The sequence below is a fragment of the Jiangella gansuensis DSM 44835 genome, assembly GCF_000515395.1.
In the GTDB taxonomy this organism is placed as follows: domain Bacteria; phylum Actinomycetota; class Actinomycetes; order Jiangellales; family Jiangellaceae; genus Jiangella; species Jiangella gansuensis.
The window spans coordinates 5,529,096-5,585,780 of the sequence record NZ_KI911782.1; the positions used below are offsets into that span (position 1 = coordinate 5,529,096).

Annotated in this window: 54 protein-coding genes (1 of these 54 cut by a window edge); 29 read left to right on the forward strand and 25 right to left on the reverse strand. The window is 70.6% G+C overall.

Features of this window, described 5'->3' with window-relative positions:
* Positions 1-40 carry the 3' portion of a hypothetical protein gene (locus tag JIAGA_RS33510; protein WP_157553532.1) on the forward strand. It extends 752 nt beyond the left edge of the window, so only the last 40 of its 792 coding nucleotides appear in the window; the start codon falls outside the window, past its left edge; the stop codon is at positions 38-40.
* 66 nt (positions 41-106) lie between these two features.
* On the opposite strand, the gene JIAGA_RS0126200 is transcribed toward JIAGA_RS33510, so the two are convergent.
* Together JIAGA_RS0126200 and JIAGA_RS0126205 are read right to left on the reverse strand one after the other, a co-directional pair.
* Complete coding sequence (locus tag JIAGA_RS0126200) at positions 107-475, reverse strand: DUF3054 domain-containing protein (protein ID WP_026877952.1); 369 nt, start codon at positions 473-475, stop codon at positions 107-109.
* Entirely contained in the window at positions 472-1,935 is a 1,464-nt protein-coding gene (locus JIAGA_RS0126205; protein ID WP_026877953.1) for a CCA tRNA nucleotidyltransferase, read from the reverse strand. The genes JIAGA_RS0126200 and JIAGA_RS0126205 overlap by 4 nt, the downstream gene beginning before the upstream one ends.
* A 199-nt stretch (positions 1,936-2,134) precedes the next feature.
* Here JIAGA_RS0126205 and JIAGA_RS32530 point away from each other — a divergent pair, with 199 nt between their 5' ends.
* From JIAGA_RS32530 to JIAGA_RS0126270, 13 genes are all read left to right on the forward strand, one after another.
* On the forward strand, positions 2,135-2,602 hold the full coding sequence (locus JIAGA_RS32530; RefSeq protein WP_281172747.1) for an NUDIX hydrolase: 468 nt from the start codon (positions 2,135-2,137) through the stop codon (positions 2,600-2,602).
* Positions 2,599-4,743 (forward strand): DUF6049 family protein, encoded by a 2,145-nt coding sequence (locus tag JIAGA_RS0126215; protein ID WP_026877954.1) that lies wholly within the window; start codon positions 2,599-2,601, stop codon positions 4,741-4,743. Before JIAGA_RS32530 ends, JIAGA_RS0126215 begins: the two co-directional genes overlap by 4 nt.
* Positions 4,740-8,258, forward strand: a complete 3,519-nt coding sequence (murJ, locus tag JIAGA_RS33515) for a murein biosynthesis integral membrane protein MurJ (RefSeq protein ID WP_051426534.1) — start codon at positions 4,740-4,742, stop codon at positions 8,256-8,258. Before JIAGA_RS0126215 ends, murJ begins: the two co-directional genes overlap by 4 nt.
* The gene (sigM, locus tag JIAGA_RS32540) at positions 8,255-8,938 is read left to right on the forward strand and encodes an RNA polymerase sigma factor SigM (RefSeq protein WP_084470145.1); all 684 of its coding nucleotides are present in this window, start codon (positions 8,255-8,257) and stop codon (positions 8,936-8,938) included. The genes murJ and sigM overlap by 4 nt, the downstream gene beginning before the upstream one ends.
* Complete coding sequence (locus JIAGA_RS0126230) at positions 8,935-9,768, forward strand: hypothetical protein (RefSeq protein ID WP_026877955.1); 834 nt, start codon at positions 8,935-8,937, stop codon at positions 9,766-9,768. Before sigM ends, JIAGA_RS0126230 begins: the two co-directional genes overlap by 4 nt.
* 97 nt (positions 9,769-9,865) lie before the next feature.
* Positions 9,866-10,834 carry a thioredoxin-disulfide reductase gene (trxB, locus tag JIAGA_RS0126235; protein WP_026877956.1) on the forward strand — a complete coding sequence of 323 codons (969 nt, stop codon included), beginning with the start codon at positions 9,866-9,868 and terminating at the stop codon, positions 10,832-10,834.
* 56 nt (positions 10,835-10,890) lie between these two features.
* On the forward strand, positions 10,891-11,214 hold the full coding sequence (trxA, locus tag JIAGA_RS0126240) for a thioredoxin (protein WP_026877957.1): 324 nt from the start codon (positions 10,891-10,893) through the stop codon (positions 11,212-11,214).
* Between the two features lie 406 nt (positions 11,215-11,620).
* Positions 11,621-12,115, forward strand: a complete 495-nt coding sequence (locus tag JIAGA_RS0126245; protein ID WP_157553534.1) for a hypothetical protein — start codon at positions 11,621-11,623, stop codon at positions 12,113-12,115.
* Positions 12,116-12,309: 194 nt separating this feature from the next.
* Positions 12,310-15,102, forward strand: coding sequence for an FtsK/SpoIIIE domain-containing protein (locus JIAGA_RS0126250; protein WP_026877959.1), 2,793 nt, complete (start codon positions 12,310-12,312; stop codon positions 15,100-15,102).
* A complete protein-coding gene (locus JIAGA_RS0126255; RefSeq protein WP_026877960.1) occupies positions 15,099-15,848 on the forward strand; it encodes a hypothetical protein in 750 nt (249 codons plus the stop codon). Before JIAGA_RS0126250 ends, JIAGA_RS0126255 begins: the two co-directional genes overlap by 4 nt.
* Before the next feature lie 102 nt (positions 15,849-15,950).
* On the forward strand, positions 15,951-16,556 hold the full coding sequence (locus JIAGA_RS0126260) for a hypothetical protein (protein WP_026877961.1): 606 nt from the start codon (positions 15,951-15,953) through the stop codon (positions 16,554-16,556).
* Between the two features lie 4 nt (positions 16,557-16,560).
* Entirely contained in the window at positions 16,561-16,989 is a 429-nt protein-coding gene (locus tag JIAGA_RS35115; RefSeq protein WP_026877962.1) for a hypothetical protein, read from the forward strand.
* A 92-nt stretch (positions 16,990-17,081) separates the two neighbouring features.
* On the forward strand, positions 17,082-18,311 hold the full coding sequence (locus JIAGA_RS0126270; protein ID WP_051426536.1) for a GNAT family N-acetyltransferase: 1,230 nt from the start codon (positions 17,082-17,084) through the stop codon (positions 18,309-18,311).
* Positions 18,312-18,403: 92 nt separating this feature from the next.
* Here JIAGA_RS0126270 and JIAGA_RS0126275 read toward each other — a convergent pair whose 3' ends face one another.
* From JIAGA_RS0126275 to JIAGA_RS35120, 13 genes are all read right to left on the reverse strand, one after another.
* Positions 18,404-18,706 carry a hypothetical protein gene (locus JIAGA_RS0126275; protein ID WP_026877964.1) on the reverse strand — a complete coding sequence of 101 codons (303 nt, stop codon included), beginning with the start codon at positions 18,704-18,706 and terminating at the stop codon, positions 18,404-18,406.
* A 10-nt stretch (positions 18,707-18,716) separates the two neighbouring features.
* Positions 18,717-20,564, reverse strand: coding sequence for an FtsK/SpoIIIE domain-containing protein (locus JIAGA_RS0126280; RefSeq protein ID WP_026877965.1), 1,848 nt, complete (start codon positions 20,562-20,564; stop codon positions 18,717-18,719).
* Positions 20,565-20,640: 76 nt separating this feature from the next.
* Positions 20,641-21,489, reverse strand: a complete 849-nt coding sequence (locus JIAGA_RS0126285; protein ID WP_026877966.1) for a hypothetical protein — start codon at positions 21,487-21,489, stop codon at positions 20,641-20,643.
* On the reverse strand, positions 21,486-22,838 hold the full coding sequence (locus JIAGA_RS33520) for a CHAP domain-containing protein (protein WP_051426537.1): 1,353 nt from the start codon (positions 22,836-22,838) through the stop codon (positions 21,486-21,488). Before JIAGA_RS33520 ends, JIAGA_RS0126285 begins: the two co-directional genes overlap by 4 nt.
* A 105-nt stretch (positions 22,839-22,943) precedes the next feature.
* Complete coding sequence (locus JIAGA_RS0126295; protein ID WP_026877967.1) at positions 22,944-24,179, reverse strand: J domain-containing protein; 1,236 nt, start codon at positions 24,177-24,179, stop codon at positions 22,944-22,946.
* A 5-nt stretch (positions 24,180-24,184) separates the two neighbouring features.
* On the reverse strand, positions 24,185-24,919 hold the full coding sequence (locus JIAGA_RS0126300; RefSeq protein WP_157553538.1) for a hypothetical protein: 735 nt from the start codon (positions 24,917-24,919) through the stop codon (positions 24,185-24,187).
* 187 nt (positions 24,920-25,106) lie between these two features.
* A complete protein-coding gene (locus JIAGA_RS0126305; RefSeq protein ID WP_157553540.1) occupies positions 25,107-25,679 on the reverse strand; it encodes a type III secretion system chaperone family protein in 573 nt (190 codons plus the stop codon).
* A 45-nt stretch (positions 25,680-25,724) separates the two neighbouring features.
* Positions 25,725-27,914 carry a hypothetical protein gene (locus tag JIAGA_RS0126310; RefSeq protein ID WP_026877970.1) on the reverse strand — a complete coding sequence of 730 codons (2,190 nt, stop codon included), beginning with the start codon at positions 27,912-27,914 and terminating at the stop codon, positions 25,725-25,727.
* Complete coding sequence (locus JIAGA_RS32550; RefSeq protein WP_211239861.1) at positions 27,911-30,592, reverse strand: ATP-binding protein; 2,682 nt, start codon at positions 30,590-30,592, stop codon at positions 27,911-27,913. The genes JIAGA_RS0126310 and JIAGA_RS32550 overlap by 4 nt, the downstream gene beginning before the upstream one ends.
* Complete coding sequence (locus tag JIAGA_RS33525; RefSeq protein WP_051426539.1) at positions 30,585-31,292, reverse strand: hypothetical protein; 708 nt, start codon at positions 31,290-31,292, stop codon at positions 30,585-30,587. Before JIAGA_RS33525 ends, JIAGA_RS32550 begins: the two co-directional genes overlap by 8 nt.
* A gap of 52 nt (positions 31,293-31,344) precedes the next feature.
* Entirely contained in the window at positions 31,345-31,665 is a 321-nt protein-coding gene (locus tag JIAGA_RS0126330) for a hypothetical protein (RefSeq protein WP_026877971.1), read from the reverse strand.
* A gap of 40 nt (positions 31,666-31,705) precedes the next feature.
* A complete protein-coding gene (locus tag JIAGA_RS0126335) occupies positions 31,706-32,968 on the reverse strand; it encodes a conjugal transfer protein (protein ID WP_026877972.1) in 1,263 nt (420 codons plus the stop codon).
* Positions 32,965-33,237, reverse strand: coding sequence for a hypothetical protein (locus JIAGA_RS35120; protein ID WP_026877973.1), 273 nt, complete (start codon positions 33,235-33,237; stop codon positions 32,965-32,967). The genes JIAGA_RS0126335 and JIAGA_RS35120 overlap by 4 nt, the downstream gene beginning before the upstream one ends.
* A gap of 275 nt (positions 33,238-33,512) precedes the next feature.
* Between JIAGA_RS35120 and JIAGA_RS33530 the strand changes: the two genes are divergently transcribed.
* From JIAGA_RS33530 to JIAGA_RS0126400, 12 genes are all read left to right on the forward strand, one after another.
* Positions 33,513-34,337, forward strand: coding sequence for a hypothetical protein (locus tag JIAGA_RS33530; protein ID WP_051426540.1), 825 nt, complete (start codon positions 33,513-33,515; stop codon positions 34,335-34,337).
* 275 nt (positions 34,338-34,612) lie between these two features.
* The gene (locus JIAGA_RS33535) at positions 34,613-35,155 is read left to right on the forward strand and encodes a hypothetical protein (RefSeq protein ID WP_051426541.1); all 543 of its coding nucleotides are present in this window, start codon (positions 34,613-34,615) and stop codon (positions 35,153-35,155) included.
* A 41-nt stretch (positions 35,156-35,196) separates the two neighbouring features.
* Positions 35,197-35,898: an SAF domain-containing protein gene (locus JIAGA_RS32570; protein ID WP_051426542.1), complete on the forward strand. Its 702-nt coding sequence runs from the start codon at positions 35,197-35,199 to the stop codon at positions 35,896-35,898.
* Entirely contained in the window at positions 35,898-36,707 is an 810-nt protein-coding gene (locus tag JIAGA_RS0126360) for a CpaE/TadZ family protein (RefSeq protein ID WP_026877974.1), read from the forward strand. Before JIAGA_RS32570 ends, JIAGA_RS0126360 begins: the two co-directional genes overlap by 1 nt.
* The gene (locus tag JIAGA_RS32575; protein WP_051426543.1) at positions 36,700-38,310 is read left to right on the forward strand and encodes a TadA family conjugal transfer-associated ATPase; all 1,611 of its coding nucleotides are present in this window, start codon (positions 36,700-36,702) and stop codon (positions 38,308-38,310) included. Before JIAGA_RS0126360 ends, JIAGA_RS32575 begins: the two co-directional genes overlap by 8 nt.
* Positions 38,307-39,215, forward strand: coding sequence for a type II secretion system F family protein (locus JIAGA_RS32580; RefSeq protein ID WP_051426544.1), 909 nt, complete (start codon positions 38,307-38,309; stop codon positions 39,213-39,215). The genes JIAGA_RS32575 and JIAGA_RS32580 overlap by 4 nt, the downstream gene beginning before the upstream one ends.
* Entirely contained in the window at positions 39,212-40,117 is a 906-nt protein-coding gene (locus JIAGA_RS0126375) for a type II secretion system F family protein (RefSeq protein WP_026877975.1), read from the forward strand. Before JIAGA_RS32580 ends, JIAGA_RS0126375 begins: the two co-directional genes overlap by 4 nt.
* Before the next feature lie 122 nt (positions 40,118-40,239).
* A complete protein-coding gene (locus tag JIAGA_RS0126380; protein WP_026877976.1) occupies positions 40,240-40,440 on the forward strand; it encodes a hypothetical protein in 201 nt (66 codons plus the stop codon).
* Positions 40,441-40,444: 4 nt separating this feature from the next.
* Complete coding sequence (locus tag JIAGA_RS32585; protein ID WP_051426545.1) at positions 40,445-40,876, forward strand: TadE/TadG family type IV pilus assembly protein; 432 nt, start codon at positions 40,445-40,447, stop codon at positions 40,874-40,876.
* A gap of 16 nt (positions 40,877-40,892) precedes the next feature.
* Entirely contained in the window at positions 40,893-41,315 is a 423-nt protein-coding gene (locus JIAGA_RS0126390) for a TadE family protein (protein WP_035815429.1), read from the forward strand.
* Positions 41,312-41,752, forward strand: coding sequence for a hypothetical protein (locus JIAGA_RS0126395; protein ID WP_026877978.1), 441 nt, complete (start codon positions 41,312-41,314; stop codon positions 41,750-41,752). Before JIAGA_RS0126390 ends, JIAGA_RS0126395 begins: the two co-directional genes overlap by 4 nt.
* Before the next feature lie 12 nt (positions 41,753-41,764).
* On the forward strand, positions 41,765-45,076 hold the full coding sequence (locus JIAGA_RS0126400) for an AfsR/SARP family transcriptional regulator (RefSeq protein WP_157553542.1): 3,312 nt from the start codon (positions 41,765-41,767) through the stop codon (positions 45,074-45,076).
* Positions 45,077-45,498: 422 nt separating this feature from the next.
* Here the strand turns inward: JIAGA_RS0126400 and JIAGA_RS0126405 are convergent, their stop codons facing one another.
* Entirely contained in the window at positions 45,499-46,395 is an 897-nt protein-coding gene (locus JIAGA_RS0126405) for a hypothetical protein (protein ID WP_026877980.1), read from the reverse strand.
* Positions 46,389-46,976 carry a single stranded DNA-binding domain-containing protein gene (locus tag JIAGA_RS32590; protein WP_211239862.1) on the reverse strand — a complete coding sequence of 196 codons (588 nt, stop codon included), beginning with the start codon at positions 46,974-46,976 and terminating at the stop codon, positions 46,389-46,391. Before JIAGA_RS32590 ends, JIAGA_RS0126405 begins: the two co-directional genes overlap by 7 nt.
* A 283-nt stretch (positions 46,977-47,259) precedes the next feature.
* Between JIAGA_RS32590 and JIAGA_RS0126415 the strand changes: the two genes are divergently transcribed.
* From JIAGA_RS0126415 to JIAGA_RS32595, 3 genes are all read left to right on the forward strand, one after another.
* Positions 47,260-48,396 (forward strand): N-acetylmuramoyl-L-alanine amidase, encoded by a 1,137-nt coding sequence (locus JIAGA_RS0126415; protein ID WP_026877981.1) that lies wholly within the window; start codon positions 47,260-47,262, stop codon positions 48,394-48,396.
* Positions 48,397-48,671: 275 nt separating this feature from the next.
* A complete protein-coding gene (locus tag JIAGA_RS0126420; protein WP_051426546.1) occupies positions 48,672-50,009 on the forward strand; it encodes an aminotransferase-like domain-containing protein in 1,338 nt (445 codons plus the stop codon).
* Positions 50,010-50,023: 14 nt separating this feature from the next.
* Positions 50,024-50,998 (forward strand): D-alanine--D-alanine ligase family protein, encoded by a 975-nt coding sequence (locus tag JIAGA_RS32595; protein ID WP_035813001.1) that lies wholly within the window; start codon positions 50,024-50,026, stop codon positions 50,996-50,998.
* Positions 50,999-51,096: 98 nt separating this feature from the next.
* On the opposite strand, the gene JIAGA_RS32600 is transcribed toward JIAGA_RS32595, so the two are convergent.
* The 8 genes from JIAGA_RS32600 to rpmH form a co-directional block, all read right to left on the reverse strand.
* Positions 51,097-52,128 (reverse strand): ParB/RepB/Spo0J family partition protein, encoded by a 1,032-nt coding sequence (locus JIAGA_RS32600; RefSeq protein ID WP_051426547.1) that lies wholly within the window; start codon positions 52,126-52,128, stop codon positions 51,097-51,099.
* A complete protein-coding gene (locus JIAGA_RS0126435; protein WP_035815434.1) occupies positions 52,121-53,017 on the reverse strand; it encodes an AAA family ATPase in 897 nt (298 codons plus the stop codon). The genes JIAGA_RS32600 and JIAGA_RS0126435 overlap by 8 nt, the downstream gene beginning before the upstream one ends.
* A 260-nt stretch (positions 53,018-53,277) precedes the next feature.
* A complete protein-coding gene (gene rsmG / locus JIAGA_RS0126440) occupies positions 53,278-53,958 on the reverse strand; it encodes a 16S rRNA (guanine(527)-N(7))-methyltransferase RsmG (RefSeq protein ID WP_026877984.1) in 681 nt (226 codons plus the stop codon).
* 110 nt (positions 53,959-54,068) lie between these two features.
* Positions 54,069-54,533, reverse strand: a complete 465-nt coding sequence (locus JIAGA_RS0126445; RefSeq protein ID WP_211239973.1) for a Jag family protein — start codon at positions 54,531-54,533, stop codon at positions 54,069-54,071.
* A gap of 133 nt (positions 54,534-54,666) precedes the next feature.
* Positions 54,667-55,593: a membrane protein insertase YidC gene (gene yidC / locus JIAGA_RS0126450; protein WP_026877986.1), complete on the reverse strand. Its 927-nt coding sequence runs from the start codon at positions 55,591-55,593 to the stop codon at positions 54,667-54,669.
* A 7-nt stretch (positions 55,594-55,600) separates the two neighbouring features.
* Positions 55,601-55,945: a membrane protein insertion efficiency factor YidD gene (gene yidD / locus JIAGA_RS34145; protein ID WP_084470148.1), complete on the reverse strand. Its 345-nt coding sequence runs from the start codon at positions 55,943-55,945 to the stop codon at positions 55,601-55,603.
* The gene (rnpA, locus tag JIAGA_RS0126455) at positions 55,942-56,307 is read right to left on the reverse strand and encodes a ribonuclease P protein component (protein ID WP_026877987.1); all 366 of its coding nucleotides are present in this window, start codon (positions 56,305-56,307) and stop codon (positions 55,942-55,944) included. The genes yidD and rnpA overlap by 4 nt, the downstream gene beginning before the upstream one ends.
* Before the next feature lie 37 nt (positions 56,308-56,344).
* Positions 56,345-56,482 (reverse strand): 50S ribosomal protein L34, encoded by a 138-nt coding sequence (rpmH, locus tag JIAGA_RS34150; protein ID WP_084470150.1) that lies wholly within the window; start codon positions 56,480-56,482, stop codon positions 56,345-56,347.
* Positions 56,483-56,685 lie beyond the last annotated feature (203 nt).

A 56,685-nucleotide genomic window follows, 5' to 3' on the forward strand; every position in this document is an offset into this window, starting at 1 on the left:
CGTGGTCCGGGTCTGGGCGGCGCTGCGTCCGGTGGAGTGACGGGTTGTCGCGAACGGGACGCCCTGGCACGCGGTATCGCCGCCGAGGTCGGACATTTCGGTCGACTCAGCGAGGATCCCGCGAGCCAGGAGTATGACGACGCGTACCAAGCACCCGCCACCCGACCAGGAACGCACCGAGCACGAGGGTGGCGACCACGACGAAGGACACCGCGGTGCCTTGGCCAGACACGGCCCGCAGCAGCATCCCGGCCACGACCGTCGCCAGCCACACCGTGATCCCGGTGGTCACCGCGGCCGGCGGCCACCGTCGCGCCAGGCTCACCAGCCAGCCCATCGCGAGTCCGGCCGCGAACGGCCAGAACGTCGCGGCGATGCCGCCGAGGTCGAGCGGGTTCTCGTGAGTGCGCCGCCCGATCAGGACGAAGACCAGGACCAGGACGGCGTCGAGAGCAACCGCGGGCCCGGTCCTCACGGCGAGCTCTCCGGCTGCTGGGCCCACCAGCGCAGCAGCTCGGCGCGGGCGGCTTCCTCGTCCAGGACGCCCTCGTCGAGACGGACCTCCAGCATGTGCTTGTAGGCGCGGCCGACCACCGGTCCCGGCGCGATGGCGAGGATCTTCATAATCTGGTTGCCGTCGAGGTCCGGGCGGATGGCCGCCAGTTCCTCCTCCTCGGCCAGCCGGTCGATGCGCTCCTCCAGGCTGTCGTACGAGCGCTGCAACGCCTGCGCCTTGCGGCGGTTGCGAGTGGTGCAGTCGGCGCGGGTCAGCACGTGCAGCCTGGCCAGCTCGTCGCCGGCGTCGCGCACGTACCGGCGCACGGCGGAGTCGGTCCACTCTCCCCCGCCGTAGCCGTGGAAGCGCAGATGCAACTGGGTGAGCAGAACCACGCTGTCGACGACGGCGGTCGGGTAGCGCAGCGCGGTCAGCCGCTTTCGCGCCATCTTGGCCCCCACCACGTCGTGGTGATGGAAGCTCACGCCGCCGCCGCTCTCGAACCGGCGAGTCCGCGGCTTGCCGATGTCGTGCAGCAGTGCCGCGAGCCGTGCCACCAGGTCCGGCCCACCGCCGGGCAGCCGGTCTTCCAACTCGATCGCCTGTTCCAGCACGGTGAGCGAGTGCTCGTAGACGTCCTTGTGCCGGTGGTGCTCGTCGATCTCCAGCCGTAGCGCGGGCAGCTCCGGCAGGACCCGGTCGGCCAGGCCGGTGTCGACCAACAGGGTCAGCCCCGTGCGCGGCCGCGGCGAGAGCAGCAGCTTGGTGAGCTCGTCGCGGATCCGCTCGGCGGAAACGATCTCGATGCGTTCGGCCATGTCGCTCATCGCGGCCACCACCTCGGGCGCGACGGCGAAGCCCAGCTGCGAGGCGAACCGGGCGGCGCGCATCATCCGCAGCGGATCGTCGGAGAACGACTGCTGTGGAGTCCCCGGAGTCCGGATGACCTTGCGGCTCAGGTCGCCCAGACCGCCGTGCGGGTCGACGAACTCGCGGCCTGGCAGCATCACCGCCATCGCGTTGACGGTGAAGTCGCGGCGCACGAGGTCCTCGGTGATGGACTCGCCGTACTGGACCTCCGGCTTGCGGCTGGCGCCGTCGTAGCTGTCGGCCCGGTACGTGGTGACCTCGATCTGGAAGCCACCCTTGTGGGCGCCGATGGTGCCGAACTTCTGCCCGACGTCCCAGATGGTGTCGGCCCAGCCGGACAGCAGCCGCTTCGTCTGCTCCGGCCGAGCGGACGTCGTGAAATCGAGGTCCTGGCCGAGGCGGTCGAGAAGAGCGTCCCGGACGGAACCACCCACCAGTGCCAGTTCGTGGCCGGCGGCCTGGAAACGGGCGCCCAGCTCGTCGACCACCGGGGCGATGCGCAGCAACTGCCGCACCGCCTGCCGCTGAGCCTTCGAGAGCACGTCGGTCGTTTCCTTCGGTTCGGTCACGACGCACCAGGGTACGGCTCCCGGCCCGCGGCGAACCAACCACGCCCCGGCCCACCCGGCGGAGCGTCGCAGCTCGGGGGAGCAACCCGGTTACTCTGGACGTATGCCCGGCTCGCCGCCCACGCCAGCCGACGGCTCGAACCGGCGACGTCGGGGCCCGAGGCGTCGGCGGAAGTCGGGACGGCCCAGGCTGCGCACCGTGCGGGAGACCTCAGCGGGCGGGCTCGTGGTCGACGATTACGAGGATGCCTCGGCGGTGGCCCTGATCGGCCGGATCGACCGGCGCGGCCGATTGGAGTGGGTGCTGCCGAAGGGACACGTGGAGGCCGGCGAAACGCCGGAGCAGGCTGCGGTCAGAGAGGTGTGGGAGGAAACTGGGCTGCAGTCCAAGGTCGTCACCGCGGTGGGCGACATCGACTACTGGTTCGTTGCGGGTAATCGGAGGATCCACAAGACGGTGCACCACTTTCTCCTGGAAGCAACTGGCGGGAGCCTGAGCACCGACGACGTGGAGGTGAGTGACGTGGCATGGGTGCCGCTGGACGAGTTGGCCGAGCGGATGCGCTACGCGTCCGAGCGGCGGCTGGCCCGACGGCTGCGCGAACTCCTTCCTGCCGCGCCGAGCCTGGAGACGGCGGCCGACCAGCGTCACGAGGACACGCCGTGAGCCGGCGCCTGCTCCTGGTGTCCGCCGCGGTCCTGACGACGGTGCTGGGGCCCGCCGCCAGCGGCGCCCAGGCGGCCGACCCACCCGCCGAGACCGGCCCCACCGCGGTCAGCACCCTGCAGGGGGTGACGCCCAGTGTCCTCACGCCGGAACAACAGTCGCTCACCCTCACCGGCTCGGTCCACAACACCGGTGACACCGAGCTGCAGAACGTCCAGGCGCTGCCCCGCTTCAGCCGGGTGCCGCTGGACAGCCGCACCGACGTGCGCCGGGTGTCCGCCGACGAAGAGATCAACCCCGGCCAGCGTTACGGCGACGTCCACGACGTCGTCGGCGACTCACTCCAGCCGGGTGAGGTGGGCACGTTCTCGCTCGAGATCCCCACCACCCTGCTCGAGTTCGACCAGGCCGGTGTCTACACCGTCGGCGTCGACATCCGGGCCACCACGCCGGAGGACGGTGCGCGCATCACCGTCTCGTCCGCGCGCACGGTCGTGCCGTGGGTGGACAGTCCAGGCGAGCTGCCCACGGTGCCGGTCGGGCTGATGTGGCCGCTGGCGGCCCGGCCCACCAGCATGCCCGGCGGCACCTTGCTCGACGACTCCGTAGCCGCCCAGCTCGGCACCGAGGGTTCGCTGACCGGGCTGGTCGAGGCCGGCGCCGGTGCGCCGGTCACCTGGGCACTCGACCCCGACCTGCTCGACACCGTCAACGTCATGGCCGAGGGGTACCAGGTCATGTCGCCGTCCGGTCCGGTCGAGGGTTCGCAGGCCGACTCCGATGCCGCACGCGAGTGGCAGCGTGCGTTCTCCGATGCCACCAGCGAGCGCGAGGTGTGGGTGCTGCCGTACGCACTGCCGGATGTCGCGTCGCTGGTCGCGGGAGAGCCCGACCTCGCCGGCGAACTGTCCGTCCAGGCGCAGGTGGCGGCGGAGGGCACCGCCGAGTCCATCGAGGGCACCGCCGGAGTCGCCTGGCTCGACGCCGCGTCGGTCACCGACCAGGTGCTCGGGACGCTCGCCGAGGCCGGCACCCGGACCGTCGTGGTTCCCGGCAACGCCGTCGAGGAGTCGACGGCCCTCGGCGAGGTCACGGCCGGTGAACACACCATGCGGGTGGTGGCCGCCGACCTCGGCCTCAGCGACGCCCTGGGCGATGCCGCCGCCGTCGACGATCCACAGGCTGCCGCCGTCGACCTGAGGCAACGTTGGATCGCCGAGACCGCCATGGTCGCCCTGGCCGCGGCCGCCGACGACACCGAGCCCGGGCTGCTGGTCGCCGCGCCGCCCGTGCGCTGGCAGCCGGACCCGTCGGTCGCGCAGTCGATCATCGACACCTGGTCGTCCATCCCGTGGGTCGCCGCCACCGATGTCGCCGGCGCGGAGCCGCCCGAGCCGCGCGAACGGTTCACCCTGAACCCCGTGGAGGGCACGAACCTCCTGCCGGCGGCGAACGTCGAGGCCACGGCCACGCTCGAACACGACGCGACGCAGTACGCCAGCCTGCTCGCCGACGACGACGGCGTCACCGACCGCCTCATGCTCGCGACGCTGCGCTCGGCGTCAACCGGCTGGCGGGACGACCCCGTCGCCGGCGCCGCGTACGCCGCCGCCATCACCGACGACCTCAGCGCTCGCTTCAACCGCATCAGCGTCACCGTGCCCGAGTCCGTCACACTGTCCAGCCGCACCGGGTCCTTCCCGCTCACCATCACCAACGATCTCTCCGAAGCCGTCACCGTCACCCTCGACATCCACTCCACCAACGTCGACCGCCTGCGCGTCGAAGAGGTGGAGCCGACCCTGGTCCAGCCGGGCGAACGGCAGCAGGTCACCGTCACCGCGGAAGCCGCCGCTAACGGCCGGGTACCGATCGCCGTGCGGCTCACCACCGCCGACGGCGTCCCCATCGGCCCGGCACAGCCCACCATCGTCAACGCCACCGACTACGGCACCATCGGCTGGATCATCGTGGGCGGCGCTGGCGCGCTGTTCGCCGCCGCCATCGTCCGGCGCACCCTGCGCAAGGGCCGTGACGACGACGCCGACCCGACTACCGACGCCGCGTCCGTCGACGACGAATCCGACGGCCGCGTCGCCCTGGCCCAGAAGCCGTCGCCGGCGCAGGAGGTCACTCGTTGACGGCCACTCAAGAGCCACCCCGCAGCTCCGGCCTGCTCGGTTCCAGCGCCATCATGGCGGCCGGCACCGTGGTGTCGCGGCTGACCGGGTTCGCGCGGGCGGCGGTCATCGCCGCGGCCATCGGGCTGACGGCCGCGACCGCCGACGTCTTCAACGTGCCCAACGTCCTGCCCAACATGATCTACATCCTGGTGGGCGGCGGGGTGCTCAACTCCGTGCTCGTGCCGGTGTTGGTGCGGGCCATCAAGAACGACGCCGACGGCGGCCAGGCGTACTCGCAGCGTCTCTTCAGCCTGGCCGTCGCGGTGCTCGGGCTGGCCACGGCCATCGCGGTGCTGGCGGCACCGCTGCTCATGCGTCTGATCGTGGACGACCGGTACCTGCGGCCGGACATGCAGCCGTACTTCGACAACATGGTCATGTTCGCGCGGTTCTGCCTGCCCCAGATCTTCTTCTACGGGCTGTACGTGCTGATCGGCCAGATGCTCAACGCCAAGGGCCGGTTCGGCCCGATGATGTGGTCGCCGATCCTCAACAACGTCGTGGCCATCGCGGTGTTCGGCGTGTTCCTGGTGGTCTACGGCACGCAGGGCTTCGAGCCGTTCACCAGCACCCAGACCCTGCTGCTGGGGCTGGGTTCGACGCTCGGCGTGGTGGCGCAGGCGCTGGTGCTGATCCCGGTGCTGCGCAAGACCGGGTTCTCACTGCGTTTCCGCACCGACTGGCGCGGTCACGGACTGGGCGAGTCGGTCCGGCTCGGGTTGTGGACGGTCGCGTTCGTCGTCGTCAACCAGCTGGCCTACCTCGTCGTGGTCAAGGTCGCCTCGGGTGCCAGCAGCGTGAGCGCCGGCGACTCCGGCGCCGGCTACTCGGTGTACGCGAACGCGATGCTGATCATGATGGTGCCGCACTCGGTCATCACCGTGTCGCTCGCGACGGCGCTGCTGCCCCGGCTGTCCGAGATGGCCGCCGACGGCGAGCTGGACGAGGTCCGCACCAGGCTGATCTCGGCGCTGCGGATGTGCCTGGCGGTCATCGTCCCGCTCGGCGCCCTGATGGCGGCATTGGCGTTCCCGCTGACCGCCATGATCTTCGACTACGGGTCCGCCGGCGGGCAGACCGACCGGCTCGCGTTGACGCTCGTCCTCCTGATGCCGGGTCTGGTCGCGTTCACCGTCCACTACATGGTGCTGCGCGGCTTCTACGCGCTGCAGGACACCAAGACGCCGTTCTACACGCAGATCTGGGTGTCGGCCGTCATCATGATCGCCGCGGTCGGCGTCGCCGTCGCCGCGCCGGGTAACCAGTACGTCACCATGGCGCTGGCCGGCGGGTACAGCCTCGGCTATCTCGTCGGAGCCATCGTCGGCGCCCGCCGGCTCCAGCGCCGCATCGGGCCGCTCGCCGGCGGCGAGCTGATACAGCACGTCATCCGGCTGCTCGTCCATTCGGCCATCGCCGCCACCCTGGCGTGGCTGGTCTGGCGCGGCTGGAGCTCGCTCGGCGCGCTCGACGCGTTGCCGTCCATGCTGGTGCGGCTGGTCGAGCTCATCGTCGGCGGCACGGTGGGCGTGGCCACGTTCGTGGGCCTGGCGTACGCGTTCCGCGTCCAGGAAGTCCGGCGCGCCGTGGCGCTCGTCCTGGCCAAGCTGCGCGGCGGTTCGGCACAGCCGGCGATCGACCCCGGCGACCTGCTCGAGGACACCGCCGAGTACCAGCTGCCCGCCGAGACCGGCACGTTGAGCATCTTCCGCCGGCCGATGGACCCCGACATGACGTCGGAGTTCTTCCTCGACGAGACGCTGCCGGGGGTGCCGAGCTTCTTCGACACGACGGCGCACACGCATCGCGACCGAACCGGCCTGGTTCGCCCTACCATGGACCTGGACGGGGGTCGCGACGGTGCGAGGGCTGCCCAGCCCCTTGCCGGCACCCAAGCGGGTCCCTCGGCGGAGGCGATGCTGGACCGACGCGGGCCGCTCCCGGGGCAACGGCGCACGGTCGCCGGACGCTACCGGTTCGAGCGCCTGCTCGATGACTCCGACGGCGTCCAGTCCTGGCAGGCGGTCGACGACGTGCTGCGCCGCGCCGTCTTCGTCCAGGCCATCGCGTCGAACGACCCCCGAGCACCGGGGTACGCCACCGCGGCCCGCGTGTCCTCCACGGTGTCCGATCCGCGCTTCCTGCGCATCCTCGACATCGGTGCCGACGACGTCACGTATGTCGTGCGCGAATGGACCCCGGGGCAGAGCCTCGCCGCACTGCTGGCCAGCGGTGCGTTCCACCCGGAGCAGGCGGCCGCGATCTGCCGTGAGGTGGCCGAGGCGCTGGCCACGGCGCACGCGCAGGGCCTGGCGCACCGCCACCTCGACCCCAGCCTGGTCTTCGTCACGGCCGACGGCTCGGTCAAGATCGCCGGGTTGGAGACGGAGCACGCGCTGCGCGGCCCGGCCCCGATACCCGACGGGCTCGGCGACGGCCAGCCCGACCCGTCCGGCCGGCCGAGTGCGGCCGAGCTCGACACCATCGGTATCGGCTCCGTTCTGTATGCGGGGCTGACCGCCCGCTGGCCCACGGGTGCCGGCGGGCTGCCGGCCGCGCCGCTCATCGACGGCCGGCTCGCCTCGCCCCGGCAGGTCCGGCCGGGAGTGCCGCGGCACCTCGACGCCGTCACCGACCGCTCCATCGGCCACGCCCGCCGGCATCACGCACCGCCGCTGGTCACGCCGGTCGAGGTCGCGGCCGAACTGGCCGCCGGAGCCAGGCCGCAGCGGACGGTCATCACCGAACCGCCCCGGATCACCGACCAGCCGCCGGCGCTCCTGGACGAGCCCGGCACGCCACCACCGCCGAGCCGCATCGAGCAACGCCGCGAGCGCCGCCGCTCCGGACGTACCGCGCGGCTGCTCGGGGTCATGGCCGCGATGCTCCTGCTGGTCGGGGCCACCCTGGTGGGTCTGCAACTGCTGCTCGGCGCCATCGACGACGCCGGCGACGACGACACCGCCGCGCCGCCGTCGTCGTCGGCCACCGCCACGGACCCGCCGGAGACGCCGCAGGCCGAACCCACCCCCGTCGCGCTCGGCGGTGCTACCGACTTCGACCCCGCCGGCAACGGCGAGGAGAACCCCAGCGACGTCGACAACGCGATCGACGGCGACCCGGAGACCGCCTGGACCACGGTCAACTACTACGACCCGCTCGAGGCGCAGAAGGACGGCGTCGGGCTGTACCTCGACCTCGGTGAGGCGGTGTCGGTGCGCGAGGTGCGTCTCACCCTGCTCAGCGCCGACAACGACCTGCAGATCATGGTGGCTCCGCCGGATGCCGGCGAGGCGCCCGGCGATCTCGATGGCTGGACCCCGGTCGGCGCCGTCGAAGGGTCCGAGCAGAATGTCACGCACACGCTTGACGAGGCCGTCAGCACCCGGTACGTCCTCGTGTGGTTCACACGGTTACCGATCGACGACGGCAACTACCGAGGCGGCATCGCCGAAGCGGAGGTGTTGGGGTGACACAGCCCCAGCGAGGGCACGAGGTGACCGACGAGGCGTTGTTGCGCCGCCACGTCGACGGCGATGCCGAAGCCTTCGGCGAACTGTTCTCGCGTCACCAGGATCGCCTCTGGGCGGTGGCGCTGCGTACGCTCGGCGATCCGCACGACGCCGCGGACGCTCTCCAGGACGCGATGATCAACGCGTTCCGGCGGGCGGCGTCGTTCCGGTCCGAGTCGGCGGTCACCACCTGGCTGCACCGCATCGTCGTCAACGCGTGTCTCGACCGGGTGCGGCACAGTGCCGCCCGGCCGGCCGACCCGGTCGCCTTCGACGGCACCGAGGTGGGCGGCGTGACTCCGGTCACCGAGCCGAGCAGCGACCCGGCGGAACAGACGGCACTGCGCGTCGACCTGGAGCACGCACTGGCGTCACTGCCCGACGAGCAGCGAGTCCCGCTCGTGCTGGTCGACGTCGAGGGGTTCCCAGTCGCGGAGGCCGCCCAGATGCTCGGTCTCCCGGTCGGCACCGTCAAGAGCCGCTGTGCCCGGGCCCGCGCAAAGCTCGTGCCGCTGCTCGCGCCCGGTCGGCAGGCACCGGATCGGTCCGCGCCGGAGCCGGTGGCGCCCAGCGGGAACCAGCCCGGAGGCGGCGACGTCCCATCCAGGACAAGGCGAGGACCAGGAGGTGAGCGTCGGTGACCGCGGCCGAAGCACATCCGCCTACCCAGGTCTTGGCCGAACTGGCCGGTGACGCCCTCGATTCGCGGCAGTCGCGCGAGATCCAGGCGCATGTCGATCAGTGCGCCCTGTGCCAGGAGACGTTGGGCCGGCTCACGCGGGTGACGGCCACGCTGCGGGAGGCACCCGCCGACGTCCCCATGCCGGAGTTCGTCGCGGCCCGCATCGGGGCTGCCCTGGCGGCCGAGCACGCGAGCCGGTCCGAACCGGCCGACGGCGCCCGCGGCTCCGGCGACGGCGACCCGGCTGACGGCGAAGGCGGCACCGTCGCCTGGTTCCGCCGGAAGCTCCCGGCCAGCCTCGCCGCGGCCGCCAGTGTCAGTGTCCTCGGCCTGGCCGGCTACGTCGCGCTCACGTCCGGCGGCGGCGACAGTGGTGGCGACGACTCCGGCGGTGCCGAGGTGGCCGCCGGCGCGGCTGCCGACTCCGCCAGCGAGACCTCCGAGGGCGCACTGTCCGGCCAGGGCCGCGCGCTGCCGCAGGAGGAGGATCAGCCGGATATGGAGGCCGGTCCGAGCACCGTGTACGGCCAGCCCGAAGAGCTGGCCAGCCCACTCGCCAGCGCCGTCGTCGAGATCTGGGAGAGCCGCGACCAGGTGGTCGAAGGCTGTGGCCAGACTCTCGCCGACGAGCTCGGACTCGAGCTCGTGGGTTCGCGGAACGAGGGTTCCGGTGTGCTCGTCGTGCTCGACGCCGGTGACGGTGTACTAGCCGGCTGGCAGGTCCCCACCTGCGGTGACGACAGCAGCCAGCGGATCACCGAGCCGGTCGAGGTGCCCGTCCAGGAGTGACGCACGCCGCGACACCGAGTCGACCGGCGGCGGGAATGCCGAACGCCTAGTATCCGTTGGGGCAGATGGAAGCCGACGAGCTAGGGAAGGCACAAGCGTGACCGACATCCGTGACCTGATCATCATCGGTTCCGGTCCGGCCGGCTACACCGCGGCCGTGTATGCCGCCCGTGCGCGGCTGCGGCCGCTGCTCCTCGAGGGTGAAGTCAGTTGGGGCGGCGCCCTCATGAACACCACCGAGGTGGAGAACTACCCCGGCTTCCGCGACGGCATCATGGGCCCCGCGCTCATGGACGAGATGCGCGCCCAGGCCGAGCGGTTCGGCGCCGAGATCGTCACGCGTGACGCTGTCCAGGCGGACCTCACCGGAGACGTCAAGGTCGTGACGGACAGCGAGGGCACCGTGTACCGCTCCCGCGCGGTCATCGTCGCCACCGGGTCCCGCTACCGCGAGATCGGCCTGGAGAACGAGAAGCGGCTGTCCGGCCATGGTGTCTCGTGGTGTGCCACCTGCGACGGCTTCTTCTTCCGCGACCAGGACATCGCGGTCGTGGGCGGCGGCGACTCCGCGATGGAGGAGGCCACCTTCCTGACCCGCTTCGCGCGCAAGGTCTATCTCATCCACCGCCGCGACACCCTGCGAGCCTCCAAGGTCATGCAGGAGCGGGCGTTCGCCAACGAGAAGATCGAGTTCGTCTGGAACACCGAGGTGACCGACGTGCTGGGCGAGGACAAGGTGTCGGGGCTGAAGCTACGCGACACCGTCAGCGGCGACGAGCGCACCCTCGACGTCACCGGCCTGTTCGTCGCCATCGGCCACGACCCGCGGTCGGAGCTGTTCAAGGGCCAGCTGCGGCTCGACGACCAGGGCTACGTCCTGGTCGACACACCGTCCACCCGAACGGGCGTCGTGGGTGTCTTCGCCGCCGGCGACGTCGTCGACCACACCTACCGCCAGGCCATCACGGCGGCCGGCACCGGCTGCCAGGCAGCGCTGGACGCCGAACGGTACCTCGCCGACCTCGACGTCGCCCGCGAGGTCAAGCCGGAGCTCGTCGTCTCCTGAGGGAACCCCGAGACCGTCACCCCACCGAGAAAACGCCCACCGACAAGGAGTTTCACATGGGCAACATCCAGCACGTCACCAGCGCCGACTTCGACGAGAAGGTGCTGCAGAGCGACAAGCCGGTCCTGGTCGACTTCTGGGCGGAGTGGTGCGGGCCGTGCCGCATGATCGCGCCGGTGCTCGAGGAGATCGCCAACTCGCAGGACAAGCTCGAGATCGTCAAGCTCAACGTCGACGAGAACCCCGACATCGCCGCCAGCTACCGGGTCACCTCGATCCCGGCACTAAACGTGTACTCCGGCGGCCAGGTGGTCAAGCAGATCGTCGGCGCCAAGCCCAAGGCGGCTCTGCTCAACGACCTCGCCGACTACGTCGGCTGACCTGACGTACCCGCCGCCGAGCGCGGCCGGCACGACCCACCGGCGCCCGTCCGGGACTCCCCGTCCCGGGCGGGCGCCGTCGCGTGCCGGTGCCCGTGGGCGCCGGTGCCGGGGTCGGCCGTCCGGCGGTCCGTGCCCGGCCGACCGGCGGCTCCGCTCAGCCATCCGGCGGAGAAACTAATCGGACAAACCCGCATATTAGCGCCAAAAAGTTGTTGTCCCGCGTATCAGTTTGCACCGGACCTCTTGCCTGCGGGCAGCCTTCGGTCATTGAATGGCATATCCACTCAAAGGATCCGCTCCGTTTGCCGACGGCCACGATCTCCCGGATCATCTCGTCACGGAAGTCCTTGCTGGGACACCTACCGTGTCAGTGACTGGGGCTCCTGGGCGCCATGGCGAAGAGGTGTACATGGAATACAGAGATGATTTCTTGAACGCCGAGAACGCCGCCGTCGAGGCATACACCTCGATGGCGGTGCGGCAGACGAAGCTGTTGCTGCTCGGCATCGGCACCATGATCGCGTCGATCGTGGCGATCGTCCTCGCGGCGGTGGCGACGCTGCTGGACCTCGGTGGCATCGCGCCGTTGCACGACGCCTTCGTCCCGGTGGCGGTCATCGGCCTGGGTTGCGGCGGTGTCGACTTCATCGCCCGCCGCCGCGACAACGATCACGTGGCGGGCTGGGCCACGGTGATCGGCCAAGGGGCGTTGACGGCTGCTGGGACGATCGGGCTTCTGGGGTGGTTCTCTGGCGACCTCTGGGTGTTCGGTGTCGGACTACTCGCGGGCATCGTAACCAGTTCGATCTTGGTCAAGTACCCGGAATGGGAAACTGAGGCAGAAATGCTGGAGCGTTTTGTCCGAGTTCCCGACGACGGCGACGACGAATACCGCTGACCGAGTTCACATCCACGGACATTCCGGACCATTCTCGAACGCTCGACCATCAGGTGTGCCCGCGCGCCCATGCGTGCGCCGGCCCGGGGCGCCCCGGAACCTCACCGCCACGACCTCGCGCCCGCCGGTCACAGAGTGCCCACTCTGCGCACTTTCGTAGGAGACAGGCACCTGGACCGGGAGGAAGAGCAGGCATGCGCGTTTCCGCCCTCCGCACCGGGCTCTTCCGTGGCCCGGCCGTGGACGACGACGGCCCGGCCCGGCTCGTCCACGCCGTCGAAGCCGCCGACCACGCCGCCCGGCACCTGCGCACGCTGGCCGCGTCGGCCGCCGAGCGTGAGCGTCGCCAGCTGGCCGAGGACCAACACGAGCTCGCCACGGCGGCCCGCCGCCGTCAGGCTCGTTCCACAGCCTCCCTGTTCGCCTCCGCCGACCGGGTCCGGCTCGACATCGCCGAACTGCTCGAGCGCGGTCCCGGCTATGCCCACGCCGGCTGGGACTCACCGGTCTGGGCGGAGGCCTACGACGAACCCGTCGACGTCACCCAGGTGGTCCGGGTGGCCACGCTCGGGCTGGCCTCCCCCAGCAGCATCGTGGAACTGCCGTTCGTGCTGCCCGCACTCGGCGGCAACGTCGTCATCACGCACGCCCCAGGCGGCGCCGCGCCGGCTCACAACCTCGCCCAGGCGTTCGTCACCCGGGCGCTGGCCGCCGCCCTTCCGGGCTCGCTGCGCGTGCACCTGCTCGACCCCGGGGGCCTCGGCCAGAACCTCGGCATCCTGAGCCGGCTCCCCGACCCCCTGGTGGCCGGCGGCATCCGGGCCACCCACGAAGAGATCGCCGCGGAGCTGCGCGCGCTGCGCGAACACGTCCACCGGCTCAACAGCCAGGTTCTCCTCGGCGACGACGACTCCCTGGTCGCCCGCTGGCACGCGGGGGCGGCCGGCGGCATCCCATGCGCGCTGGTCCTGGCCGCCGGGCTCGGGCCCAACCTCGTCGCCGACGACGCCCAGCAGCTCTGGTCACTGGCTCGCACCGGCAACCGCTGCGGCGTCGCCGTCATCGCTGTCATCGACGCCGGCCGCGACCTGCCCAGCGGCGTCGTCCTGGCCGATCTGCTCGAGAACGCCGAGCACATCCACGTCGACCACGAGGGCGGCGCCACCTGGGAGTCGTCGCCGCCGGTCCTGCACCACAACGCCCGCATCCGCTGCCCCAACCCGCCCGGCGCGGCCCAGCACCGGTTTCTCACCACGGTGCTCGCACCGGCCGTCCGCCGCGGCGTGAACCGGCCCGTCGTGCTGACCGACCTGCTGGCCGGCCAGGCCACCGGCACCGGCAGCACACTGACCACGATCGGTGCCACCGTCGGCCAGAGCGCCAACGGCTCCTCCGTCGAGCTGCGGGTCGGCGACGCCGAGGACGTCGCCATCGGCGGCATCGTCGTCGGACCGTCCGGTTCCGGCAAGACCACCCTGCTCCACGCGTTCATCCACGCGCTGGTGCGCCGCTACCCGCCCGAGGAGCTCGAGCTCTACCTGCTCGACATGAAGGCGGGCGTCGAGTTCGCCGAGTACGCACCGCGGCCCGGCCGTCCGGCGCTGCCACACGTGCGCGCCGTCGGCATCGAGGCCGACGCCACCTTCGCGCTGGGTGTGCTGCGTCATCTGCTCACCGTCGACGCCCGGCGCAAGCGCCTGTTCAAGGAGGCGTCGATCCGCACCGGCCACGAGATCAAGAACATCGCCCAGTACCGCGAGGTCACCGGCGAAGTCCTCCCTCGGGTCCTGTTCGTCGCCGACGAGTTCCAGCTCATGCTCACCGGGCCCACCGAGGACGCCGCCTGGGACGCCCTCGACGTCCTGGTCAAACAGGGCCGCAGTCAGGGCATCCACGTCCTGCTGGCCACCCAGAGCCTGAACTCCGTAGGGACCGGGCGCGGCTCGCAGAAGGCATCCGTCTTCGACCAGCTCGAGTTGCGGGTCGGCCTGCGGTGCAAGCCCGACGAGCTGAGCCTGCTGTTCGACCGCACCGTCCGCGACCGCCTCGACACCGGCCGGCGCGGCTCCGGCGTGCTCAACGAGGCCCGCGGCGACAAGGACGCCGACCAGCTGTTCCAGGCCGGCCTGCTCGACGCCGACGACCGTCACCGCATCCGCAACGAGGTCCTCGTCCGCGACGGCAGCAACCCGCGCATCCGCGTCAGCCGCGGCACCGGCGCGGTCGACGTCGCGGACGTCGCGGGCGCGCTGGCGGCCACCGCCGAGCCGACCATCCACCTCGGTGCGCCGGTCGGGGTGGAACCACCTCTGGTCGGTGTCCCGGCTCGACCGGGCGACGGCCGGGGCCTGCTGCTGGCCGGCCGGGACGAGCTGCGCGCCGTCGGCGCCATCAGTGCCATGCTCGCCGCCCTGGCGCTACAACCCAGCTGCGACCACGCCGGCTTCGTCGTCGTCGACCTCCTACCGCAGGGCATCCCCGGCCGCCGGCCGCTCGACCAGCTCACCGCGTGGCTCGGCCCTCGGGTGGTCACGGTGGGCGAGGACGAGCTCGAGCAGCTGCCCGAGCTGGCCACCCGGGCGACCGGGCCCACGTTCGTCGCACTGCTCGGCCTGCAGTACTCCACCGCCGAGGCGCCCTACTACGGCGACGACCCGCATCCGTTCAACTGGCTGTGCGGCACCGCGCCGTCTCAGTCCGTGTTCCCGCTCATCTGGCTCGACACTCCGGAGCGGCACCGCAAGCTCGGTCCGCACGGCGAGCGGCTGCAGTTGCGCGCCGACGCCGGAGCCGACCTCATCGACACCGCCGCGTTCATCGGGCAGCGTCCACCGTTCGCCGCCGCACGCGGGCGGTTCTGGTTCCACGACCTCGCCGGCACGGGTGAGCCGGTGCTGATCGATCCGCTGCAGCTGGGCGAGCGGCTCCCGGATGCCCGGCCGGTGTCGCCGACGGCCGTGGCCGGTACGCGCGAGGCACTTCGATGACCACCGACCTCGACCCCACCACCGCCGACGGCTCCGGCCAACGGCACCAACCGTCCCGCGGTCCGGCCATGCGCGCCTACTGCGCCACGCTGTCGCGCTTCACGTCCGCTGTGCAGAGCACCGAGCAGCTCCTGCGCAACGACGAAGCCGGCACCCGCGAAGACACCGAACGGCTCGAAGTCACCACCGCCGGCCGGCTGCGCCGCATCGAGCGGGCCGGCGCCGCCGCGGAGGCCGGGCTCGAACACACGGCGGCTGTCCGCGCCGTCCACGGTCTGCCTCCGCCCGAGGAGCCGTCCGGCAGCTCTCCCGGCGGTCGCGACCTGGCGCGCCGGACCGGCGGATCCGATGTCGGCATGGCGCTGACCTCACTCGGCCGCCGCCGCGACGAACTGCGAGCGGCCGAGTCCGAGTTCATTCAGTGGTTCGACGGACACGACGAGCAGTCGCGGCGGGTGGTTCTTGTCGCCACCGGTGCGGTGGGTGTGGTCGCGGCCCTGGCGATGGCCGTCCTCGGCACCAGGATGTCCGGTTCGGCGTCACTCGCCCTACTGGCCGTCTGCACGGTGGCAGTCGTGGCGACGGCGTTGACGACGGCGGCGGCGCGGCGCCTGGGCCGGGTGTGTACCGGACCGGGGCTGTCGCGCCGGCCGGACCCGATCGCGATGGCCCGATACGGCGGTGTGGTCGCCGCGGCCGCGGCGGTGGGACTGGCCGCGGTGAACATCGCCGCCGGCTCGCTCTGATCCGTTCCCCTCCACCCGTCACAATCGGCACCCCACACGCACCTACAGGGGCAAGCGGCCCGCCGACGGCGCGGCCACGGACGCGGAGAAAGGCGGCCCAGCATGCCGGGCATCAAGGAATCGGGTGAGAACCTCATCGAGGTGTCCACCAGTCTCACCCGCGGCGGCGAGGACACCTCGCGTGGTCTCACCGACCTCGAACAGAAGGCGCTCGCTGCGGTCGAGGCGCTCGACGAGCTGCGTGGTCCGGCCGAGGAGGCCCGGGCGGCCACCGAACGGCTGCGCGCCAAGGCTGAGGCGGCGCGCGCGAGGTTCGCCGAGCTCGAGCGAGCCGCCGCGGCCACCGAGGACGGCGCCAGGGTGCTCGACCGCGCCTGCGACCAACTGCAGCGCGGCGACGCCGACCTCGCGGCCGCGTTCGAGCCACAGGTCCGGCCCATCGCCGCCCAGGTCACCCAACTCACCGAGAGCCTGCGCACCAGCGCCGGGGCGCTCGAACGGGCGGTCGACGGCGTCGCCGCCGGCGCTCAGCAGGTCGGTGGCAGCACCCAGCAGATCCTCACCAGTGGTGAGCAGATCCGCAAGGGGGCGAACGACGTCGCCGGCACGCTCGGACAGGCCAAGAAGCGGCTCGGCCAGGTCATTCCCACCGCTGCCCGGGCCGTGCGCGACCGCGGTCAGGAAGCCGTGCACGTCGTGCGCCGGTGACGCCGTGTCCATCGCACGCAAGCATGAGCTGGATGACCGCATCCACGTGCTGAAGACCACGCTGCGCGCGTTGGAGGAAGCGCTCGGCCGGGCGGAGAAGGGCGCGCAGGAAAGCCAGGCAGGAGTGCTGGCGTTGCAGCGGCGGATCGTCCGGAAGGCACACGACGCGGTGCCACGTGCTGACGACAAACCCATCCCGGCCCGCATCGAGGCGGGCGTCACCTCCGCGTGCACGGCGGCGGTCAAGGCCCTGCTCCAGCGATGGGGGGAGATCAAGAAGCTCATCATGCGAGCCATCAACCAGGTGCGCGCCGAGCTGGATGCCGTCACCAAGAAGCGAGCCCGCCTCGACCATGCCGAAGAGCTCCACGATCGCGGCCGCGACGGTCACCGCGGCTCCACCGGCATGACGGGCTTCGGCCCGAGCGGCTGACCCCGCGAGCCGCCGGCACGTGGCCGCGCCCGCTTCGGCACCGGCGTGAAAAGGCATGGTCAGGTGGCACTGCCATGCCCTATACAGGGACGGTGACGAATAGCCTGGAACTACGCACCGCGACCGACGACGACTACCCCGAACTCGAAACGCTCATCAGCCGAGCCTTCCTCGACGACCCGGACGACGACACCTCGGGCCACTTCCGGAAGGTCTTCGAGCCGGACCGGACCCAGGTGGTCGCCGACGACGGGGTGCTGGTCGGAACGGGCGGTGTGCTGACGCGCGACCTCACCGTCCCGGGCGCGGTCATCCCCGCGGCGCACGTCACCGGCGTCGCGGTGGCGTCGACGCACCGCCGGCGCGGTGTGCTGACGTCGGTCATGAACGCCATGCTCACCGAGTCGCGCCAGCGCGGCACCGAGCCGGTCGCCGTGTTGTGGGCCAGCGAGGGAGCCATCTACGGCCGGTTCGGGTACGGGCTGGCGTCGTGGCGGGTGTCGTACCAGATCCCGACCCGCGGCACGGCGCTGCCGGGCGACGTGCCCGACGGGGTACGGCTGCGGCACGCGGTGTCCGCCGAAGCGATCGCCGATCTCCGGGCCGTCTACGACCGGGTGCTCGCGCAGCGGCCCGGACTGTCCAGCCGACCGGGACCGTGGTGGGACTACCTCACCGCCGACCCCAAGAGCTGGCGGCGCGGCATGACCGCCGAGCGGTCCGTCTTCTACGAGGACGACGGCGGTGTACGTGGTTACGCCCGCTACCGGACCAAGAGCGGCTGGAACAGCACCGGCCCGGACGGCGAGGTCTCGGTGACCGAGATCGTCGCCGAGACGCCCGAGGCATACGCGGGGTTGTGGCGCTTCCTGCTGTCCATCGACCTCGTTCGCACGGTCAGGTACGGCCAGGCCGCCGTCGACGACCCGCTGACGCACCTGGTCACGAATCCCGACGGGCTGGATGGGACGAAGGGCGGCGCGCTGTGGATCCGGGTGCTCGACGTGCCGGGCGCGTTGACCGCGCGCCGGTACGCGGCCCCCGTCGACCTGGTGCTCGACGTGTCGGACTCCACCTTCGGTGAGAACGCCGGCCGGTGGCGACTGGTCGGCGACTCCGCCGCGGCCAGCTGTGAACGCACCGACGCCGAGCCGGACCTCGCCCTGGACATCCGGCAGCTCGGGTCGCTCTATCTCGGTGGCGTCTCCGCGGGGACGCTGGCCGCGGGCGGCCTGATCACCGAGCTGACGTCCGGCGCCGTCGCCGCCGCGTCGGCCGCGTTCGGCTGGCACCGGGCGCCGTCCACGGTGGAGATCTTCTGATCTTCGGGCTCGGAGCCTGCGATCACCGGTAGCCGACGGGCCGGTCCTCAGAAGGCTGGACCGCCGTCGGCTGTCGGCTGTCGTCGCTGCGGTCAGCCCCAGCCCTCGGTGTCGATCTTCTTGTTGCGTTGCCGTCGCGACAGCATCGACCCGACAGCGAGGATCAGCACGATCAGGCAGACCAACAGGACGACGTGCGCACCGCCGATGCCGGCGCCTTCCCAGCCGGGCACCGCCCACACGACGTCATCGGGCGATGCGATGAAGCCGCGATCGATCATCCATTCCCGGCCCTCTTCCCATGCGCCGAACACCAGCGGCGCGGCGATCGGTAGCGCGAGTGGCGCGGCGAGGAACATCATGAACAGGTCGTTGTCGGAGACGGAGTCAGCCACAGAACGCCCCCTAATAGACGCCGTCGTTGAGATGCCGGATGCGGACCGCGCGGGTCCGGGAGACCACGTCGGAGCCGGCGCCGTCATTGCCGCGCCAGTGGACGAGCAGGCTGGTGCCGTCGTTCTCGACCGGCTCGACCTGCTCGACGACGACCCAGCCGTGGTCGTCGTCGAGGCGGACCAGATTGCCCGGCTGCACCTGCGAGACCATGATCATCTCCGACCAGCCGGTGGCGTCGACACCACCGGTGCCACCGGACGGGACCGTGGACCGAGCGCGGCTCCAGTCGGCGAGGCCGGCGGCGGTGCCGAAGCCCTCGGCCAGCTCGGCATCGAGGTTGAGCCGCCATGCGGCTTCAGGGCTCTCGGTGAGCGCCCGCGACCGCCGCACGTGCAGTACCGGGTGGGTGACCAGGTTCGGCCGTAGCGCGTCCAGCAGGTGGAGCTCCTGCTCGTCGTTGCTGCGGCGGGCTTCGCGGGGGTCCGGGGTCCAGTAGCACTGGACGACGACGGGTGGCGCGTCGCCGGTCTGGACGATCGCCCGGCCGGGTACGGCCTCGGCTGATTCGTTGTCCGGCGCCCGGCTGCCCCACAGCGCCGATGCGGCCCTGCCGTCGAGCCGGCCCAGGGCCACGACCGCACCGAGGTCGTCCCGGCTCTCCTCGCGCAGGAGTGAGTCGTCGGCGCGCTGCAGGCTCAGCACGAGGTAGACGTTGACCTGCCGTCCGTGCCGCAGCAAGTCGGTGACGCGATCCAGCGCCAGGGCGGCGGAGCCCGCGCCGAGCCCCGCCCGGTTGGCGGCGTCGGCGACGGCGGAGGCGAACTCACGGAAGTGGTGGACGATCACCACCAGCGGCTCCAGCTCGGACCGGCTGGTGCCGTTCTCCACCAGCGCCACGCGGCCTTCCATCTCGCGCCACGCCTGGTTGAGCACCACGATCTGGTCATCCAGCGTCGAGGCGACGATCTGCACGTTCGGCCAGTCGCGCACTCCCAGCAGGTCGACCCGGCGATGGTCGATGACCCATACCGGCCAGCCGCGGGCGGCGATCTCGACCGCGATGCCGGTGAGCAGGACCCGCTTGCCCGATCCGGACCGGCCCAGGACCAGCAGATGGCCTTGCGGCCCGGCGAGATTCCACCCGACCCTGGTGCCGGTGGCGTCGACTCCGAGCGGCACCAGCCACGACGAGAGATCCGCTTGCGTCGGGACCGGCCGGCTGACCTGCTCCGGGAGCGCCCGCCGCACGGCCTCACGGGCACGTTCCTCCCGGCCGACCGGGTCTGGCGTGAGGGTCCCGGTGGCTCGCGTGGGATCGCGCAAGGTGACCCGGCGGCCGCGGATGTTGTGCCGTCCGACGATGTACCGGTGCTCGAGCTGGTCGTGGACCACCTCGGCCACGCCGGACGACCAGTCCGGTGCTGTGTCGTCGACCTCGCTCGGATACTGGACGTTGACCACGTGCGGCACGCCCACCCAGCCGCCCTGCCACTGTCGCGCGTCCAGTTCCAGGTAGGACGCGTCCGGCACGCCCAGATGGCGGGCCAGCGCCGTCGCCAGCTCGTCGATCACGGCGCCGCGCAGACGACGACGCACCGCCACCGCGTACAACCAACCGGCGCAGCCGAGCACGGGCAGCATGAACAGCACACCCAGCCCTGGCTGGCCGAGGCTGGCCAGGATGACCCACAGGGCGACCGCGAGCACGGCCATGCCCACCGCGCTGGCGATCAGCGCCGTCGGGCTCCAGCCCTTCATGGTGGGCGCCGGCGGACGCGCGGCGAACCGCCCCTCCGTGGTGGCGGGCTCGGCCGTGGGTTCGCCGACGGAGGTGTCCACCTGATCGTGTTGCGCCACGGGACTGCCTCTCGCTCGGTCGGTCCTCACTTCTGAAGGTGCGCCTGGGGGCTCGGCTGTGACAAGGGTTGGTTCCTCAGCGGTGCGCCAGGGGAGTCTGCAGTTCCACGATCTTCCACGGGTCGGCGGCCGAGTCGCGGGTGAGGAAGGCGAACCACTGGTGGACCATGAGGCTGCCGTTCCAGGCATCCCGGCCGACGGGCGTCATCCGTACGTAGAAGCGTCGCTCGGCGCGGGTGGCCGTGTCTGGGGTGTCGACGTCGGTGGTCTGTGGTTCGACCGAGCTGATCGACGCGAACGCCTGGTGTTCGGACCACACCGGCCAGTCGCGCTGCACGTCCTGTTCGAGCCCTTCCAGGTCGTAAGACGATGAGCTGTACTCGTCGGTCAGCCAGGCCTGGGCGCGGGTCATCGCGTCACGAGCCGATGCGTCGTGCGCGGTGTCGAAGCTGTAGGCCGCGGTCAGCGCGGCGGCGACGACTGCGGTCGGGTCGTTGCCGTCGACGATGGCCGGGTCCGGCACGTCCGCCGGTTCGGGTAGGCGCATGCCGGGGGGCAGGGTCGGGGTCTGCCGGGGCGCGGGCGTCTGCGCCGCGGTGGGCGTGTCGGACGGCGCCAGCGGCTCGTCGTGGTCCGGCTCGGCGGGCTCGCTGTCCGTGCCGGAACCGGGCTGGTCGGTCGCGCCCGTGTCGGCAGTCGGCGTTCCGTCGGCGGATGTGCTGCCGTCCGCGCCGTCACCGTCGGGCCCGGAGCCGTCGCCGTCCGGAGTCGTGTCGTCGCTGCCGCGGGGCTGGGCGGTGACCCCCGCCGAGCCGGAGCTGCTGCCGTCGTCGCCGGAGCCGGTGAACACCAGGACGATCCCGACCACGGCGAGCATCACCGCCGCGACGACGAGCAGCCGCTGCGACCAGGCCCGGCCGTTCATAGGTTCATCCGGCCGTAGCCGACCACCGGGCCGCTCGGTCCCATCGTGAACGTGCCGGACGAGCGCTGGATGCGGTCGCTCTCGTTGCCGCCGACGGTGACCAGGGTGCGGCTGGCCTCGTCGACCTCGACCACGATGCTCACGTGCCCGGAGTAGATCATGACGTCGCCGGGCCGCGGCGGCTTGGCCGGGCCGCTGCTCGTGACCGGGATGAACTCCTGATCGCGTCCGCCGGCACGGAACCACGCTTCCATCCCGATGACGGCCGGGATCTGCCAGTCGTGTCTCCAGAAGTACTGTGACGTGCCCGGTACCGCCTGGAACGGTATGCCGGCCTCCAGGAACACCCAGCTCACGAAGTCCGCGCACCACTGTTCGCAGCCGTTGGCGATATAGGTGTCGCTGATGCGGTTGCCGCAGTTGCTGCCCAGCGGCTGCTCCGCGATGCCCTTCGCGTACTCCTGCTCGGCGATCTGCACGACGCCGTCGAGCCCACCGCCGACGCCCCCGCCGCAGCCGGTCCAGCCGCCGTCCTCACCTGTCTCGCCGCCTTCACCGACACCCATGCCATAGGGGGACGGATACGTGGCGTACTGGCCGTAGTCGCCGGTGCCGCCCTGGGTGAAGTTCGACGACACCAAGGCGTGCACGTTCTCGACGTAACGCAGCGTCTCGTTGTTGTCCCAGTTGCCCCACGGGCCGGCGTTGTAGCTCGCGGACGCGTAGACGAACGTGCCCGGCTCCCACCTGTCGACCTCGCCCAGAGGTGTGTCGGCGGTGACGCTGCCGTAGAAGCCGTCGGCGTGGGTGAACAGGTTGGCCGCCGTGTACATGGAGTCCCACGGATCCATGTAGTCCGGTGGACCGCCGTCGGCACTGTACTTGTACGCATCCCACGTTCCCGCGCCGAGATTGAACTGCATGGGGCCGTGGCAACACGTCGAACTGGGCCAATCGGTGTCCAGCGGCTTCCACTGGTTGCCGTTCTCGGTCAGGTAGATGGCCGCCAGGTAGGCCGGGTCGATCTGGAACTCGTCACCGGCCGCGATGAAGATCTCAGCCCACGGCTCCGGCACGTTCACCATGGTGGCGCCGCCGGTGCAGACACTGCCGCCGGGCTGCATGTTGCACTCGCCGACCGGCGCCCGTTCGGTGATCTCGCACCAGATGGCCATGACCGTGGCCACCGGGATGAACGCGATGCTGGCCGCCCCCGCCACGCTCAACGCCGCCGCCAGCGCGATGGCCATCAGGACCTTCTTCGCGGTGTTCTTCTCCCCCGGCGAGCGCGTCGGAGCGGCCGGCGTACGCGCCGCGACCGCGCCCGCGACCACCGAGCCCTGTGCCATACCCTGCCCTCCGTCCCGGGCGCCCCCGACGGCGGCTTGTCGGGGACACCCATGTAGGTCAGGCGCAGCGTCGTTCTGTGACACAGGAGGCGGACGGAAGGGCGCCTAGCGACTCCACTCCGGTGTCGGCCGTCGCCGGTCGATGATCGAGGACGTCGCATAGTAGGCCGCGACGTAAAGCGCCCAGGTCACGACGACCACTCCGAAGGTCCACCGCTCGGTCGCCGTTGCGAGGTCCCAGTAGGCGAGCGGCCAGCTCATGAGTCCGATCGCCACCAGCAGGTGCAGATATTCGAGCCCGTTGGGCGGGTAGCCGATGGAGATGTACGCCAGGCCGCTGTACAGGACAGCAACGACCGCGAGGACGACGGGATAGTCCAGAATCCACCCGAGGGCGTCGGGGCCAGCGGCATCGGGCCGGATCACGTCGCTCCCGAACACCAAGACGTACGCGGTCGCAAGGAGAAGCGCTGCGGTCACGGCGTATCCGACCCGTAGTGCCACCGTCCCTCGTCCACTACGCGCCCACGACGTCAGCGTGCTCGGCTCGCGTGTCTCGCGGCTGCCCTCGTACCGCCAGCGGTCCTGTCGGGCGCTACCCAAAATCAAGAAGGCCACGAGCATGCCGTTGTAGGTGAACCAGAGGGCCACGCCGGCGAGGTACCACCACCGCTCGCCAGTCGCGATGTCCCAGTACGCGATGGGCCACGCCACCATCGTCACAGTGAGAACGACATGCGCGACGATCACACCCCGCGACGAGTCCGCCCACGCCACGCCGAGCAGGATGGCGTACACCAGCGTCGCCGCGAGCCGGATCCCCGGCTGATCCGCGTACCAACCGAGCAGGTCCGGTCCGGCCCCTTCGGGGCGCAGTGCTCCGGGGTCGTAGAGGAGGAACGCGAGCCCCACGGCGAAGCTCGACACCAGGGCGGCAGCCAACACAACGAAGGTCACGCGGCCGTTGCGGCTGTACGCGAACCGGTCCGGCAGGACGCGCTTGGTCGTCTCGGTGGCTTCCTCCGCGCTCCACGTCGTCTCCTCGCCCCATCCGGGGTCCGCGGCTTGCCGCTCGGTGGATTGCCAGGAGCGGTCCACGTCCGGCTCCGGAACAGGCCCGGGCTCGAACTCCGGGCCGCGACCACGGAGGGAGTCGTAGTCGGCGCGCCGCCCTGGATCACTCAGCGTCTCGTAGGCCACCGTGATCAAGCGGAACATTCCACTGGTGCCGCCGACGTCTGGGTGTGCCGTGCGGACCGCTCGTCGGTACGCGTCCTTGATCTCCGACGGACTCGCCGTCGGCGACACGTCGAGAAGTTCGTAGTAATCGAGCTCGGACATGTGGGTCAGCCCAATCGCCGCGGCTGATCCGACGCGGGCAAGAGAGCCGCCCGCCGTTCCTGGCCCGCGAGCGGGAGAGGCGGGTCCGGCATGGACAGGTGAACGGTCTGCGCCGGCCCCAGCTGCGCCGTCAGGGCCTGGACGCGCCACGGTGTGGTGGCGAGGACGGACTCGGCATGGCGAACCGTCGACCGCCGATGCGGCTCGACCTCCCGGCATGCGCGAATCGCGATCAGCATCCGATCGGTGGCGCGCAGCACACCGGCCTCCTGTTTCCAGGGCTTGCCCTTCTTCGAATGCTGCAGCAAGAACTCGTCCTGGTATGCAGGCTTGCGCACCGTGTCATGCACCTGTCGGCGTACGGGCTGCGGCAGCACAGCGAGAACCCCTGGCGAGGACAGTCCAGTGTCCTCGGGCCTGCCGTCGACACGGGTGTGCTCAGCATCGGCAGGCAGCGTGCCAACGCGGTCCCTGACCTCACCCACGAATGGAAAGCGCCGCACCATCAGCTGCCACGGGCTGTCCGCGGAAACCCCGGCGGGGCGTACCGCTTCGACAAGGGTCAACGCGTCGTCCTCGACCGCCCACGCTTCCGCCAGCTCGACTCGTCGTCCGTCACGCTGCACCGCGGTCGGGGCATTGGCACCGGCGACGATGTGTTCGAACGGTTCGCAGTCGGCCTGCTCCAACGCGAAGAGCACGTCGGCGGGGATCCGCTCCCAGGTCTCCCAGTCCGACACGACGTCTGTCTCGAAAGTGACGTCGAGAGTCGACGCGGACTCCCCTGGTTCCCTGGAAGGGTCGATTTCAGAGTCCGTGCGCCGCCGCAGCGCGTCACGCCTCCTGCGTTGCAATGCCGACATGCGCTGTCGTCCCGTCCCGCCACTGCAGTGATGGATCAACCCTAGGTTCACTTGGTAGGTGCTGTCATGCCTCGTCGATCTCCGCGGCGACCAGCCGCGCGTGCCGGAACGCCGATTCGGCCTTGTCGAAGACAGCGAGTGAAGAGACGATGCCCGCGTTGATCACCCGGTCGATCTGATCGACGGTAGGACTCGGACCGAAGTCGGCACTGAGCTCGCTGTGGATACCGACGACGTCACCCTCGAGCTGCGCGAAGACCTTGGGCCAGACATGGGTGGCGTTCCAGTCGTTGGCGAAGATCGCCGCAGCCGCGTAGTCGTCGGCAGGCAGCACCCGCTCCCACACGCCGTGCACGTGAACGACCTCGGACCGGCCCTCGGTGTCCGCCAAGACACTGAAGTCGAAGACGCCGTTCTCCCATGCACCGAGGAACTCGTCGTCTTCGTCGACGTATTCGGCCTCCATGTCGTCCAGGACCACGGCGATGAGGTCACGTACCTCGTTGTCGGCGACCTGACCGGTTCGGGCCGGTGCAGCCGACGTCCGGGTGATCGGTGCGCTGCGGACAGGCAGGTGACCCTGGCCGTTCTCGCCCGCGATGGGAAGCTGTGCACGCAATCTGTCGAGTTGGCTCACGTCAGGACTCCTCCTCCGGCCGGCTCACGGCGACACGCGACGCCGTCATGTCCCGTCCTTCCTGCGGCGCCGCACTTCGCGACGGGCATTCAACTGATCCTCTCTCAGCCGTCGCCACCTGTCCTGCTGCTTGAGCCTCTGGTCGCGTGCATCGGAGACAGCCCGCTCGTCCGGCGTGAGCCGGCTCTTCTCTTCACGGCTCTTCGCGCGGTGATCGCGGTCCAGATGCCTCCGTTCGGCACGCATTTCCCTGATCAGTTGTCGGCGTTCCGTCGGCGCCTGGTTGACGCGCTCCGCACCGAAGCGCCCTCCGGTCACCCGGCTGACGCGCTCGGCACGACGAGTGTCCCGGTCGAACTTGCGCAACCGTGCCTGGTCGGTCCGGTGGGCTCGCGACATCTCGGCGCGACGCCGGTGCGTGTTGATCCGATTGACGGCGGCATGATTGCCCTGCTTGAGGTGGTGTTGGACCCGCACTCGGCGGGCGAACTCAACTGATCGGCCCGCCTGGTTGGCGACGAAGTCGCGGGTCTTCCGGCCGGCGTACGACTTCGCGGCCATGGCGCCGCCCTTGGCGGCCACGGAGCCACCGCCGGTGGCCCAGGCCATGCCGACGTGGCCGGCGAGACGGGTGGTGCGGCGTAGGACACCTTGCAGGCGGCCGCCTTGGCTGCCGGTGGCGCCCATGTTGCGGGCGACGTCGCTGGCCCGGTTGAAATTGCCGGCCATGCGGCTGATGGCTCCGCCGCCGCCGCTGGGGACGAGGCTGTTCCCACCGAAGCCGCCGCCTCCTCCGCCGCCGCCCGCTCCTGCGCCGGCGCCGAACCGGGAGGACATGGCCGCCGCCATCCGATCCTTGGTGCTGTTGACCGCGCCGCGGCCGCGCCAGAAGAGCACGATGCCGGCGATGAGCAGGAGGTCGACGAGGAGGAATTTGCCGATCTGGCTCCACATCGCCGACCCGCCATCGCCCGCGTCACCTGTGGCCATGAGGTAGGTGAGGGCGTTGAGGAACACGCCCAGGAACACGATGGCGAACATGAGCATGAGGACGGTGGCGAACAGCTGTCCGATGTTGCGCCACAGTGCCGACCTGGCGCCGCCGGGGAGGATCGCCAGCATCAGTGTCACCAGCAGCTTCACACACTGCACCAGCGCCGAGATGCCGGCGATGAACACCACGCAGGCGACGATCATGATCAGGATCGCCAGGATGGTGACGGCAGGCTGGATGGCGAGCTGTGCCATCCAGCTGTCCGGACGCGCCATCTTCGCGAACGCGTCGACGTCGTCGGTCTCGCATTTGCCGACGACCTTCCACACCTCGGGGTCGTAGTTGACCGGTTCGTCGCCGGTGCCGCCCCACCAGGTGCCGGGGTCGGTGAGCTCGGACCCGGTGTCGACGCCCTCGGCGGCGGTGCCCTGGCCCGCCCGGTCGCCGAGCGCGTCCTTGAGGTCGTCCTTGGAAGTGCCGTTGCCGGCATGGGACAACGCGATGACGTACGCCTGCTCGCACTGGCCGCTGAGGGTTCGGCCGAAGTTGATCAGCATCGCCGGCTGGTAGAGAAACGTCTCAAGGATGCCCTGGCCCGGTGAATCCGGTTGCTCTGGTGTCTCGGGCACCTCGTTGAGGTCGGCGGTGAGTGAATCCACCAGGGAGTTGGCTGTGTCGCGTGCGTCGTAGAGCAGGCCCTGCTCGTTGCCTCCCACCAACCAGGTCACCGGGCTGAACGGGATGAGGTTGTTCTCCGGGTGTTGTGAGTCGTAGCTGATGGCAGCGAGGGCATAGTTCGCCACGATGATCGAGATCAGCAACTGCACGATGCCCTTGCCCCACATACCTCGGGCCATCCAGATGACACAGACCAGGGCCGTGATCATGAGGATGGTGACGTAGGCGTTGAGGTTGTGCAGCAGCCCGGCCACCCAGTCCTGGGCTGTCGAGGCGAAATCGGAGAACCAGTCCAGCCACGTCATGCCGAGGACGAAGTCCGTCACCCATGCCAGGGCGATCACCTGGAACTGGTAGATCGCCCAGGTGATGGTCATGAGGACCTTGAAGATCAGGTGGAACGGGTCGGTGATGCCACCGGCCAGGCCGAGCTGGACGTGGAACGCCGAGACCTTGCAGTCGTTCCCGTCCGGTGGATCGATGACTTGTCCGCCCAGCCCGCCGCCGCCAGCCGCGTCACAGGCGTTGGCGAGGATGGTGACGGACTCGGCGATGAGGCTCATGCCGGCCCCTGCCCCATCAGTCCGGAGGCGACGCCTGGTTCGAGTTCACCGGCGGGCCGGTACCCGCCCGTGCCACGGCTCAGGGCGTTCATCGGTTTCGTCCCGGGGCCGACGGCGTCCGGCTCGCCGTCGTTCCAGTCGTCCCAGTCGTCGGCGGCGGGCTGGACCGCGCGGCGGCCGACGACGACCTCCGGCGGCGACGTCTTCATCGCCTCGAACCGCTCGGGCCTCGATGGCGGCATGACCTTGATGCGGGCGACGTTGCCGAGGGCGTCGCGCATGAGTGCCTCACCGCGGCGCATCTCCGGAACGCCGTCGGGACCCACCGGGCTGGTGTGCTCGGTGATGAGCGCCACCAGCGACTCGTCGTCCGGGTCGAGGTCGAGCCACTTGAGCCCGCGCTTGGCCAGGGTCTTGTCCCGGTGGCGCATGAGGATGCGGGTGGGGATCAGGCCGCGCAGGGTGGCGTCGCCGAAGTCGCTCTCGGGGTCGTGGCTGCCCAACGCGACGGCGGCCTGGTGCTTGCGGCCGTCGCGGACGAAGACGGTGATCTCGCGCTCGCCCTCCGGGGAGGCGGTCACATGGTGGGCCTCGTCGACGATGAACAGCGCCAGCTCGGAACGGTCGCCGAAGCAGACCTGCCGCCCCATGCTGGCCATCAGGGCGTACATGGCCCGCCCGAAGATCTTCTCGAGCTTCATCTGCTCGAACAGGTGGGCATGCTTCAACTCGTCGCGGTCGGGCAGCTCCAGCGTGCGGGTCCAGAACACGATGGCGCGGTCGCTGAGCTCCACCGGCGGGAGTGAGGAGTCGAAGATGACGCGCCCGAAGTCCTTGCGGGCGAACACGTTCATGAGGCGGCCCAACTCGTACGCCCCGTCGAGCGTGCAACTCTCCAGCAGGTGCGCGGTGAGGTTGCCCAGCCCCCGGATGCCGTGCCGGGACAGGTAGCCGACCTCGAGCACTTCCGACAACAGGACACCGCGCTCGGATGTGGGCGACACGTTCAGCAGCGGGGTGAGGAACGACTGCGCCACCCGCGAGCCGGTGTGCCGGTCGAACACCCGCAGTGGGTCCATGCTCATGGTGGGTTCGGCCACGGACACCACGGTCGGGGTGGTCAACGCCTGGGCCATGGTGACCCACTCGCCGGATTCGGTGCGGTCCAGCGCGATGAACCGGCCGCCGCGGTCGACGGTGTCGGCGGCGATCTTCTTCAGGGCGACCGACTTGCCGGCGCCGAGTTCACCAGCGATGGCCAGTGACCCGGAGACGTCGAGACGGCTGGTGGCGCCGGCGGGGTCGTGGTGGACGACACCGGTCTGCCCGGTGGAGATGTTGAGGGCCAGTAGCGTGCCCTTGTTGTCGCCGACGTCCGTGGTGACCACCGGCACCGAAGCCGAGAACGAGTGCGACGTGGTGATCTGCGCGAACTCGCGCACCGACTTCGACAGCGGCGTCCCAGGCAGCATGGCCCACCAGAGGTCCTCCTGGTTGCCCAGCGGATGCATGAGCTTGAACCCCGAAGCGCCGTAGAACGCCTGCAGCTCCTTGGCCTGCTCCATCACGTGCTCACCGGTGCGGCCGGCCACGCAGAAGATGACGGTGGCCTCGACCTCGACCTCGAGATCGTCCGCGGACAGCAGCGCCTCGTACTCGGCGAGGTCGCGGGCGGAACGCTCGATGGCGTGCATGCCGGTGGCGAGCTGACCCTCCTGCTGGAGGAACTGGTCGTTGAGGTTGGCGACGGCGCGGCGGTTGCGCGCGATGACCTCTTCGCGCGTCCGCGTGTGCAGGCGGACCGCCCAGTCGACGTCGAGACCGGAGTCGTCGACCCGACCGAGGTACTCGCCGCCAGGGAAGACCATGCCGTCGGCGGGAGTGTCGGCCAGCGCCAGCAGGCCCTGATAGGACACGGCATCGGGCTGGTCCGTCTGCGTGATCTTGACGTACTTGCGCCGCAGCGGGTTCCACGACTTGAGCTGCTTGCGGTCGAGCTCGGTCTGGCCGCCCTCGTCGACCAGGGCGTCCGGCCAGAGCACACCGTGCCGAGGCAGCACCGCGGCCTCGTGGTCGGCCTTCGTCTCCGGCAGGTCCATGTCGGCGAACAGGCCCCGCTGAAGAGTGTGCTGGTAGAGCCAGACCAGCTGCGCCACCGTGGCCGGCGCAGGCCGGAACACACCGGGAATTCCCAACTCGACCTTGCGGGCCTGCTCGGTGCGCGCCTTCAGCTCCGCCGGTGAGATGCCCTGCCGCGGCAACGCCAACTGGTCGCGGAAGTCGTCGACGGCGGCGTGGAACGACTCGCCGAGGTTGCCGAACCGGCCGCGGTTGCGCAGCGGCACGCTCAGCCAGAACGTCCGCTGGCCGAGCGCCAGCTCGTCGAGGGTGTCGAGAGTGGCTTCACACTCGGCCGCCCACTCCGGGCAGTCCTCCAGCGGAATGCCGGTGATCATGCGTTCGACGATCGCCGCGGGATCGAGGGCCGCGCAGGCGCCGATCAGCAGCGCCTCGCCCGGTAGCGCCCGCAGCAACGCCTGGTGTGCGGCCCGGACACTGTGCTTGTCCTTGTCGGGGCGGAAGCCGTACGGCAGCGCCTGCAGCCGCCAGGTGGCCCACACCGTGCCGCCGCGCGACCACATCAGGTGGCCGGCCATGGCACGAGCCGGACTACGCATCGTTCATCACCCCGTCATCTCCTGGAACTGCCCGTCCGGCCCTCCGCCGGCGGGCCGCCGGCCGCGGACGCGCAGCGTCGGCGGCGGACGCTGCACCGTCGTCGGCGGGGACCAGGGCGAGCAACGCCTGCACCCCGCTCAGCGGTCCGGTGACCGGTGCCGGCTCCGGCTCGGCGGCCGGTTCGAGGTCCGCGACCGGCACTGAGCGGTCGAGCCGGCGACGCAACCCCGCCGGCAGTTGGCTGGCCGGCTGGAGGCCCGGCTCCACGCCGGCCCACGGGTCGGTGCCGGGCAGTGCGCCGAGGTACACGTTGACCTGATGCCGGACGCGCCGCGGCCGGCGGAACCGCACCGGCTTGCCCTGGTAGCGACCCGACGCCGGAGCGTTGAGCATTCGGTACAGGCCGAGCAGGGCGAACAGGGGGTTCCGGCCGTTCATCGGCAGCCGGCCGATCAGGAACACGACACCGAACGCGAGGCCGAACAGCACGGCAACGTTGCCGATGCTGCCGAAGACTCCCCACGTGCCGATGGTCAGCCCGCCGACGACAATGACGGCGATGGCCGCCAGCAGCTGCTGGACCGTGTACGGCCCGCCCGGGATCTTGGTGCCGTCGGGCATCCGTCCCAGCAGCTGCGGGAACTTCCGGGCCCGGGTGTAGTACTTGACGGTTTCCAGTTCGTCGGCGTCGTCGGCCATCGCTCGTCACCTCCGTTCGCGGGCGTGGGTCGTGCGGTTGTCGGCGGATGGGTCAGCCGACGTCGACGTACGCGGATGCGGGCGCCGAGCCGGGCAGGTCCTCTCCGACGGTGTCGCTGACGTCGGTCACGTTGAACACGAGCCAGATGAACACGCCGGCCGCCAGCGCGGACAGGACGATGGTTCCGATGGCGAACTTGGACTGAACCGCCTTGTAGACGACGAACAGGATGGCGACCGTGATGGCGACCACCCGCAGCACGTCCTGCAGGTTGGTGGCGGTCTCGGACGTCCAGTCGAGCAGACCGGCGTGGATGACGACATTCGACGAGGCGAGGTCGGGCGCCGTCGCCGCGAGGGTGATGAGGCTCATGGCTCCTTCTCCTTGGATGCGGGCTGATGGTGCGGATGCGTTAGGGCGACTCGGTGGCCGACCCCGATGGCGCTGGGTCTGATCCGGCCTCCCTCGTCGGTTGACTGCTTGGGCCCTGGGACGAGCTGCCGGACGGGGGGCTGTCCGAACCGCTCGCCCCAGGAGTCGGTGTGGTGGGCGTGGGTGTCGGGGTGGGCGTCGGTGTCGGGACCGGAACGGGCTCGGCCAGAGCCGGCGACGTGCGCAGCTCGGCGACCTCCCATCGGCCCTGCCGCGCCAGCAGCACCATGAAGTACTGCGCGCCCAGCTCCTCGCCGTTGGAGCCGCTCAGTGTGACGTCGGCCTGCACCTCGACGCGCTCGCCGTCGGCCGGTTCGTCGGACGGTGTGTCCTCACCGGTGGCCACGATGTTGGTGACCTGGAGGGCGGCGTACGGGACGGGATCGAGGGCCCGGAACGACGTGCCCGGGTTGCTGTAGGCCTCGAGCTCGGCTTGGTCGCCGGTGACGAGCATGGCGTTCAGGAAGTTCGTGACCCTGGCGTGGGCCGGGTGGTCGCTGGGCAGTGCGTGCCGGTAGGCCGGCCGCAGCCGGTCGAACTCCGCGGGTGCCGGGACCGGTGCGGGCAGCGCCTGCGCGATCATCTGGCCCTCGACGTAGAGCACGGGCACCTGGAAGTAGAGCCGCCCGGAGGTGATCCGTTCGACCGGCTCGGCGTCTTCGTCGCCGGACGCACCGGATTCCTCGGACTCCTCCTCGGCCGGAGGTTCGGTGGAGGCGTCCGCGGCCGGCTGGGCGTTGGCGGCGTCGGCCTCCGGCTGGGCGGCCGGGTCCTCGACACGTCCCTCGGTGGCGTCGACGCCGACGACGACGGACCACAGGCCGGTGTCGTCCTTCACGATCTCGGCCACAGCCGGATGATCGGTGGTCCACGCGACCTGAGGCCGGTTCTGCGGAGTATCACCGAAGAACGGCTGGAGCTCGGCGGCGCGATCGCGGGGAGTCTCCAGCCAGGCGACAACGGCCCGCTGGGCGAACTCGCCCACCGCGGCCGCCTCGCCGATGCGGTCGACGTAGCCGTCCTGACGGACCACCGGCTGCGGACTGGGTATCAACACCTGCATCGCCAGCGCCAGCGGCCCGGCGATGAGCGCCGCCCACAGCAGCCCGACGATGACACGGGTGCTCAGGCTCGACCCGGCCGTCCAGGAGTGCTGCTCGGAGGCGGCGGCGTCGCTCTTCGGCGCCGGCTTCTCGTCAGCGCCGGACTCCTTCGGCGGCCCGAAGCCCCAGTTGATCTTCATGGTGCCGGTTCCTCGCGCGTGGTGTCGGTGGCCGGCCCGAGTGCCTCGGGAGCCCACGGCTCGCGCAGCTCCGTCACGGGCATCAGCCGTTCGAGGGCTTCCTGCGCGCGGTCGGCGTTGGCGCCGACGGCGTCGTGCAGTCGCTTGGCGGCCTCGCGGTCGAACGGGTCGGCGATGAGGTGTGCCAGCTCCCGGTCGATCGCCCGCCGCGCAGCCAGGACCGTCGCCGCGTCCATGAGGGACTGCCGGTTGCTGAAGCGCTGGTCCATCGAAGGCTCCTCCGTCGGCGGGTCGGTTGACGGAGTAGGTGTCGCGGAGGGCCGTCTTGTGACGGGGACATGGAGCGGACTTCGCGCGGCTCACCCGATGCGACGCCCGAACGGAAACGGGCAATCGTGCCGTTCCGGAATCCGGGCAAGTCGGGGCCGGACGGCCCGTGCGCGCGGGCAAGAAGGCGACCGGTGTCGGGGTGCGCCGGGCAAGAGGCTCGGCAAGGGCTCCTGACCAGGGTGAAGGCGTCGATTCACCCCGGAGGAGCCAGACCATGCCGACTGCTACCGCCGTCCGACCCGGCGACACCGCCTACGACACCACCTGCACCGGTGCCCGCCGCCGCAGCGACGCCAGTCTCGTCGGACAGCTCAACAGTGAATGGGTCAGGCTGTGCGACGACGCCGCCACCGAGGCCGTCGTCGAACGGTGGGCGTCCAGCTACGACGGCCTCGCCGGCTGCGCCTCTCTCCCCGATGTCGAGCGGGCCGTCGTCCGGGCGACCGGCGACGGGACGGACCGGATCCTGCTGTCCCTGCTGCGGCTCGCCCACGCGGGCGATCCGCTGGCGGGGCGGACGGTGCTCCAGCTGATGCTCGGCAAGGCCGTCCGCATCGCCACCACGCGGGCCGGCCGCGACTCCCGGCCGAGCCTGGAGCACACCGCCGTCGCCGCACTGTGGACGACTATCGCCACCTACCCGGTGGAGCGCAGGCCGGCCAAGGTGGCCGCCAACATCGCCATGGAGACCCTGCGGGCGGTCACCGCGGAGCTGACGCACCAGCACGCCGAGACACCCACCAGCCCGGAGGTACTGGCTACCAACCTCACAGAGGAGCCAGCCGATCAGCACCGGACCAGCGCCGATCACGAGCTGCTGAACCTGCTGACGTGGGCGGTGGACCACGGCACCATCACCGCGGCCGACGCGACCCTGATCCTGGACATCTACACGCCGGCGCCCGGGTGCGACGGCGGTCCGGCCGCTGCTCAGCGGCACGGACTGAGCTGGCCGGCGGCGCGTCAGCGCGCCAGCCGGGCACTGCGCAAGGTGGCCCGGCGCATTCACGACGACGTTCCGGCACCGATGGCCGCTTAGGGGGCATACCGCGCGGCCCGGCATGTATGGGGCATGTAGTCGCCAGATGGCCGCCAAGACTTAACATTTCGCGGCCTATGCAGTTGTGTGTCCAGTCACATACCCTCATGCACGAGGCCGGTCTCAGGGCGACCCGGTCTCACACCTCTTCCCCGGGAGGCCCGCATGACAGATGGTAGTTGCCGCCACCGCGCCGTACGCGCGGTCCGGTCCGTTCGAGGTTCGCTCCTGGCGTGTCCGAACCTCCTGGCAGCGGACCTCAGACCACCCGTGTCATGACGTCCGGCGACCCGGAGGCGTCCGCGACAGGTCCGGCGATGTCGGCCGACCCGGCGACCGTGCCGGGAATCGGCGGGTCCCCGCAGATCGCGCGGCGCGAGCCGGCGCCCGCCGCCTTCCCGGTGGCCGCTGGTCCAGCAGCCGATTCGCCCGGCATGAGAACGGCCCGGCCGGCACTGGCGGCGCCGGTGATCCGGCCGAGCGTCGTCCACATACCTGCGTCGCTGCTCCCGCTCATCGCGGCCGAACGCCTACGATCCGGCCGGTCCAACGGTCAGATCCTCATCGATGCGATCGAAGCGGGGCACGAACACCTGGTCAAACTGCACAATGAGTCCAACAGCATCGGAGGTCGCCTCTTCACAGCCCGCACAGCCAAGCCGCGGTTGCCCGTGGCCCAGCCCCTCTCCCCCCTCAACATCCGTCTGTACGAGCAGGACTACGAGGTGCTCGACAGGCTCGTCAGCGAGCTCGGTGCAGGCTCCCGCAGCAGGTTGGCGACTCTGGCACTTGCCCGTTACCTCGATGGTTCCGCATGATCGACATCAACTTCCCCGGATAGATCACCAGGACGGCAGCGATGAGTTCGCCCCCCACCCATCAGCCGGCGCCCGACGAGGTCGACGACCCGGACCTCGAGATCGTCGAGTCCAAGCTCGAACCCGCCGTCGCGGCGCCGCCCAAGCAGCGCCGCCGGCCGGCTCTGATCGGACTCGGCGTGGCCCTGGTCGCCCTCGGCGGCCTGGGCGCCGCCTGGCTGGCCACGAGTGTCAGCAACACCGTCGACGTCATCGCATTGAGCAACGACGTGGCCCGCGGCGAGATCATCGAGGAGAGCGACCTCACGACGGCGAGCATCAACGCCGACCCCAGCCTCCAGCCCATCCGGGACACCCGGCTCGGCGAGATCGCCGGGCAGTACGCCACCAGCGACCTCAGTGCCGGTGGCCTGCTCACCGAAGGCGACTTCGACGACCTCGTCCAGCCGGCCGAAGGCGAGGCGATGGTCGGCGTCGCCGTGACCTCCGCCCAGCTCCCGGCCGAGGCACTGCGTCCCGGCGACATCGTCCGTATCGTGGACACCCCGAACGCTCAGGACGAACCACCGTCCGACACCCCCGACTCCATCGAGGCCACCGTCGTGCGGTCCTCGGTCGAGGAGGAGTCCGGCCAGCGCATCGTCGACGTCATCGTGCCGGAGGTCCGCGCACCAGACCTGGCGGCGCGCGTCGCCACCGGCCGCATCGCCGTCGTGCTGATGTCCCGGGCGGGAGGTGACTGATGGCGGTCGTCGCACTCACCTCTGCTCGCGGCGCGCCCGGCGTGACGACGACGGCACTGGCCATGGCGATGCTCTGGCCGCGGCCGGTCGTGCTCGTGGAGGCTGACGTCGCGGGCAGCAGCAGTGTCCTCGCCGGATACCTGCGCGGCACGGTGCCGCCCGACCGCGGCCTGGTCAGCCTGGCGGTGGCGCACCGGCGCGGGGTGCTGGACGAACGCTTCTACGACCAGACCATCGCGCTCATCGAGAACCGGGTCCGGCTGGTACCCGGGCTCGTCAACGCGCAGCAGGCGGCCAGCATGGACAAGCTGTGGTCGCCGCTGGGCATGGTGCTCGCCAGCCTGGAGCGCACCGGCACCGACGTCATCGTCGACGCCGGCCGGCTCGGTATGCAGCACGGGCCGATGCCGCTGCTGCGCTCCGCCGACGCCGTCCTGCTGGTCACCCGCACCACCCTGCCGGCGGTCAGCGCGGCCCGGGCCCGCGTGCATCTGCTGCGCGAGGACCTCGTCGAGCTCGGGCAGGGCGACGACACCCTCGCGGTGCTCCTGGTCGGCGAGGGCCAGCCGTACCGGGCCCGTGAGATCCGTTCCGCGCTCGGCACTCCCGTACTGGCCGCGATGGCCTGGGACCAAGCCGCGTCGGACTCGCTGAGCCAGGGCGCGCCGTACGGACGCAAGTTCTCAGCCGCGCCTCTGTTCCGCAGCACCCGCGTCCTGATCGGTGCGGTGCACGAGTTGATCGAGCGGCACCGAACCCGGCTCGCTCCCGCCCCGGAGTCACTGATCGAGGAGCGCACCTATGGCTGACCCCACGAACGCCGCGGCCAGCCTGGAGAACCTTCCGCTGTTCGCCGAGCCGGAGGGCGGCCACGAACCGTTCGACGACTGGGGCGACGGCTCCGGCTCGCTCAGCGGCCCGGCCGGCCAGAGCGACCTGCGCCGTTCGCTGCAGGCGCGGCTCGCCTCGGCCAGCGCGGGCGGCCACCGAGGCCGCGGTGCGCCGTCGGGGACGCATGCTCGGCGCGCATCGGACGCCGGGCTCACCGCCCTGGAACGCAACGGCGCGACGCTGCGCCGCGGAGCCGGCGCGGGCGAGGTCGACTGGGGGCTGGTGCGCGCCTACCGTGAGCAGGCCGCCGATCAGTTGGCCCACGCGCTACGCAGCCGGGAAGGTCTGGACGAGGCCGGCCGGCGCGAGCTGGGCCGCAGCATCGTCGTCGAACTGCTGGCCGACCACGCCGAGCGGGCGCTCACCAAAGGCCTGCCCATCATCACGCCGGACGAGCAGATCCAGCTCGCCGAGGCCATCATGGCCGCGCTGTTCGGCCTCGGGCGACTGCAGCCGCTGGTCGACGACCCCGACATCGAGAACATCGAGATCAACGGGCACGACAACGTCCACCTCATCTACAGCGACGGCCGCATCGTCGACGGCCCCCCGGTCGCCGACAACGACGAGGAGCTCATCGAGACCCTGTCGTTCCTGGCGACCCGGACCAGCGCCAACGAACGGCCCTTCTCCCCCTCCAACCCGCGACTGCACCTGCGGCTGCGTGACGGGTCGCGGCTCGCCGCCACCGCGTGGATCACGCCACGCCCGGTGGCCGTCATCCGCCGGCACCGGCTCACCGACATCGGCGTCGCGGACCTCGTCGAACTCGACATGCTCAGCCCGGCCGCCGCGGCGTTCCTGACCGCGGCCGTCCGTGCCCGCAAGAGCCTGGTCGTCTCCGGCGCGCAGGGGGCCGGCAAGACGACACTGGTGCGAGCCCTCACCAACGAACTGGATCCGATGGAGCGCATCGGCACCATCGAGACGGAGTACGAACTCCACCTGCACGACATGCCCGAACGGCACAAGCGCATCGTGGCCTGGGAGGCACGTCCGGGCAGCGGCGAGCGCGGCCCGGACGGCCGGGCCGTCGGCGAGATCACCCTCGACGACCTCGTATACGACTCCCTGCGCATGAACCTGTCCCGGCTGATCGTCGGCGAGGTCCGCGGCCGCGAGGTGCTGCCGATGTTCAAGGCCATGCAGTCCGGCGCCGGCTCCCTGTCCACCACGCACGCCCACTCCGCCCGGGCAGCCATCGAGCGGCTCGTCACCTGCGCCATGGAGGCCGGCCAGCACGTCACCGAGTCGTTCGCATACCGCCAGATCGCCGAACACATCGATCTGGTGGTGCAGATCGAGATGCGCGACGACAGCCACTCCGGCGGCAAGCGGACCCGGTACATCAGCGAGATCATCGCCATCGAGCCGGGTGAGCACGGGCTGCCCGCCGTCACCGACGTCTTCCACCCCGGGCCGGACGGACACGCCACACCCGGCACGCCGCCGATCTGGCTGCCTGACCTCGAGCGGGTCGGCTTCAACCCGCGGCTGCTCGACCACGGGAGCGCGCCATGACACCGTTCGCGGCGGCGCTGGCCGCGGTCATGGTGCTCGGCGGCCTGATGCTCGTGGTCGTCGGCCTGATCCCGCAGCCGGCGCGGGCGCGGCCGGCAACCACGGGGCAGCGCCTGAAGGCCAGGTTCGTCAGCGCGACCGGCGGTCGCAATGCGGCGGCCCGGCAGGTTCGGCTGCTCCTGGGTATCGGGTTCGCCGGCGGCATGGTCGGCTGGCTGGTCACCGGCTGGCTCATCCTCGTGCTGCTGGTGCCCGCCGCGCTGATCGGACTGCCCGCGCTGCTGGCTCCGCAGGCTTCGGCCACGTCGGTCGCGAAGCTGGAGGCCATGGAGGAGTGGACCCGGTCCCTGGCCGGCGTGCTCACGGTCGGCGTGGGGCTCGAGCAGGCCATCACGGCGACCATGAAGTCCACGCCCGACGCCATCCGGCCGGAGGTGACGACGCTCGTGGCTCGGCTGCGTGCTCGCTGGCCGACGGTCGCGGCGCTGCGGGCGTTCGCCGACGACCTCGACGACGCCACGGGCGACCTGATCGCGTCATCGCTGATCCTCGGCGCCACCCGGCGCGGCGCCGGTCTGGCCGCGGTGCTGGAAGGGCTGGCGTCGACGGTGGCCCAGGACGTCCAGGTGCGGCGCAAGATCGAAGCGGACCGGTCCAAGCCGCGCACCACGGCCCGGATGGTCACCGTCATCACGCTGGTCGTGCTGGCGTTCATGACGTTCAACAGCTCCTACATCGAGCCGTACGGCACACCCATCGGGCAGATCGTCCTGATCGTGCTGCTCACCTGCTACGTGCTGTGCCTGCTGTGGATGCGCCAGATCACCAAGGCCAAGCCGCTGCCGCGGATCATGGGCTGGGACCTGCGCACCCCAGCGCCCGACCGGGTGGAGGCGGGCCGGTGATCTGGGAACTGGGCATCCTCGCCGGCGCGCTGGCGGGTCTCGGCCTGACGCTCGTGGTCCGTGAGCTGGTGCCGTCGCATCCGCATCTGCGCGCCACCCTGTTCCGGTTGCACGACACCGGCACCGAGCCGGCCCGGCAGCTCGAGGCGCAGCCCAGCCAGTCGTCGTCGCTGTTCCAGGACCGGATCGGCCGGTTCCTCGAACAGCGGCTGCCGACCCTGGTCGGGTTCCGGCTCCCCCGCCAGGAGCTCGACCTGCTGCGCATCCCGGCCTACCGCTACTTCGGCGAGAAGGCGCTGTGGGCGTTGCTGGGGCTGGCCTTCCCGGCCATCCTCGCGCTGACGCTGCGCATCACCGGTGTCGCGCTGCCGTTCACCGTTCCGGCGTTCGTGGGGCTCATCCTCGCCGTCGTCATGTGGTTCCTGCCGGACATCGAGACCCGGCAGAAGGCCGGCAACGCCCGCGAGGAGTTCACGCGTGCGCTGGGCGCGTACATCGACCTCGTCGCACTGGAGCGGGCGGGCGGAGCCGGCTCCACCCAGGCGCTGGAGAACGCCGCCGAGGTGGGCGACTCGTGGGTGTTCCAGCGCCTGCGCGAAGAGCTGGCGCGGGCTCGCTGGTCGGGCACCACGCCCTGGGAAGGGCTGCACACGCTGTCGGTGCAGCTCGGTCTCAACGACCTGGACGACCTGGCCGACATCATGCGGCTGTCGGGAGAGGAGGGCGCGACGGTCTACGAGAGCCTGCGCGCACGAGCCAGCGGACTACGTGACGCGACGCTGTCGGCGGAGCACGCCCGAGCCAACGCCGACAGCGAACGAATGGTCATGCCCGTCGCCCTGCTGGGCGTCGTTTTCATGGCTCTACTGGCCGCTCCGACGGTGATGCGTATGCTCGAATGATCTTGTCCCTGCATTTCCACGTCGGTAATTCTCCAGGTCCCGCCGTCACAGAAGTCTCCCCGGACATGCCTACAGCTAGTGACGGGCGCGGACAGCCCGCACCCCCGAGAGGAACCACGCCAATGCTGCAACTCCAGACATGGATGACGGTCCTGTCCGCCGAGCTGCGCGACCGCTACGCCGACCTGACCGAGCGCCGTCGTGAACAGGGCGCCACCACGCTCGAGTACGTCGTGATCGCCGCCGCGGTGTTCGTCGCCGCCGTGGCGCTCGTCGGCATCATCATCGGCGTCATCAACCGCGAACAAGCGAAGATCCAGTAGACCCATGAGCCGCCGGCCACCTGCAGGGCGTCGCCGGCCGCGTCGTCGCCTCCCGGGGCGTGGCGAACGCGGCGCGGCGACGCTCGAGCTCGTGGTGCTCTTCCCCGTGGTGCTGCTGATCACCTTCGGAGTCATCGAGGGCGCCCTCTGGTATCACGCCCGCAACGTGGCGCTGGCCGCGGCGGAAGAGGGCGTCCGGGTTGCCACCGTCAACGGCGGCTCCCTCGACGACGGCCTCGCCGAAGCGCGGTCGTTCGCCGCCCGGGCCGGGGCCGACGGGGTCCTCAGCGCCGTGTCCGTGTCGGGCCGCGGCAGCGAGGCCGAGGTCACCGTCACCGTCGAAGGGGCGTCGCAGAGCCTGTTCCCGGGCTGGACGGGGCACCAGGTCTCGCAGACGGCCAGCGGCCCGGTCGAGCGTTTCACGGGGCCGGACTGACATGCGCTGGTACACGATGAGCAGGGATCGCGGCTCGGCCACCGTCGAGCTGGCGGTCGTGGCGCCCGGCCTGCTCATGATCGTCGCGCTGTTGGTGCTCGGCGGTCGCATCACCATCGCCGGCGGCGCGGTCGAGCACGCGGCCGCGGAGGCCGCGCGTACGGCGTCGCTGGCCCGCACCGAGGCGGAGGCCCAGCAGCGCGGTCGCGACACCGCCGAAGCCTCGCTCCAGCAGCAGGATCTGCTCTGCGTCGGCGGGCCGTCCATCGAGATCGACACCAGCCAGTTCGGCCGCCCACCGGGCGAACCGGCCACGGTGGCTGCCCGGGTCACCTGCCGGGTGCAGTTGTCCGACGTCGCCATCCCCGGCCTGCCGGGGTCGCGCGAGATCACCGAGACGGTGCGCAGCCCGCTCGACACGTATCGGATGCGCGGATGAGTGCGCGGCGGTGCAGGTCGGCCCGGCCCGGCGGCGAGCGCGGCGCCGTCGCCGTCATCGCCGTCGTCATCGTGATGGCGCTGTTCCTGGCCATCGGGCTGGTCGTCGACGGCGGCAGCCGTGTGCGCGCCATGCAGCGGGCCAACGCCATGGCCGCGGAGGCGGCTCGCACCGGAGCGCAGGCCGTCATCATCGAGGGCGCCGGAAACGGGCACCCGACCATCGACTTCGGCGAGGCCTGCCGCGCCGCGTCCACCTACATCACGCAGGCAGGCGGCCAGCCGGCCGACTGCCGGCGGGTCAACGACACCACGGTCCAGGTCGACACCGTCGTCCATTACGACAACGTCTTCCTGTCCCTGATCGGCGAGCCGACGTCCCAAGCCACCGGCAGCGCGCAGGCGCGGCTGGCGCGCGGCGTCGGCACCGAGGAGTAGAGGAGCGTCCCCGTGCCTACTCGGACACATCGCACCGCCCGCCCCAGGCGCACGGCCGGATCCGTCCTCCGCGGCCTGGGAGCGTTGATCGTCATCGTCGCCGTGCTGGTGGGCATCCCGCTGGCCCTGGTCGCGATCAGCGGCAACCCACTACCGGACTCCATGCCCACCTGGGCCGACGTCGAGTCCGCGCTCACCGCGCCGGACGACGGCTCGCTGTTCCTGAACGCACTCGTGTGGATCGCCTGGATCGGCTGGGCGACATTCGCGCTCGGCCTGCTGGTGGAGATCCCGGCGGCCTTCAGGGGACGGCGGGCGCCACGGCTGCCGGCGCTACGGTTCCAGCAGCAAGCAGCCGCCGGGCTGGTCGCCGCGGTGGCCGCCGTGTTCGTCGTCGGACCGGTCGGGATGGCGACAGCGGCCGAGCCGGTCCAGTCGCCGCATCAGCCCCGTGAGTCGCCGGCACTGACCGCGCCGGAAACTCCCTCCGCCGCCACGGCTTCCACACCCGGACAGAACGCCACCGCGGCAGGCGCTCCAGCCGGCGAAGCGCCGCCCACCGCCGAGACGGCCGAGGCCGCGCCGGCGCAGCCCACGCACACCGTCCGCGCCGGCGAGTCCCTGTGGCGTATCGCTCAGCAGGAGCTCGGCGACGGCGCCCGCTGGCCGGAGATCGCCGAGCTGAACTACGGCCGCTCACAGCCCGGCGGGGGCGCCCTGGACGGCACGCACTGGATCGCGCCGGGCTGGCAACTCCTGCTACCGGCAGACGCCGCGACCCCGGTCGCCGACACCGGCGCCGCGGTACAGCACGTGGTGGTCAGGGGCGACACCCTGTGGGGCATCGCCGAACAGCACCTGGGCGACGGAGCCCGGTATCCGGACCTCGTCGAGGCGTCCCGCGACACCGTCCAGCCCGACGGCGACCGCCTGCGCGACCCCGACCTCATCCGGCCCGGCTGGACCATCACCGTGCCGGCCAGCACCGGTCCGGTCGAGACGCCCGCTCAGCCACCTGCTCAGCCGCCGGCCGAGGAGCCGGCGGCGCTGACACCGGAAGAGCCAGCGGAGGTTCCGGCGCCGGAGCAGCCCGCCGCCGAGGCGCCGGCCGAGGAGGCACCTGCCGAAGAGGCGCCCGCCGAGGAGGCGCCCGCCGAGGAACAGCCGGTCGCCGAGGAACCCCAGGTCGAACAGCCGGGCGTCCAGACGGTGTCCGACCCCGACGGTGCCGCCCTCCCGCTGCGCACGGCCGCCGGCGTGGGAGCCCTCCTGGCCGCCGGTGTGCTGGTCTTCCTGGCCGCCAAGCGCCACTCTCAGCAGCGCCGGCGCGAGCCGGGGGAACGCATCGCCATGCCGGCCGGAGCGCTCGCCGACACCGAGCAGGAACTGCGCGGCGTGGCCGATCCGATGAGCGTCGAGCTCGTCGACCTCGCCCTACGCGGCCTGGCCGCCAGCTGCGCCCAGCGCGGCGAGGCGCTGCCGCCGCTGCGCATCGGCCGGCTGACGTCCGAACAGTTCGAGCTCTACCTGACCGAACCGGCCGAGCTGCCGGAGCCGTTCGTCGCCACCGACCAGGGGCACGTGTGGTTCCTGCCGGCGTCCGCCCGCGACCAGCTCGACGCCGACTCCCTGCGTGAGGTCCCGGCGCCGTACCCGAGCCTGGTCACCGTCGGGCACGGACCCGAGGACGGCCACCTGCTCCTCGACCTCGAACGGCTCGGAACGCTGGCCGTCGCCGGGGAGCCGGAGGCCTCGCAGGAGGTGCTGGCGGCGCTGGCGGTGGAGCTCGCCACCAGTCCGTGGGCCGACGACCTCCAGGTCACCCTGGTGGGCACCTGCCCAGAGCTCGCCGCCGGGCTGGACACCGGACGCATCCGGCATCTGCCATCGGTCGGCGGGCTGCTCGACGAGCTGAACCGGCGCGCCCGCCAGGACCGCGAGGCGTTGGCCGAGTCCGGGGCCTACTCGCTCGACGACGCGCGCGCCAAGGGTGTGGCCGCGGCCACCTGGACACCCGAGATCGTGCTGCTCGGGCATCCGCTCGACAGCAGTCAGCGCGACCAGCTCGCCGACCTCGTCGATGCCCTCCCACGGATCGCGGTAGCCGCCGTCACCAGCGGCCCCAGCGCCGAGGGCACCTGGTCGCTGGACCTGTCCGCCGACAACCCCGACGCCGCCGTCCTGCAGCCGGTCGGGGTGGACGTCCAGCCACAGCGGCTCGACCAGCGCCAGTACTCCCAGATCCTGGACCTCCTCGGTATCGCTGAACGGCCCGCGGCCCGACCGGAACCCGCCCGTCGGGAACAGCACCGCGAACCACCGGCCGTGCACCATGCGCAGCCGGGCCCCGGCCTGCTGGAGAGCCTGGAAGCGGAGTTCGGGCGGGAGCTCGACCACGTTCACAGCAACGGCGCCACCGCAGCTGAGGTGGCTCCCACCGAGCCGCGCGTCGAGCCGGTCACGGACGCGGAGGGTGTCGCCGATGCGGGCGGCGGCCTTGGTGCCACCGCGACGCCCAACGTGGCGGAGACGGCTCCCAGCGTGGCGGAGGCGCCTCCAGCCGACACCCCCGTCGACGACGGGCCCACCATCCTGCTGCTGGGTCCGGTCGAGGTCGAAGACGCCACCGGCCCGGTCGAGCAGTCCAAGTACCGGCAGCTCACCGAGATCGCTGCCTACATCGCGCTGAATCCCGGCCGCGGGCACGCGGCACTCGACGAGGCCATGTGGCCCGGCAGCCGGGTCACGCAGAACACCCGCAACACCGCGGTCTCCAAGCTGCGGCGCTGGTTCGGCCGCGACCACAACGGCGACGACTACCTGCCGCGGGTCGACTCCGGCTACCGGTTCAACCCAGGCGTCACCACCGACTGGGACCAGTGGAACGCGCTGGTCGGTCCCGACCCGGCGGTAGCAGGAACCCAGCAGCTGGTGGCTGCGCTGGAGCTGGTCCGCGGCCAGCCGTTCACCGGCGTGAACCCGCGCCGGTACGGCTGGGCGGAGCACCTCAAACAGGAGATGATCTCCACCATCGTCGACGCGGCCCACGAACTGGCCCAGCGCGCGCTCCGCAGCGGCGACGCCCACCTGGCCCGGAAGGCCGCCACCATCGGCCTCCAGGTCGAGCCGGGCATGGAACTGCTGTGGCGCGACCGCATCCGGGCCGAGCACCTGGCGGGCAACCGCGGCGGCATGGACGACGCCATCGCCAGGCTCACCGCGATCAGCGCCGACCTGGGCGACGACCTCGAAGACGACACGGTCCGGCTGATCGCCGAGCTCTCAACGGTGCCGCAGCGCTCCGGGGTGCCGGAGCGCCTCTGAGGTGCCTGCGGCCCTGGTGCGGCGCCCGGGTGCTGGTCAGCTGTCGCGCCGCGGCGGTGCCCGGCTGGCCCTCGACGGCACCGCTGTCACGAGGGAAGGCTTGCTGGCTCTCAGTAGCGCCTCCGGCCCGCTGTCCGGCGCTGCGCATTACGCCCGGCCACGACGCTACGGCGAGCCAGGAGGCTGGGCGCGGAGTCCTTGATCAACGACGGAACCGTGACACTGCGGAACGAGAGCTCGAGCGAAACCGGAATCGGCCACCGCAGTCGCCCCCGTGACCCCGCGGAACCGTGGCCACCTCGTTTCCCGTGAAACCTTCCTTCGCGCCGATGCTGGTCACGGACGCACGTGGCCCGCGGCTGGCCCGCCAATCGGCCACCACTAGGGCACCGGCCACCACTAGCGCGTCGGCCGGGTGGGGTCTATCGGACGAGCGCCTGGATCTCTCCCACGGGCACCAGGGTCCCGTTCCACGGGCTCTCCAGCGTCTCCGGCACGCCGGGTAGGTCGACCTCGATACCGCCCATGGTGAAGGTGACGTCGTAGACCAGGCGTGCCTGGGCAGCGAACGAGGGCCGACCGTCGAGGTCGAGGGGACTCTGCCCGTGCGACGTCATCAGGTACACGTGTTCACACGCGCGGGTGCGTAGGTCCGGGTCGCACTCGATGATGCCGCTCGAGTCACCGGGGTCGATCTCGACGTGACTGAGAGTGCCGGTGGCGTGCAACGGCCCGGCCTGCCCACCGACGATCTCGCCGTCGCCGAGGCCGTCGAGGAAGAACCGGGTGTCGGCACCGACGTAAGTCATGCCGGCAGGCGCGAAACTCATGGTGAAGGCCGGGGTCTCCAGCCGACCGAACGCCTGCCAGCCCAGCCCGGGCAACGCGTCCTCGTAGGGTTCGATCCAGCGCCACCGGTCCCAGGTCCCTTCCTCGCCAGGGACCAGGCACTGGACGAAAGTGAAGATGTGGTCGGGGCTCGGGCGGGTCTCCTCCGGCCAGTCGTCCTCGTCGATGGTCGACGGGATGTCGGCTCGGCAGGACCGGACGCCGAGGCAGAACTCGTCGTACGGTTCCTCGGTGAGGTCGCACCGTGGCCCCTCGCCCTCGCCGCCGCCCCCGCCGCTCTGGTCCTCGTCGGGGCCGGCACAGACATTGACGTAATCGAAGACACCTGGGCGGACCTCGAGGTAGATCCAACACACATCGCGCGTCTGGGCGTCGTCGACCGCGACCGAAACGCTCGTGGCCCCGAGCAGCGCCGCCACGAGCGCGACACATGCCACCAGTGCCTGCGCCGCCGTCCGGAGCTTCAGCATGTGATCGTCCCTCCTGGTTCGATCGGTTCACCGATGAGCCACGAGCCATCGGAGTCGATCACTTCGAACACCACCGGGTGCGGTGTCAGCTGTTCCTCCGGCGGCGGCAGGGTGGTGCCGTCGGTGAGCTGTGCGAGCCATTCTGACTCATCGATGCAGGCGCTCACGACCCCGGACGTGGAGACGACCTGGACCGTGACGTCGCTGATGACGGGTTCGCCGACGCGAGTGATGCCTTCCTGCGCGTATCGCCGGGCGGTGCCGACGTTCAGCTCGGTGGTCTCTTCGGTGGCGATACCCTCGAACAGGGCGGCGGGGTCGTCCGACTGCCCGCTCTGCGCCTGGATGACAGCGTCCCAATAGTCGCGGAAAAGCTCTTCGATCTGCGCCTCCGCCGAAGCAGCAGGGTCGGCGCTGGCCGTGGGGGTCGGCGTGCTCGCGGGGTCGTTCTCGTCACCGCCACTGCATGCGGCGGCCGAGAGCGAAGCACAAGCCAAGCCGACCAAGAAGCGCCGGCCCGCCCGGGGACGCGAGCCGTTCATGCAGGGACAATATCGATCAAGGCATGACAGGAGCAACACCTTCGCTGTGAACGGTCGGTGTCATTCTCGCTGGCTGGACGCCTTCCACCTGTCTCACAGCGGCTGGAGCCGCGCCGTCGCGGCGGGCCGGCGGGCGCGGTCGGTGGGCGATCGGTCTCAGCGGCAACCCGAACACTCACCGAGCGTGCCGGTTCGGGTGGCCCAGGGTGGGTAGAATCGCGACGAGCTGTGGCGGAGGGTTGTGCGGCCTGATGGGCCGATGCGCTGGTCACGTCGTGCAGCCCGATGTCAGATTCACGGCCGACGGAAGGACCACCCGCGGATGACCTCGCTTCGCTACGAGTTGGGCGACACCGGCCCAGCGATCGCGGAGATCCGCTCCAAGCTCACTCAGCTGGGGTTGTTGGACGACACTGCGCCCGGCCCGAGCACGTTCGACGAGGACGTCGACCGCGCCGTGCGACAGTTCCAACAGGAGCGTGGCCTCACCGCCACTGGTGTCGTGGACGCCACGACGTACCGGGTGCTCGACGAGGCCCGCTGGCGGCTGGGCGACCGGCTGCTGTCGTATGTCGTGGGCAACCCGCAGGCCGGTGACGACGTCATCGCTCTGCAGCGGCGGCTCTCCGAACTGGGGTTCGACGTGGGCCGGGTCGACGGTGTCTTCGGGCCGCGTACCGGTGACGCGTTGCGGGAGTTCCAGCGCAACGTCGGCCTACCGGCCGATGGCACCTGTGGGCCCAGCACATTCAAGACACTGGGCCGGCTGGCGCCCATCGTCACCGGAGGACGGCCGGAGAGCCTGCGGGCCGTCGAGGCACTGCGGCAGGCCGGCAAGCGACTGCCGGGCAAGGTCGTCGTCATCGACCCAGGTCATGGCGGTGCCGACCGCGGACACCAGGCGCACGGCCTCGACGAGGCTTCGGTCGTCGGTGACCTCGCCGCCCGCATCGAGGGCCGGCTCACCGCCACCGGTGTGCAGACGTTCCTCACCAGGGGGCCCGGGTCGGATTCGTCTCCGAGTGAGGCCGAGCGGGCCCAGTTCGCCAACGACTCCGGCGCGAACCTGCTCATCTCCCTGCACGTCGACGCGCACCCCAACCCGGAGGCGTCCGGCGTCGCCACGTACTACTTCGGCGGCAGCGAACCGGGAACCGCCAGTGCCATCGGCGAACAGTTCGCCGGCCTGGTGCAGCGCGAGATCGTGGCCCGCACCGACCTGGTCGACTGCCGCGCGCATGCCAAGACATGGGACCTGCTGCGGCACACGAAAATGGCGGCGGTGCGCGTCGAGCTCGGCTACCTCACCAACGAAGGCGACGTCGCTCGGCTCGCCGATCCCGACTTCCGCGACGTCGTGGCCGAGGCGATGGTCATCGCCATCCAGCGGGTCTACCTGCCGTCGGGAGAGGACGCCGCCACCGGCGCGCTGCGGTTCCACGACCTCGCCACGAACTGACGGGGTGCACGCGTCACACAGCCCGTCCATCTGGGGACGACGGGGTGTGCGACGTCGGCGCGGCGACCGGGGGCCGTAGGCTCCCTCGCCGCGGCGATCCAAGCGGCACATGCATCGCCAGCCCAGCGTCGCGCAGCCCGTCCAGCTGGAGACACTGCCCGAAATCAGCGCAATCGATTCGCCTTCTCCCCTGGTGGTGAGGCATGGTTGATCCTGGGCACCGGTCTGTCCGGGCCCGTTAGACGTTGTCGGTCGTTCCACGGGAGGTGTGTGACGTGAGCCATCAGTCGAGCCCGAACCGGAAGACGACGGACGCAGCAGCGGCCACCGGCTCACGTCTGGACTCATACGTCGATCGCTACGCCACCCGCACCCATGGCATGACCGCCTCCGAGGTGCGTTCACTGTTCGCGGTCGCTTCCCGGCCCGAGGTCGTCTCGCTGGCCGGCGGCATGCCGAACATCTCCGGGCTTCCGCTCGACGTGGTCGGTTCCCTCGTGCACGAGCTGGTCGACAAGCGCGGCATGACGGCACTGCAGTACGGCTCCGGCCAGGGCGACCCCACGCTGCGCGAGCAGATCTGCGAGGTCATGCGGCCGGCGGGCATCGGGGCACATCCCGACGACGTCACGGTCACGGTGGGTTCGCAGCAGGCGCTGGACCTCGTGACGCGCATCTTCATCGATCCGGGCGACGTCATTCTCGCCGAGGCCCCGTCGTACGTCGGCGCATTGGGGACATTCCGGTCGTATCAGGCCAACGTCGTGCATGTGGAAATGGACGACGACGGGCTGATCCCCGACCGGCTGCGTGACGCGATCGCGACGGTGCGCGCAAGCGGCCGCACCATCAAGTTCCTCTACACGATTCCCAGCTATCACAACCCGGCCGGCGTCACGCTGTCACCGCAACGACGCGCTGAGGTGCTGGAGATCTGCCGGCAGGCAGATGTGCTGATCATCGAGGACGATCCGTACGGGTTGCTCGGGTTCGACGGCGAGGTCCCGCGCGCGCTGCGGGCCGACGATGCCGAGCGTGTCATCTACTTGGGCTCGTTCTCCAAGACGTTCGCGCCGGGTTTCCGGGTCGGCTGGGCGCTCGCGCCACACGCCGTACGCGAGAAACTGGTCCTGGCGGCTGAGAACAGCGTGCTGTGCCCGCCGGCGTTCAGCCAGCTGGCGGTCTCGGAGTACCTGGCCGGTCACGACTGGTTGGCCCAGGTCAAGGACTTCCGTGAGACCTATCGTGAGCGGCGCGACGCCATGCTGGAGGCACTGAGCGACCTCATGCCCGAGGGCGCTCACTGGACCAAGCCCACTGGCGGTTTCTACGTGTGGCTCACCCTGCCCGACGGCATCGACGCCAAGGCCATGCTGCCGCGGGCAGTCACCAGCCGCGTCGCCTACGTGCCCGGAACCGCGTTCTTCGCCGACGGCTTCGGCTCCCGCTCCATGCGCCTGTCGTACTGCTACCCCACACCGGAGCGCATCCGCGAGGGCGTACGCCGGCTCGCGCAGGTCATCGAGCAGGAGATGGACCTGCGCGCCACCTTCGGGGCTTGGGCGGCGACCCGCCGGCCCGGGCTGGACGGCCCGGCACCGGACCAGAGTTAGGGGTTCGTTCCACCATGAGTGATCTCGGCCGCGTCCTCGTACTCGCCGGCGGCCTCTCGCACGAACGTGACGTGTCGCTGCGTTCGGGCCGCCGTGTCGCCGAGGCTCTGCGCGAGGTGGGCCTCGACGTCGAACAGCGCGACGCCGACGGCGACCTGCTGTCCGCGCTGCGCCAGGACCCTCCGGACGTCGTCTTCCCGCTATTGCACGGCGCCCAGGGCGAGGACGGCGCCATCCAGGAAGTGCTGTCGCTGTCCGACCTGCCGTATGTCGGGTCCGCAGCGGCCGCCTGCCGGCTCGCCTTCGACAAGCCGGCGGCCAAGTCCATCGTTCGTCGCGCGGGCATCGCCACGCCGTCGTCGGCTGTGTTGCCGCAGTCGACGTTCCGTGAACTGGGCGCCGGTGTGCTGCTCGACGCCCTGGCCGCCCGGCTGGGCCTGCCGGTGGTGGTGAAGCCGGCTCGAGGCGGGTCGGCGCTCGGCACCACCGTCGTCCGCCGCGTCGAGGACCTCCCGGCCGCCATGGTCGAGTGCTTCGCCTACGGTGAGCCGGCCCTGGTCGAGCGGTGGATCGACGGCACCGAGGTGGCGGTCGCCGTGGTCGACACCGGTGACGGTCCGCGGGCGTTGCCCGCGGTCGAGATCGTCCCGGAGTCGGGCACGTACGACTTCCACGCCCGCTACACCGCCGGCGCTACGGAGTTCTTCGTCCCGGCACGGCTGGACGACACCGCGGCCAAGGCCGTCGCGGAGGTCGCGGTCGCCGCTCACCGGACGCTCGGCCTGCGGGATCTCTCCCGCACCGACGTCATCGTCGACGCCGACGGCATGCCGTGGCTGCTCGACGTGAACGTCGCCCCGGGTATGACGGAGACCTCGTTGCTTCCGCAGGCCGTGCAGGCAGCGGGTCTCGACCTCGGACTGCTCGCTCGGGACCTGCTGGCGGTTGCTGTCGGCCGGCATCACCGCGACTCCGATGCCCTGAGCTGAGCGTTCCGCACCTCTGACACGAGAATCGCGGCCGGGCTGCTCCTGATGGAGCGGACCGGCCGCGATTGTCTTGTACGGGCTGAGCCCAGGGTATGCGTTCAGGCGACGTCGTTGTTGCGCCCCGGGACGTGCATGCTCGGGTCGATGGTGCTGACAATGCGCTCGAGATCGTCGATGCTGGCGAACTCGATGGTGACCTTGCCCTTGCTGCGCCCGAGGTCGACCTTCACCCTGGTGTCCAGTCGCTCCGACAATGCACTCGCGATGTCGGAGAGCCGAGGCGCCATGGGTCGGGCCGGCCGCTTCGCGCGCTCCTTCGGCGTCTCCGCGTCGCCGATCGACACGATCTCCTCGACAGTGCGGACGCTCAGACCCTCGGCGACGATGCGCTGTGCGAGCCGCTCCTGAGCCGCGCCGTCCGACAACCCCAGCAGTGCCCTCGCGTGACCGGCGGAGAGCACCCCGGCGGCGACGCGCCGCTGCACCAAGGGCGGCAGCTTGAGCAGCCGCAGGGTGTTCGAGATCTGTGGCCGACTCCGCTTGATGCGGACCGCGAGTTCGTCGTGGGTGCAGCCGAAGTCGTCCAGGAGCTGCTGGTACGCGGCCGCCTCCTCCAACGGGTTCAGCTGGCTGCGGTGTAGGTTCTCCAGCAGTGCGTCCCGCAACATGTCGTCGTCACGGGTGGTCCGCACGATCGCGGGGATGGTGGCGAGGCCGGCCTCCCTGGTAGCCCGCCACCGCCGCTCACCCATGACCAGCTCGTAGCGACCGTCCTCCAGCAGCCGCACGACGATCGGCTGGAGCAGCCCGACCTCTTGAATGGACGACACCAGCTCCGCCAGCGCGTCCTCGTCGAAGACCTGCCGCGGCTGCCGTGGGTTCGGCGTGATGGCATCAACGGGGATCTCGGCGAACGTGGCTCCGTCGACGGGGACCAGCTCGGTATCCGTCGCCTCCGTTTCACGTGAAACAGTGCCGCCTGTGGCGCCGTGGCCCCCGTTCAAGCCGAGCCGACCGTCAGGGAAGAAGACGTCAACGGGCGACGTGCGCACGCCGCCGGCGTCCGTCGGCTCCCCCGTCGGGATCAGCGCGCCCAGGCCACGCCCGAGCCCACGCCTCTTCTCAGCCATCACTTGTCTCCCCATGTGGTTCTCCAGAGGTCGTCCCCCGCTCCGCGATCTCGCGGGCAGCTTCCAGGTAGGACAGTGCGCCACTCGATGCGGCGTCGTACGTCATGACGGTCTGCCCGTAGCTCGGCGCCTCGCTGATGCGCACCGAACGCGGGATGGCTGTGCGCAGAACGGTGTCACCGAAGTGGCGCCGCACCTCGTCGGCCACCTGGGCGGCCAGGCGGGTGCGACCGTCGTACATCGTCAGCAGGATCGTGGACACCGCCAAATCGCGGTTCAGATGTGCACGGACCATGTCGATGTTCTTGAGCAGCTGGCTCAGGCCCTCCAGGGCGTAGTACTCGCACTGGATCGGAATCAGCACCTCGTCGCCACCCACGAGCGCATTCACGGTGAGCAACCCCAGCGACGGCGGACAGTCGATGAAGACGTAGTCATACTCCGTGCCGTCGGCCTTCAGATGCTGGTCGAGCGCCTTCCGCATCCGTGACTCGCGGGCAACCATCGAGACCAGCTCGATCTCGGCGCCGGCCAGGTCGATGGTGGCGGGTACACACCAGAGCCCGTCGATGTCCTCGACCTTCTGCACCACGTCACCGATCGGCGTCTCCTCGACCATGACGTCGTAGATGCTGGGGATCTCCGCGTGATGGTCGATGCCCAGCGCAGTGGATGCGTTGCCCTGCGGGTCGAGGTCGACCACCAGCACCCGTAGTCCGCTGACCGCCAGCGCGGCCGCCAGGTTGACGGTGGTGGTGGTCTTACCCACGCCGCCCTTCTGGTTGGCGACGACCATCACGCGGGTCTGGTCGGGTTTCGGCATCGGCGCGGCCCGGCGGCCCACCGCCATCAGCGCGACGGCCGCCTCGCGGGCGATAGGGGTGTCCATGTCGGCCAGCGATCCGGACATCGCGAAGTCGGCCAACTCGGCCGCCGTACGCACCTGTGTCCGTTCCGCCACGTCGGCCGGTCGCTCGCCCGCATTCACCGATCTCTCACGCTCCAGGTTCGACGGTTGGCCCGTCGGTTCAATGGTCCCATTGTCCGGTGGCCAGCCGATCGCCGACCGCCGTTCCCCCGCAGCGTCCGAGCTCGCGACGACCCCACTTGTCGTCGGCCACCCCAGGCCCAGTACGACAGTGGCATCGCTCATCTGCTCTTCCTCCGTTGTCGTGCACCCCGTCCCGGCACCCTGTCCGACCGTCCTGCGGTGACCACGGCCACCCGTGCGGCCGGCTCGACGACGCCGGTGCCGGCTGTCTCAACTCTCCATGACGTCGCGCCCATTCTCGCCAACGACGCGGCTGAATCGCGCAACTCTTCGGAAACGGACTCGCCCTTGAGCGCCAACAGCCGCCCGTCCGGCCGTAACAGCGGAAGGGTCCAGCCGGCCAGCCGCTCCATCGGCGCCACAGCCCGAGCGACGACGACATCGAACCGGCCACCCGGCGCCACGTCTTCGGCACGGGACCGCAGCACCGTCACCGATGCCAGCCCCAACTGCTCCACCGCTTCGGCGAGGAACTCGCTGCGCCGTAACAGCGGTTCGACGAGGACGACCTCGAGATCCGGACGAGCTATCGCGATCGGAATACCAGGCAGGCCGGCCCCGGAGCCGACGTCCGCAACCCGGGCGTCGGTCTCGATCAGCTCGGCGAGGACCGCGGAGTTCAGGATGTGACGGTCCCACAGCCGTGGGACCTCGCGAGGACCCAGGAGCCCGCGCTCGATGCCTGCCCCTGCGAGCAGGTCGGCATACGCGACCGCCAGGCCCATTCGGTCCCCGAAAAGGGAGGAGGCCGAGTCAGGTACGCCGTCGATCTCGTCCATGACTCGGCCTCCAAAGCTCGGTGTTTCACGTGAAACGACGCCCGCTGGCGCGGTTCACGGGGCTGGTCACCGCTAGGTGGTCGCCGCCGGCACCCATCAGGGGCCGCCGATCAGGCAGGCAGCACGACCACGTATCGGCGCGGCTCTTCACCCTCGGACTCGCTGCGCAAACCCGCCGCCGCGACCGCGTCGTGGACGACCTTGCGCTCGAACGGCGACATCGCCCCAAGCGACTCGGACTCGCCCGACGTACGCACCGCCTCGATCACCTGCTTGGCCAGCTCCAGCACCTCGGCCCGCCGGTTGGCTCGGAAGCCGCCGACATCGAGCATCAGCCGGCTGCGTTCGCCGGTCTCCCGGACCACCGCCAGCCGAGTCAGCTCCTGCAGCGCCTCCAGGACCTTCCCATTGTCGCCGATCAATGCGTCCAGACCATCACCGACGACCGACACCACAGCCCGGTCGCCCTCAACGTCCATGTCGATGTCGCCGTCGAGGTCGGCGATGTCGAGCAGCTCCTCCAGGTAGTCCGCGGCGATGTCGCCCTCGCGTTCCAACCGCTCGGCCGTACTCATGGCCGTGTCATTCCCGCGTTCCTGCACAGCGTCGCGCTCGGTGTCAGCGTCGCTCACCTTCGACTCCTCAGTTTTCGTTCATACGACGGGACGCGCCCGTCGGGCCGGGTCACACGCACGCCGCCTACGGCGGTCACTTCTTCTTGCGTTGTGCCCGGGTGGTCTTCTTCGGCTGCTGTCGCACAACCTCACCCACGGGCTTCTCCTCATCCGGCTCGGCGGTCTCCGGGGTGGGGAGCGCGATGCCCTTGCGGCGCGCCTTCTCTTCCAGACGCCGCTGGTGCGCCTTCTCCGCCTCGGTGCCCGGTGCCGGCATCCGCCGGATCACGTAGAGCTGCTGGCCCATGGTCCAGAAGTTCGAGGTGAGCCAGTAGAGCACGGTGCCCAGCGGGAAGTACACGCCCGAGAACGCGAAGACCAGCGGCAGCACGTACAGCAGGATCTTCTGCTGCTGCGCGAACGGGCCCTCGAGCGCCTCCTTCGGCATGTTCTTGCGCATGATCTGCCGCTGGGTGATGAACTGCGACACCACCATCAGCACGACCATCACCGCAGCGATGATCTTCGTGTTGAGGTCGTCGGACGTGAGGAACGAGTCCGCCAGCTGCGCGCCGAAGATCTCCGCGTTCCGCGCCGAGTCGAACAGCGTGCCGGGCTCGAACGCACCGCGCGGGTTGTTCTTGGCGATACCGTCCAGTACCCGGAACAGCGCGAAGAAGAACGGCGCCTGCAGCAGGACAGGCAAGCAGGACGCGAACGGGTTGGTCCCGGTGTCCTTGTAGAGCTTCATCATCTCCTGCTGGAGACGCTCGCGGTCACCCTTGTACTTCTTCTGCAGCTCACGCAGCTGAGGCTGGAGCAACTGCATCTTGCGCTGCGAGCGGATCTGCCGCACGAACAGCGGGATCAGCAGGATCCGGATGACGACGACCAGTCCGATGATGGACAACGCCCAGTTCACACCGTCGTGGTCGATGCCGATCAACTCGGAGAAGAGCCAATGCCAGCCGATCATGATCCAGCTGACGAGGTACAGCAACGGTGCGAGGACGGTATCCACGGGTCTATCAGACTCCTCTGAGAGGGGTTGGGGCCCCCGGTTGCGGTCTCACCGGGGACTCGGAAGCTCGTCGGGAATCGTCGGCACCGGGCGTCTCGCCGTCGGTACCTTCCGCACGGCCCCACCACCGGTAGTTCTCCCGGCTCGGCACGAGGTCGACACCGCCGGCGCACCAGGGGTGACACCGACCGAGGCGACGGGCCGCCAGCCACGCTCCACGCAGGGCACCGTGCCGCTCGACCGCCGTCAGCGCGTACGCCGAGCATGACGGGTAGTAGCGGCAGGTCTGCCCGTACAGCGGACTGATGATCAGGCGGTAGCCCTTGAGCAGGGCCACCAGAAGAGTCTTCATCGCCGTTTCTCCACCCGGACCAGGGCCCGATCGAGAGCGGCATCGAGCTCACGCGCGAGCGCGGAGCTGGGCGCACCGGCGATGCCGGGCAGCGCACGGATCACGACCGAGGATCCAGGCGGAAGCCGATCGACACGGTCGGCCATCAGATGACGCAGCCGGCGCCGGACGGTGTTGCGAACCACTGCACCCCCAACCGCGCGGCCGACGACGAGGCCCACCGACGGGGACGTTTCCTGACCGCCCTGCTCGGCGGCGGGCAACAGGTGCACGACCATCGTGGGCCGTCCGACGCGGACTCCGCGGCGCACGATCACCCGGAAATCAGCCGAGCGCCGGAGCCGGTGCTCGGCCTTCAGCACCTCAGATCGTCGAGCGAGCGCAAGCCGGCCAGCCGGATCAGGCGGACAGCTTGGCACGGCCCTTGCTGCGGCGGGACGCAAGAATAGAGCGGCCGGCACGCGTGCGCATGCGCAGCCGGAAGCCGTGAGTCTTCGCACGACGGCGGGTGTTCGGCTGGAAAGTGCGCTTGACCACGTCCGGGCTCCTGTGTCGATCGGTGAGATGTGCGTGCTTCTGGGTGCCGTCCGGGACCCGCGCATCCCCGGGATACGCACCCCGGGCATGTCGACAGGAGCCCTCGTCGGACCGATTAACGGTACGCGCTGGACGCGCTCGGGGTCAAACTCGCCCGGCCGTACGGCGGTGAGCGGCGGCAACCGCTCATCCTGACATCGAGA

What these genes read in the sequence shown, in the direction of transcription:
- trxA (WP_026877957.1), top strand. Translation starts at nt 10,891, where the DNA reads ATGGGCAACATCCAGCACGTCACCAGCGCCGACTTCGACGAGAAGGTG.
- JIAGA_RS0126250 (WP_026877959.1), top strand. Translation starts at nt 12,310, where the DNA reads ATGCGCGTTTCCGCCCTCCGCACCGGGCTCTTCCGTGGCCCGGCCGTG.
- JIAGA_RS0126255 (WP_026877960.1), top strand. Translation starts at nt 15,099, where the DNA reads ATGACCACCGACCTCGACCCCACCACCGCCGACGGCTCCGGCCAACGG.
- JIAGA_RS0126260 (WP_026877961.1), top strand. Translation starts at nt 15,951, where the DNA reads ATGCCGGGCATCAAGGAATCGGGTGAGAACCTCATCGAGGTGTCCACC.
- JIAGA_RS0126285 (WP_026877966.1), bottom strand. Translation starts at nt 21,489, where the DNA reads ATGAACGGCCGGGCCTGGTCGCAGCGGCTGCTCGTCGTCGCGGCGGTG.
- JIAGA_RS33520 (WP_051426537.1), bottom strand. Translation starts at nt 22,838, where the DNA reads ATGGCACAGGGCTCGGTGGTCGCGGGCGCGGTCGCGGCGCGTACGCCG.
- JIAGA_RS0126295 (WP_026877967.1), bottom strand. Translation starts at nt 24,179, where the DNA reads ATGTCCGAGCTCGATTACTACGAACTTCTCGACGTGTCGCCGACGGCG.
- JIAGA_RS0126310 (WP_026877970.1), bottom strand. Translation starts at nt 27,914, where the DNA reads ATGAGCCTCATCGCCGAGTCCGTCACCATCCTCGCCAACGCCTGTGAC.
- JIAGA_RS32550 (WP_211239861.1), bottom strand. Translation starts at nt 30,592, where the DNA reads ATGCGTAGTCCGGCTCGTGCCATGGCCGGCCACCTGATGTGGTCGCGC.
- JIAGA_RS33525 (WP_051426539.1), bottom strand. Translation starts at nt 31,292, where the DNA reads ATGGCCGACGACGCCGACGAACTGGAAACCGTCAAGTACTACACCCGG.
- JIAGA_RS0126330 (WP_026877971.1), bottom strand. Translation starts at nt 31,665, where the DNA reads ATGAGCCTCATCACCCTCGCGGCGACGGCGCCCGACCTCGCCTCGTCG.
- JIAGA_RS0126335 (WP_026877972.1), bottom strand. Translation starts at nt 32,968, where the DNA reads ATGAAGATCAACTGGGGCTTCGGGCCGCCGAAGGAGTCCGGCGCTGAC.
- JIAGA_RS35120 (WP_026877973.1), bottom strand. Translation starts at nt 33,237, where the DNA reads ATGGACCAGCGCTTCAGCAACCGGCAGTCCCTCATGGACGCGGCGACG.
- JIAGA_RS33530 (WP_051426540.1), top strand. Translation starts at nt 33,513, where the DNA reads ATGCCGACTGCTACCGCCGTCCGACCCGGCGACACCGCCTACGACACC.
- JIAGA_RS33535 (WP_051426541.1), top strand. Translation starts at nt 34,613, where the DNA reads ATGACGTCCGGCGACCCGGAGGCGTCCGCGACAGGTCCGGCGATGTCG.
- JIAGA_RS32570 (WP_051426542.1), top strand. Translation starts at nt 35,197, where the DNA reads ATGAGTTCGCCCCCCACCCATCAGCCGGCGCCCGACGAGGTCGACGAC.
- JIAGA_RS0126360 (WP_026877974.1), top strand. Translation starts at nt 35,898, where the DNA reads ATGGCGGTCGTCGCACTCACCTCTGCTCGCGGCGCGCCCGGCGTGACG.
- JIAGA_RS32575 (WP_051426543.1), top strand. Translation starts at nt 36,700, where the DNA reads ATGGCTGACCCCACGAACGCCGCGGCCAGCCTGGAGAACCTTCCGCTG.
- JIAGA_RS32580 (WP_051426544.1), top strand. Translation starts at nt 38,307, where the DNA reads ATGACACCGTTCGCGGCGGCGCTGGCCGCGGTCATGGTGCTCGGCGGC.
- JIAGA_RS0126380 (WP_026877976.1), top strand. Translation starts at nt 40,240, where the DNA reads ATGCTGCAACTCCAGACATGGATGACGGTCCTGTCCGCCGAGCTGCGC.
- JIAGA_RS32585 (WP_051426545.1), top strand. Translation starts at nt 40,445, where the DNA reads ATGAGCCGCCGGCCACCTGCAGGGCGTCGCCGGCCGCGTCGTCGCCTC.
- JIAGA_RS0126390 (WP_035815429.1), top strand. Translation starts at nt 40,893, where the DNA reads ATGAGCAGGGATCGCGGCTCGGCCACCGTCGAGCTGGCGGTCGTGGCG.
- JIAGA_RS0126395 (WP_026877978.1), top strand. Translation starts at nt 41,312, where the DNA reads ATGAGTGCGCGGCGGTGCAGGTCGGCCCGGCCCGGCGGCGAGCGCGGC.
- JIAGA_RS0126405 (WP_026877980.1), bottom strand. Translation starts at nt 46,395, where the DNA reads ATGCTGAAGCTCCGGACGGCGGCGCAGGCACTGGTGGCATGTGTCGCG.
- JIAGA_RS0126415 (WP_026877981.1), top strand. Translation starts at nt 47,260, where the DNA reads ATGACCTCGCTTCGCTACGAGTTGGGCGACACCGGCCCAGCGATCGCG.
- JIAGA_RS32595 (WP_035813001.1), top strand. Translation starts at nt 50,024, where the DNA reads ATGAGTGATCTCGGCCGCGTCCTCGTACTCGCCGGCGGCCTCTCGCAC.
- JIAGA_RS32600 (WP_051426547.1), bottom strand. Translation starts at nt 52,128, where the DNA reads ATGGCTGAGAAGAGGCGTGGGCTCGGGCGTGGCCTGGGCGCGCTGATC.
- JIAGA_RS0126435 (WP_035815434.1), bottom strand. Translation starts at nt 53,017, where the DNA reads ATGGACACCCCTATCGCCCGCGAGGCGGCCGTCGCGCTGATGGCGGTG.
- rsmG (WP_026877984.1), bottom strand. Translation starts at nt 53,958, where the DNA reads ATGGACGAGATCGACGGCGTACCTGACTCGGCCTCCTCCCTTTTCGGG.
- JIAGA_RS0126445 (WP_211239973.1), bottom strand. Translation starts at nt 54,533, where the DNA reads ATGAGTACGGCCGAGCGGTTGGAACGCGAGGGCGACATCGCCGCGGAC.
- yidD (WP_084470148.1), bottom strand. Translation starts at nt 55,945, where the DNA reads ATGAAGACTCTTCTGGTGGCCCTGCTCAAGGGCTACCGCCTGATCATC.